The organism is Polaribacter sp. (assembly GCF_036480315.1).
Taxonomy (GTDB): Bacteria; Bacteroidota; Bacteroidia; order Flavobacteriales; family Flavobacteriaceae; genus Polaribacter.
The window spans coordinates 1-52,945 of the sequence record NZ_JAZGGG010000063.1 but is presented as its reverse complement, the minus strand read 5'-3'; the positions used below and the strand labels follow the sequence as shown (position 1 = coordinate 52,945).

The 52,945-nt window shown below is 30.6% G+C and carries 42 protein-coding genes, 2 tRNA genes and 1 pseudogene; 14 read left to right on the top strand and 31 right to left on the bottom strand.

What is annotated here, in order from left to right; translation table 11 throughout:
• Positions 1-111: pseudogene (locus tag V3V28_RS13350) on the top strand (IS982 family transposase); the annotation flags it as partial.
• Here V3V28_RS13350 and V3V28_RS14695 read toward each other — a convergent pair.
• From V3V28_RS14695 to V3V28_RS13340, 3 genes are all read right to left on the bottom strand, one after another.
• Entirely contained in the window at positions 91-360 is a 270-nt protein-coding gene (locus tag V3V28_RS14695; protein WP_442957531.1) for a T9SS type A sorting domain-containing protein, read from the bottom strand. The pseudogene V3V28_RS13350 and the gene V3V28_RS14695 sit on opposite strands and share 21 nt — an antisense overlap.
• A 214-nt stretch (positions 361-574) precedes the next feature.
• Complete coding sequence (locus tag V3V28_RS13345) at positions 575-832, bottom strand: hypothetical protein (protein WP_331365509.1); 258 nt, start codon at positions 830-832, stop codon at positions 575-577.
• Between the two features lie 39 nt (positions 833-871).
• Positions 872-1,078, bottom strand: coding sequence for a hypothetical protein (locus V3V28_RS13340; RefSeq protein WP_331365508.1), 207 nt, complete (start codon positions 1,076-1,078; stop codon positions 872-874).
• Positions 1,079-1,357: 279 nt separating this feature from the next.
• Between V3V28_RS13340 and V3V28_RS13335 the strand changes: the two genes are divergently transcribed.
• The 3 genes from V3V28_RS13335 to V3V28_RS13325 all read left to right on the top strand — a co-directional run bounded on the left by V3V28_RS13335 (position 1,358) and on the right by V3V28_RS13325 (position 5,606).
• Positions 1,358-2,335 carry a pyruvate dehydrogenase complex E1 component subunit beta gene (locus V3V28_RS13335; protein ID WP_331365507.1) on the top strand — a complete coding sequence of 326 codons (978 nt, stop codon included), beginning with the start codon at positions 1,358-1,360 and terminating at the stop codon, positions 2,333-2,335.
• Between the two features lie 175 nt (positions 2,336-2,510).
• Positions 2,511-3,038, top strand: coding sequence for an inorganic diphosphatase (locus tag V3V28_RS13330; protein ID WP_331365506.1), 528 nt, complete (start codon positions 2,511-2,513; stop codon positions 3,036-3,038).
• Between the two features lie 120 nt (positions 3,039-3,158).
• Positions 3,159-5,606 carry a sodium-translocating pyrophosphatase gene (locus tag V3V28_RS13325; RefSeq protein WP_331365505.1) on the top strand — a complete coding sequence of 816 codons (2,448 nt, stop codon included), beginning with the start codon at positions 3,159-3,161 and terminating at the stop codon, positions 5,604-5,606.
• Between the two features lie 51 nt (positions 5,607-5,657).
• Here V3V28_RS13325 and V3V28_RS13320 read toward each other — a convergent pair whose 3' ends face one another.
• From V3V28_RS13320 to V3V28_RS13295, 6 genes are all read right to left on the bottom strand, one after another.
• Positions 5,658-6,509: a biotin-dependent carboxyltransferase family protein gene (locus V3V28_RS13320; RefSeq protein ID WP_331365504.1), complete on the bottom strand. Its 852-nt coding sequence runs from the start codon at positions 6,507-6,509 to the stop codon at positions 5,658-5,660.
• The gene (gene pxpB / locus V3V28_RS13315) at positions 6,502-7,233 is read right to left on the bottom strand and encodes a 5-oxoprolinase subunit PxpB (RefSeq protein ID WP_331365503.1); all 732 of its coding nucleotides are present in this window, start codon (positions 7,231-7,233) and stop codon (positions 6,502-6,504) included. Before pxpB ends, V3V28_RS13320 begins: the two co-directional genes overlap by 8 nt.
• Positions 7,223-7,957, bottom strand: a complete 735-nt coding sequence (pxpA, locus tag V3V28_RS13310) for a 5-oxoprolinase subunit PxpA (RefSeq protein WP_331365502.1) — start codon at positions 7,955-7,957, stop codon at positions 7,223-7,225. The genes pxpB and pxpA overlap by 11 nt, the downstream gene beginning before the upstream one ends.
• A 1-nt stretch (position 7,958) precedes the next feature.
• On the bottom strand, positions 7,959-9,185 hold the full coding sequence (locus V3V28_RS13305; protein ID WP_331365501.1) for an Nramp family divalent metal transporter: 1,227 nt from the start codon (positions 9,183-9,185) through the stop codon (positions 7,959-7,961).
• Positions 9,186-9,276: 91 nt separating this feature from the next.
• A complete protein-coding gene (gene pckA / locus V3V28_RS13300) occupies positions 9,277-10,887 on the bottom strand; it encodes a phosphoenolpyruvate carboxykinase (ATP) (protein WP_331365500.1) in 1,611 nt (536 codons plus the stop codon).
• Positions 10,888-10,979: 92 nt separating this feature from the next.
• Entirely contained in the window at positions 10,980-11,357 is a 378-nt protein-coding gene (locus V3V28_RS13295; RefSeq protein WP_331365499.1) for a DUF423 domain-containing protein, read from the bottom strand.
• A 73-nt stretch (positions 11,358-11,430) separates the two neighbouring features.
• On the opposite strand from V3V28_RS13295, the gene V3V28_RS13290 reads away from it, so the two are divergent.
• Complete coding sequence (locus V3V28_RS13290; RefSeq protein WP_331365498.1) at positions 11,431-12,801, top strand: saccharopine dehydrogenase family protein; 1,371 nt, start codon at positions 11,431-11,433, stop codon at positions 12,799-12,801.
• Between the two features lie 79 nt (positions 12,802-12,880).
• Here the strand turns inward: V3V28_RS13290 and V3V28_RS13285 are convergent, their stop codons facing one another.
• The 4 genes from V3V28_RS13285 to V3V28_RS13270 all read right to left on the bottom strand — a co-directional run bounded on the left by V3V28_RS13285 (position 12,881) and on the right by V3V28_RS13270 (position 14,857).
• The gene (locus V3V28_RS13285) at positions 12,881-13,603 is read right to left on the bottom strand and encodes a tRNA1(Val) (adenine(37)-N6)-methyltransferase (RefSeq protein WP_331365497.1); all 723 of its coding nucleotides are present in this window, start codon (positions 13,601-13,603) and stop codon (positions 12,881-12,883) included.
• An 88-nt stretch (positions 13,604-13,691) separates the two neighbouring features.
• Positions 13,692-13,778, bottom strand: a tRNA-Ser gene (locus V3V28_RS13280).
• Entirely contained in the window at positions 13,777-14,301 is a 525-nt protein-coding gene (rimM, locus tag V3V28_RS13275) for a ribosome maturation factor RimM (RefSeq protein ID WP_331365496.1), read from the bottom strand. The genes V3V28_RS13280 and rimM overlap by 2 nt, the downstream gene beginning before the upstream one ends.
• Positions 14,302-14,320: 19 nt before the next feature.
• Positions 14,321-14,857 (bottom strand): 30S ribosomal protein S16, encoded by a 537-nt coding sequence (locus tag V3V28_RS13270; protein WP_331365495.1) that lies wholly within the window; start codon positions 14,855-14,857, stop codon positions 14,321-14,323.
• 316 nt (positions 14,858-15,173) lie between these two features.
• On the opposite strand from V3V28_RS13270, the gene dnaE reads away from it, so the two are divergent.
• The 3 genes from dnaE to V3V28_RS13255 are packed head-to-tail and all read left to right on the top strand — an operon-like array spanning position 15,174 to position 21,351.
• Entirely contained in the window at positions 15,174-19,514 is a 4,341-nt protein-coding gene (dnaE, locus tag V3V28_RS13265) for a DNA polymerase III subunit alpha (RefSeq protein WP_331365494.1), read from the top strand.
• 56 nt (positions 19,515-19,570) lie between these two features.
• A complete protein-coding gene (locus V3V28_RS13260) occupies positions 19,571-20,884 on the top strand; it encodes a D-arabinono-1,4-lactone oxidase (RefSeq protein ID WP_331365493.1) in 1,314 nt (437 codons plus the stop codon).
• On the top strand, positions 20,884-21,351 hold the full coding sequence (locus V3V28_RS13255) for an HAD family hydrolase (RefSeq protein ID WP_331365492.1): 468 nt from the start codon (positions 20,884-20,886) through the stop codon (positions 21,349-21,351). Before V3V28_RS13260 ends, V3V28_RS13255 begins: the two co-directional genes overlap by 1 nt.
• Positions 21,352-21,700: 349 nt before the next feature.
• Here V3V28_RS13255 and gldA read toward each other — a convergent pair whose 3' ends face one another.
• The 6 genes from gldA to V3V28_RS13225 form a co-directional block, all read right to left on the bottom strand.
• Complete coding sequence (gldA, locus tag V3V28_RS13250) at positions 21,701-22,594, bottom strand: gliding motility-associated ABC transporter ATP-binding subunit GldA (protein WP_331365491.1); 894 nt, start codon at positions 22,592-22,594, stop codon at positions 21,701-21,703.
• Between the two features lie 107 nt (positions 22,595-22,701).
• Positions 22,702-24,927, bottom strand: coding sequence for a zinc-dependent metalloprotease (locus V3V28_RS13245; RefSeq protein ID WP_331365490.1), 2,226 nt, complete (start codon positions 24,925-24,927; stop codon positions 22,702-22,704).
• A gap of 141 nt (positions 24,928-25,068) precedes the next feature.
• Positions 25,069-25,818 carry a hypothetical protein gene (locus V3V28_RS13240; protein WP_331365489.1) on the bottom strand — a complete coding sequence of 250 codons (750 nt, stop codon included), beginning with the start codon at positions 25,816-25,818 and terminating at the stop codon, positions 25,069-25,071.
• 142 nt (positions 25,819-25,960) lie between these two features.
• The gene (locus V3V28_RS13235) at positions 25,961-28,747 is read right to left on the bottom strand and encodes a TonB-dependent receptor (RefSeq protein ID WP_331365488.1); all 2,787 of its coding nucleotides are present in this window, start codon (positions 28,745-28,747) and stop codon (positions 25,961-25,963) included.
• A gap of 24 nt (positions 28,748-28,771) precedes the next feature.
• A complete protein-coding gene (locus V3V28_RS13230; protein ID WP_331365487.1) occupies positions 28,772-29,614 on the bottom strand; it encodes a GLPGLI family protein in 843 nt (280 codons plus the stop codon).
• Positions 29,615-29,712: 98 nt separating this feature from the next.
• Positions 29,713-30,558 (bottom strand): GLPGLI family protein, encoded by an 846-nt coding sequence (locus V3V28_RS13225; RefSeq protein ID WP_331365486.1) that lies wholly within the window; start codon positions 30,556-30,558, stop codon positions 29,713-29,715.
• Positions 30,559-30,678: 120 nt separating this feature from the next.
• On the opposite strand from V3V28_RS13225, the gene V3V28_RS13220 reads away from it, so the two are divergent.
• From V3V28_RS13220 to V3V28_RS13210, 3 genes are all read left to right on the top strand, one after another.
• The gene (locus V3V28_RS13220; RefSeq protein ID WP_331365485.1) at positions 30,679-32,259 is read left to right on the top strand and encodes a sensor histidine kinase; all 1,581 of its coding nucleotides are present in this window, start codon (positions 30,679-30,681) and stop codon (positions 32,257-32,259) included.
• A complete protein-coding gene (locus V3V28_RS13215) occupies positions 32,252-32,929 on the top strand; it encodes a response regulator transcription factor (protein ID WP_331365484.1) in 678 nt (225 codons plus the stop codon). The genes V3V28_RS13220 and V3V28_RS13215 overlap by 8 nt, the downstream gene beginning before the upstream one ends.
• 67 nt (positions 32,930-32,996) lie before the next feature.
• A complete protein-coding gene (locus V3V28_RS13210; protein ID WP_331365483.1) occupies positions 32,997-33,611 on the top strand; it encodes a deoxynucleoside kinase in 615 nt (204 codons plus the stop codon).
• Positions 33,612-33,721: 110 nt separating this feature from the next.
• Here V3V28_RS13210 and V3V28_RS13205 read toward each other — a convergent pair whose 3' ends face one another.
• Genes V3V28_RS13205 through V3V28_RS13195 form a run of 3 tightly spaced genes read right to left on the bottom strand, consistent with a single transcriptional unit; the run spans position 33,722 to position 35,333 of the window.
• Positions 33,722-34,555, bottom strand: a complete 834-nt coding sequence (locus V3V28_RS13205; protein WP_331365482.1) for a mechanosensitive ion channel family protein — start codon at positions 34,553-34,555, stop codon at positions 33,722-33,724.
• 15 nt (positions 34,556-34,570) lie between these two features.
• On the bottom strand, positions 34,571-34,753 hold the full coding sequence (locus V3V28_RS13200) for a hypothetical protein (RefSeq protein WP_331365481.1): 183 nt from the start codon (positions 34,751-34,753) through the stop codon (positions 34,571-34,573).
• A 10-nt stretch (positions 34,754-34,763) separates the two neighbouring features.
• Positions 34,764-35,333 carry an RNA polymerase sigma factor gene (locus V3V28_RS13195; protein ID WP_331365480.1) on the bottom strand — a complete coding sequence of 190 codons (570 nt, stop codon included), beginning with the start codon at positions 35,331-35,333 and terminating at the stop codon, positions 34,764-34,766.
• A 217-nt stretch (positions 35,334-35,550) separates the two neighbouring features.
• Between V3V28_RS13195 and V3V28_RS13190 the strand changes: the two genes are divergently transcribed.
• The 3 genes from V3V28_RS13190 (at position 35,551) to V3V28_RS13180 (ending at position 38,748) form a co-directional block, all read left to right on the top strand.
• Positions 35,551-36,414 carry a sigma-70 family RNA polymerase sigma factor gene (locus V3V28_RS13190; RefSeq protein WP_331365479.1) on the top strand — a complete coding sequence of 288 codons (864 nt, stop codon included), beginning with the start codon at positions 35,551-35,553 and terminating at the stop codon, positions 36,412-36,414.
• Positions 36,415-36,732: 318 nt separating this feature from the next.
• Positions 36,733-37,389, top strand: coding sequence for a ribulose-phosphate 3-epimerase (rpe, locus tag V3V28_RS13185; RefSeq protein ID WP_331365478.1), 657 nt, complete (start codon positions 36,733-36,735; stop codon positions 37,387-37,389).
• Positions 37,390-38,748 carry an exonuclease domain-containing protein gene (locus V3V28_RS13180; protein ID WP_331365477.1) on the top strand — a complete coding sequence of 453 codons (1,359 nt, stop codon included), beginning with the start codon at positions 37,390-37,392 and terminating at the stop codon, positions 38,746-38,748. It begins immediately after the preceding gene.
• 34 nt (positions 38,749-38,782) lie between these two features.
• On the opposite strand, the gene V3V28_RS13175 is transcribed toward V3V28_RS13180, so the two are convergent.
• The 9 genes from V3V28_RS13175 to V3V28_RS13135 form a co-directional block, all read right to left on the bottom strand.
• Positions 38,783-39,202 carry a CBS domain-containing protein gene (locus tag V3V28_RS13175; RefSeq protein WP_331365476.1) on the bottom strand — a complete coding sequence of 140 codons (420 nt, stop codon included), beginning with the start codon at positions 39,200-39,202 and terminating at the stop codon, positions 38,783-38,785.
• 356 nt (positions 39,203-39,558) lie between these two features.
• Positions 39,559-48,486, bottom strand: a complete 8,928-nt coding sequence (locus V3V28_RS13170) for a galactose-binding domain-containing protein (RefSeq protein WP_331365475.1) — start codon at positions 48,484-48,486, stop codon at positions 39,559-39,561.
• Positions 48,487-48,497: 11 nt separating this feature from the next.
• The gene (locus V3V28_RS13165) at positions 48,498-49,328 is read right to left on the bottom strand and encodes a hypothetical protein (RefSeq protein ID WP_331365474.1); all 831 of its coding nucleotides are present in this window, start codon (positions 49,326-49,328) and stop codon (positions 48,498-48,500) included.
• A gap of 199 nt (positions 49,329-49,527) precedes the next feature.
• A tRNA-Arg gene (locus V3V28_RS13160) sits at positions 49,528-49,601 on the bottom strand.
• Between the two features lie 5 nt (positions 49,602-49,606).
• Positions 49,607-50,056 carry a GatB/YqeY domain-containing protein gene (locus tag V3V28_RS13155; RefSeq protein WP_331365473.1) on the bottom strand — a complete coding sequence of 150 codons (450 nt, stop codon included), beginning with the start codon at positions 50,054-50,056 and terminating at the stop codon, positions 49,607-49,609.
• A gap of 18 nt (positions 50,057-50,074) precedes the next feature.
• The gene (locus V3V28_RS13150) at positions 50,075-50,524 is read right to left on the bottom strand and encodes a retropepsin-like aspartic protease (RefSeq protein WP_331365472.1); all 450 of its coding nucleotides are present in this window, start codon (positions 50,522-50,524) and stop codon (positions 50,075-50,077) included.
• Positions 50,525-50,576: 52 nt separating this feature from the next.
• Entirely contained in the window at positions 50,577-50,804 is a 228-nt protein-coding gene (locus V3V28_RS13145; protein ID WP_331365471.1) for a hypothetical protein, read from the bottom strand.
• 121 nt (positions 50,805-50,925) lie between these two features.
• Positions 50,926-51,180: a hypothetical protein gene (locus V3V28_RS13140; protein ID WP_331365470.1), complete on the bottom strand. Its 255-nt coding sequence runs from the start codon at positions 51,178-51,180 to the stop codon at positions 50,926-50,928.
• 169 nt (positions 51,181-51,349) lie between these two features.
• Positions 51,350-52,690 (bottom strand): hypothetical protein, encoded by a 1,341-nt coding sequence (locus V3V28_RS13135; RefSeq protein ID WP_331365469.1) that lies wholly within the window; start codon positions 52,688-52,690, stop codon positions 51,350-51,352.
• Positions 52,691-52,945 lie beyond the last annotated feature (255 nt).

Below are 52,945 nucleotides of genomic sequence, written 5' to 3'. Positions count from 1 at the left end.
GGTTTTAAGACTAGAATACTCTCAAAATTAACCTCATTAACAATTATTCAATTCATTAATAAGTTTACTTTTGATAGAAATATTAACAACTTAAAAATTAGTATTATTTAAATGCACAACGGGTTCTTTGATTATTTTTCTGTTCAAAATTAAGTTATTTGTTGTGTTTATTTGTAGAAAATAGATGCCTGAAGAAAATGAGGAAATATCTATTCTTTGAAACGAATTATTAATTGAAATCAATTCTTTTCCTGAATAATCAAAAATAGATACTTTAGAAATATTGTTTTTTTGTTGATTTAATTTAAGTGAAATAAAATCTTGAACTGGTTTGGTGTAATTAGAATTTGTTGCTTTAATTCTTTATCGTTTACAGAAAGACTTTTTTCTTCAAAACCTATCGCATTTTTACAAAAAAAAAAAGATTTTGAGTTCTAATTGTAAAAAACCTTCATTTAAATCGAAGGTTAGATTGAAGTCACTTAAGATTGTATCTAAAAAAAACTTTCAATTTCACAGTTAGTGTCAAGATTAGGATTGAAACAAAGATCATCAGAAGTGATTTCCCAAATTGCTAATTTATCTTCAGAATTATTAATAACTTGTTTAAACTTAAGATTAAATGAATTCCACAAGAAATTTCTTCAACATTTTCCATAACCAACATCTCATCTGAAGAATCGTAATGAATCTTAACTTCAATCTTAAAATCATTAGGAACAGGGTTTAAAGGACAGTTGTATGTACATTCAGAAGCATCAGATATGGAAACATACCTTTTCATACTATAAAAAACTTCGCTATTAAAATAGTAAGTAATATCCTGACTCATTGCAAAACCTTCATAAGTGTTTTCTATAAAAAAAACATCTTATGGTACTTTTACAGAAAGTTCATTTATTAAATCTTTACTATGACGTTTTAACGTATAATAACTTTTTAAAACATCTGATGTATTTGTTGGAAAAGCTTTTTCAAAACCATAAATTATATATTTAGAAAAGATTTCTGTTATATAATTTTCTGTATGCGTTAATGTTACTCTATTGTTGATTGCATTTCCCTGAACAGAAGGCACATTTATAGAACTCTCTATTTTAATTATAAAACTTTGCTAATAACATATTTCTTGAGAAATAGACACTTTAGATATTTAAGAGAAAGAATAGTGTTATAAAAATTACTTTTTTCATTTGAAAAGCTTTTTACTAAAAAACAGTTTTTTAATTAAAAACGAAATCGATTGAGTAAATAATGTTCAATAAAAATATTACTTTCTAAATTTGTTTTAAAAAATTTGATATTTATTTTCTTACTTTTGCCATAGAAAATAACAATTACAATAATTTAAAACTAAATGAGAACAGTTCAATTCAGACAAGCTATTTGCGAAGCAATGAGTGAAGAAATGCGCAGAGATGAAAGCATTTATTTAATGGGTGAAGAAGTTGCAGAATACAACGGAGCTTATAAGGCTAGTAAAGGAATGCTAGATGAGTTTGGTGAAAAAAGGGTAATCGATACTCCTATTGCTGAACTTGGTTTTGCTGGTATTGCAATTGGTTCTGCCATGAATGGTAATAGACCTATTGTAGAGTATATGACGTTTAACTTCTCATTGGTAGGAATTGACCAAATTATAAACAATGCTGCAAAAATTAGACAAATGTCTGGTGGACAACTTAATTGCCCTATTGTTTTTAGAGGACCAACAGCTTCTGCTGGTCAATTAGGAGCAACACACTCGCAAGCATTTGAGAACTGGTTTGCAAATACACCAGGTTTAAAGGTTATTGTACCTTCTAATCCTTATGATGCAAAAGGTTTATTAAAAGCTGCAATTAGAGATGATGATCCTGTTATTTTTATGGAATCTGAACAAATGTATGGTGATAAGATGGAAATCCCTGATGGTGAGTACATTATACCAATTGGAGTTGCCGATATTAAAAGAGAAGGAACGGATGTAACTATTGTTTCTTTTGGAAAAATTATTAAAGAAGCTTATAAGGCTGCAGATGAATTAGCAAAAGAAAATATTTCTGTTGAAATTATTGATTTAAGAACAGTACGTCCTATGGATCATGCTGCCATTTTAACTTCAGTTAAAAAAACAAATAGATTAATCATTTTAGAAGAAGCTTGGCCTTTTGCAAGTGTTGCTTCAGAAATTACTTATAGAGTTCAAGAAGAAGCATTTGATCATTTAGATGCACCAATTAAAAGAATTACTACAGCAGATACTCCTGCACCATATTCGCCAGTATTATTTGAAAAATGGTTACCTAATTCTAATGACGTTATAAAAGCTGTAAAAGAAGTGATGTATTTATAAAAACATCATTCTAAATATATTTTAAAAGCCCTTTTTTCAATTGATGGAAAAAGGGCTTTTTTTTTGATATCAGCTTATAAATAAATTCGAAAACCATTGCGTAAATACATTTTAAAATATATTGGAGAAATTAATAGATTTATTACTTTTGCAGTAAATTAAATAGAAAAAAGACATGAGTTCAAAAGAAAATATAACTTTCGATGTTTTAATCGAAATTCCTAAAGGAAGTAGAAATAAGTATGAATACGATTTTGATTTGAATAAAATTAGATTCGATAGAATGTTATTTTCTTCAATGATGTACCCAGGAGATTATGGTTTTATTCCAGAAACTTTAGCTTTAGATGATGACCCTTTAGACGTTTTAGTTCTTGGCCATGAACCAACTTTCCCTATGTGTGTTAGTGAAGTAAAACCTATTGGTGTTTTTCATATGGCAGATGAAAAAGGGCCAGACGAAAAAATTATTTGCGTCCCAATTTCTGATCCTATTTGGAATATGAAAAATGATCTTTCTGATTTAAATCCACATAGAATTAAAGAAATTGAACATTTTTTTAAAGTATATAAAGATTTAGAAAAGAAAAAAGTTGATGTAGGTGATTGGGGCAACGCAGAAGAAGCTGTCAAAATTTATCATGAATCCGTTAAGAGATATCAAGAAAGCGAATATAAAAAGACCGATAAATTCAAGATTTAACAAAACTTATAGCTTATAATTAGCAACCTCTTAAAATTAATTTTTAAGAGGTTTTTTATTTCACGTTGATTTAACTACTTTTACAGCCGTTTTAAAAATTAATCAAATTAAATATAATCTATGGAATCAATGATGATTTATATGCCAATTGTAGCAGCCTTAATCGGTTTAGCTTATATGTGGATAAAAAAATCTTGGGTATTAAAGCAAGATGCAGGTGATGGTAAGATGGCAGAAATTTCTAGTCACATTTACGAAGGTGCTTTAGCATTCTTAAAAGCAGAATATAAGTTACTAGCTATATTCGTAATAATTGCTAGTGTTTTATTAGCAATCGTATCTCAAGTTGTAGAATCTACAAGTATATTAATTGTTGTTGCTTTTATTTTTGGAGCTGTTTTTTCTGCATTAGCAGGAAATATGGGTATGAAAATAGCGACTAAAACAAACGTTAGAACAACACAAGCAGCCAAAACAAGCTTACCGCAAGCATTAAAAGTTTCTTTTGGAGGAGGAACAGTTATGGGACTAGGTGTTGCTGGTCTTGCAGTACTTGGTTTAACAGTCTTCTTTATTATTTTCTTTAACATTTTTATGCCAAATGGTTGGACAAACACAACTGACATGACTAAAATATTAGAAACCCTTGCAGGTTTTTCTTTAGGTGCAGAATCTATTGCTTTATTTGCACGTGTTGGTGGAGGTATCTACACAAAAGCAGCAGATGTTGGTGCAGATTTAGTTGGTAAAGTTGAAGCTGGTATCCCAGAAGATGATCCAAGAAATCCTGCTACAATTGCAGATAATGTTGGTGATAATGTAGGTGATGTTGCAGGTATGGGAGCAGATTTATTTGGTTCTTATGTAGCAACAGTTTTAGCAGCAATGGTTTTAGGTAACTATATTATAGATGTAAACAATATTGACATATTTGCAGGTTTTGGTAAAATTGGACCAATATTATTACCAATGTCTATTGCAGGTATAGGTATAATTATCTCTATGCTTGGTACAATGCTAGTAAGCATTAAGAATAACGATGCAAAAGAATCTCAAGTAATGGGAGCGCTTAATAAAGGAAACTGGTTTTCAATAATATTAGTAGCAATATCTTGTTATTTTTTATGTACTTGGATGTTACCAGAAACAATGAAAATGAATTTCTTTGAATCTGATGGTAATGTATTAAAAGATATTTCAGCATTAAGAGTCTTTTATGCAACATTAGTTGGTTTGGTTGTTGGAGCTGTAATTTCTTCAGTAACAGAATACTATACTGGTTTAGGCAAAAAACCAATTTTAAATATCGTACAAAAATCCGCTACAGGAGCAGGAACTAATATTATTGCAGGTTTAGCAACAGGTATGATTTCTACTTTTCCAACAGTAATTTTATTTGCTGCTGCAATCTGGTCATCTTATGCTTTTGCAGGGTTTTATGGTGTTGCTATGGCAGCATCAGCAATGATGGCTACAACAGCAATGCAATTAGCTATTGATGCTTTTGGACCTATTGCAGATAATGCAGGTGGAATTGCAGAAATGAGTGAACAAGATCCTATAGTTAGAGAACGTACAGATATTTTAGATTCAGTTGGTAATACAACGGCTGCAACAGGAAAAGGTTTTGCGATCGCTTCTGCTGCATTAACGTCACTAGCACTTTTTGCTGCTTATGTTACGTTTACAGGAATTGACGGAATTAACATTTTTAAAGCACCTGTTTTAGCGATGCTATTTATTGGTGGAATGGTACCAGTAGTATTCTCTGCTTTAGCAATGAACGCTGTAGGTAAAGCAGCCATGGAAATGGTTTATGAAGTTAGACGTCAGTTTAAAGAGATTCCAGGAATTATGGAAGGTACTGGGAAACCAGAATATGATAAATGTGTAGCTATTTCTACTGAAGCGTCTTTAAAAGAAATGATGTTACCAGGTTTATTAACTATTGGGTTTCCTTTAGTTATAGCTTTTGTTCCAATGTTATTTGGAATGGATAATTTAATGATTGCTGAAATGCTTGGTGGTTATATGGCTGGAGTTACTGTAAGTGGTGTTCTTTGGGCAATTTTCCAAAACAATGCTGGTGGTGCTTGGGATAACGCTAAAAAATCTTTTGAAGCTGGTGTAATGATTAACGGAGAAATGACGCACAAAGGTTCTGCAGCACACGAAGCAGCAATTACTGGAGACACAGTTGGAGATCCATTTAAAGATACTTCTGGACCATCTATGAATATTTTAATTAAACTTACTTGTTTAATTGGATTGGTAATTGCGCCTATTTTAGGAGGTCATTCTTCTGATGAATCTAATATTACTAATGAAATCAAAAAAGAAATTAGAGTTGAAGTAAAAGCTGACAATAGTGAAATGGCAGTTGCAACAATTACAACTTCTAAAATTGTTAATGGAAAAGAAATAGTTGAAACAAAAACTATTGAAGGTTCTATCGAAGAAATAGAAAAGAAAGCTAAAGAAGCTGGAAAAATAGTTTCTGTTGATATAATAAAAAAAGGTAACAAAATAGTTGAAAAAGTAGAGATGGTAGTTGAATCAAAACAATAATCACTTTTAAATTACTATAAAAAAGCATCCAAATTTGGATGCTTTTTTATTTTAGAAACTTTCTAAAACAAATTTAGATGTATCATTCGTAGTTTTCTGCGCTAGCTTATTTATAGCGTTTTCAGATAACTGCAATACTCTTGGATAACCACCAGTTACTTGGCAATCTCTCATCAATACAATTAACTTTCCTGATGGTGTTAGTTGTACGGTTCCTGGTAGAACTGCACTTGTTAAAATAGAAGTCAACCTATTTTCTATTACTTCATTTAGACGATAACCCATTCGGTTATTATTTTTAGAGATTGTAAAGGTTTGCGATAATAATTGTATCTGTTGAACATCATTCAACAACTCAAATTCTGGACCTTTATAACAAGTTAATTCTTGAGAGTTGAAATGTTTTTTGTTAGTTTTAATTGAAGTATTAGTTGTTTTCAAATCAGTTCTAGAAGCTGAAATTGGTAAAAAATCATTATTCTTAACTAGAAAATTAGTAGTAATACTCTGATAAAAACTTCTACTATTTAAAACTACTTCAGTTAAAAAACCGTCAAAAACAGACAAGTAACATCGTACTCCAAAATTGATTTTACCAAAAGTCAAAACATCATCTTTATGTACTTTTATTCTTGAATTTAATGGAATGGATTTATCATTTATTTTAGGCGAAAAATGGCCGCCTGAAATACAAATAAAAGTATCTGTAAGAAATTGTAGTTCGCAACCACCAAAAGTAATTTCTAGAACAGCAATATCTAAAGAATTATTTAAAATGCTATTTGCAATATAAGCAGAATAAGAATCCATAACTCCAGAAACAGGAACACCTATTTCTGCAAAACCAACTCTACCTCTATTTTGTATGGAAGTATAAAAACCTGCTTTTAAAACTTTAATCATACATTAAAGTTTTTGTGATTTTATATTTATTTTGTTTTATTTCTTCTTCAATTTGATGAAACTCATCCAAAGAAACAGATTTGAATTTTATTTTATCTCCAGCATTGGCAAAACAAGGTTGTTCATTTTTTACATCAAAAAAGTCGATTGGAGTTAACCCAATAATGTTCCAACCACCAGCAGATTCATTTGGGTAAACACCTGTTTGTTGCCCTCCAATAGCAACAGATCCTTTTGCAACTTTTAATCTAGGGTTTGGCTTTCTATCAAAAAATATTTGTTCATTTAATCCACCTAAATATAAAAATCCTGGCAAAAAACCGATAAAGAAAATTGTATAAAATTTTTTAGAATGAAGTGCTATTATTTCTTCAATTGATAATTTAGATTTTGCAGCTATTTCTTGTAAATCAATTCCAAATTGAACGTCATAACAAACAGGAATTTCCCAAATAAAGTTTTCTTTTTTAATTATTTTACTTTTTGTTTTATAAATTGATTTTAATTCTTCAATTTCTTTAGAAAAATCAAAAATTTCTTGCTTGTATTTTATAGTTACCGAATTATAACCAACAATTAAGTCTGAATACAAATCAACTTTCTGAAATTTAATTTTCTCTTTAAAAAGTAAAATGTCATTTATAACTTTTTCATCAATAATAGCTTTCCATTCTATTAAAATAGCCTGCTTTCCAAAAGCCTTATATGTAGGTTTAAAATCCAATCTTAATTCCTTCTTTCTTTAATTTTTTTGATAAATTTTCAACAATTTCTAATGAATTCATCGTATCTCCATGAACACAAAAAGTATCTACCTTTATCACTTTTTCTAATCCAGAAATTGTTTTTACTTTTTGATTATTAATCATAAAAATAATATGATTAAAAACCTCTTCCGTTTGAGTAATTACAGCATTTTCTTTACTTCTAGAAACCAATGTTAAATTGTCATTGTAATTTCTATCTGCAAAAGCTTCATATTTAATTTTGATATTATTTTCTAATGCAATTTCCTCAATTACAGAACCATATGGAACATATAGAAAAACATCTTTTGAATACTTTTCTATTGACTTAACAAATATTTTCGCATGCTCTTCATCAACAGCAATTAAATTATACAGTGCTCCGTGAGGTTTTATATGATGCATTTTTTCATCAAAAAAAGACATTCTTTCTACAAATAAATTTAACTGATTTTCGATACTTTTTTGCAACTCTTCATGTGAAATACCTAACACTTTACGCCCAAAATTTGCTGTATCTGGAAAAGATGGATGTGCACCAATTAATACCTTATTTTCAATTGCTAATTGAATCGTTTTATCAATCGTTTTTGCATTTCCAAAATGACCTCCACAAGCAATATTACAAGAAGAAATATAAGGCATTAATAAATACTCGTTTGATATTCCTTCCCCAACATCACAATTAATATCAATCTTCATGCTATAATAAATTAAATACTTTTAAAATTCCTTTTGCACCTAAAAATACTGTGATTGCTAAAATTATAAAACCTAATATGTTTTGAGTTTTTGAATTGATAAAACTTCCTAAGACTGATTTTTTATTCATTATCCACAATAAAATTCCGGCAATTACAGGTAATAACATTCCGTTTGCAACTTGTGCAAATTTTATAATTTCGATAGGTTTTATTCCTATTGATGAAAATAAAACTCCTAAAAATAAAATAACAATCCATACAAATCTAAATTGTTTAGACTTTAATCCACCATTCCAACCCAAACAACCTTTTGCTACATAGGCTGCAGCTAAAGGCGCTGTAATTGCTGATGTTATTCCTGCAGCAAACAAACCTAATGCTAAAAAATACTTGGCAAAATCGCCATATAAAGGCGCCAATCCTTTTGCTAAATCTGCAGCGTTAGAAATATCGCCAAACGGAATAGCAGCAGCAGAAACAATAATTGCCATTGAAACCAAACCCCCTAAAATAATTGAGATAATAGTATCTTTTCTAGCTAATTTTAAATCTTCACTTTTATTCCATCTTTCTTTTACTAAAGAAGCATGTAAAAACAAATTATAAGGAACTACAGTTGTACCAATTAGTCCGATAACAGTCAGTAAACTTTTTTCTGGAAACTTCGGAATAAACATTCCTTTTAGTAATTCAAGCACATCTGGTTTGGTAACAATTGCTGTTATTAAAAATGAAATACTCATTACTAAAACCAAAGTTATCAGCGCTTTTTCTAAAAATTTATAGTTTCCAATATAGAGTAATACAAATGCAATAACACCAATTAATAAACTCATTAAATTGATAGAAATATCTCCAATATTCAAAATTGATTTTCCAAAAATGGTTTCTAAGCCTAAAATTCCACCGCTTATATTCCCTGCTTCATAAGAAGCATTTCCAACCACAATTGCCGATAAAATTAAAATGGTAATAAAATGTCTAAAAAATGGAATTTTTATTTCTTCCCTTATCACTTCAGACAATCCTTTTTGAGAAATAATACCCAATCTTGCAGCCATTTCTTGTAAAACAATGGTTGCAATTATTGAAAGTATCATTGCCCATAATAAATTGAATCCGAAATTTACACCTGCAAGCGTACAAAGTGTTACGGTTCCTGGGCCTATAAATGCAGCTGCGATTAAAGTTCCGGGACCAATGTTTTTGAATAGGTTTTTAAACATGAAATGTAATTTATCGACTAAATATACTTCTAAAAATAAAAAAACACCTCAAATTGAGGTGTTTTCTAAAAATATAATAACTAATTAATATTTAGTGTGCGTATCGTTGAGGACCACCTCTACGAATATCTTCACTTGCAACTTCTTCAAATTGCGTAAAATTATTTCTAAATGCGTTCGATAATTTAAACGCTGTTTTATAATATTCTTCATCATTGTTCCAAGTTGCTCTTGGACTTAACAATTCTGTTGGAACTCCAGGGCATGATCTTGGTTGTGCAACTCCAAAAACAGAATGAATATGATAATCTTCATATCTATAGCTTCCTAAATCTCCATTTAAAACAGCAGAAATCATTGCTCTAGTATATTTTAATGGCATTCTTCTACCAACACCATATTGTCCACCAGACCAACCTGTATTTATCAGCCAAACATTAACATTTGCATCCTTCATTTTCTTACTCAACATTTCTGCATATTTTGTAGGATGTAAAGGCATAAAAGGTGCACCAAAACAAGCAGAAAAACTTGGAGTTGGTTCTTTAATTCCTGCTTCTGTACCTGCTACTTTTGCTGTGTAACCAGAAATAAAATGGTAAGCTGCTTGGTTAGGAGTTAATTTAGAAATTGGAGGCAAAACACCAAAAGCATCTGCCGTTAAAAAGAAAATGTTCTTTGGGTTTTCACCAATAGATGGTTCTTTAATATTATCTATATGATAAATAGGATAACTAACTCTAGTATTTTGGGTAATAGAAGTATCGGCAAAGTCGATTGCTCCTTTATCATCCATCACAACATTTTCTAGTATTGCTCCTTTTTTAATTGCACCAAAAATTTCAGGTTCTTGTTCTGAAGATAAATTAATCACTTTTGCATAACAACCACCTTCAAAATTAAAAACCGTGTTTTCAGCCGTCCAACCATGTTCATCATCACCAATTAAACTTCTATCAGGATCTGTAGATAATGTTGTTTTTCCTGTTCCAGATAATCCAAAGAAAATTGCTGTATCACCATCTTTACCAACATTTGCTGAACAATGCATTGGTAACGTATTTTTGTATACCGGTAATATAAAATTCAAAGCAGAAAAAATTCCTTTTTTAATTTCACCTGTATAACCAGTTCCACCAATTAAAGCTATTTTTCTTGTAAAGTTTAAAATCGCAAAATTATGTTGACGAGTTCCATCTAATTCTGGATCCGCCATAAAACCTGGTGCATTAATTACCGTCCATTCTGGAGAAAAATCTTTCAATTCTTCTTCTGTAGGACGTAAAAACATGTTGTAAGCAAACATGTTACTCCAAGGATATTCGTTTACAACTCTTATGTTTAATTTGTAATTTTCATCTGAACATGCATAAGAATCTCTTACAAAAACCTCTTTTTCTGAAAGATAATCTGTTACTTTATTATAAAGTGCATCAAACTTAGCTGAATCAAAAGGAAGATTAATATCACTCCACCAAACTTGGTCTTTTGTAATATCATCTTTTACAATAAAACGATCTTTTGGAGACCTTCCTGTAAACTCTCCTGTATTAACAGCAATTGCTCCTAAAGAAGATTCAACCCCTTGTTCTTTTTCTAATGTTTCAGCATGTAATTCGTCTGAAGATAATTGGTAACGAATTGTTGCATTTTTGATTCCTAGATTATTTAACGAAATCGATTTCGTATTTGTACCTACCATATCAATATTTTTTGTTGTGTTTTGTTATTCTGCAAAATTAGACAATATTTTTTTACAGAAGAATTATTTTATGTTTTTTTACAAATAACTTATTATTTTGTTATTTTCTTTTTGAAATATACCATCATAAAAAACCAACCAATTATAAGTAACAACCCACCAATTGGAGTGATAAACCATATAGATTTAGCTGTTATTCTGGTTAATTGAATCGCGTAAATAGAACCCGAAAAGAATATAATTCCTAAAAAAAAAATATAGCTTAAGATATTTTTCTGTTTTATTGAAAACCCATCATATGTATTTATAAATAACAGTACAATTACATGATACATTTGGTAACGAACAGCGGTTTCAAAGCTTAATATTTGTTCTGAAGTTAAAATTTCTTTTAAAGCATGTGCACCAAAAGCACCTAAAATAATTGCTAACATTCCTAAAAAACAAGTGATTATTAAATTTTTAAACATTTTTAATGGTTTTTGTTAAATTTTAAACAATTGATGTATCTTCGTATTCAATACAAAAATACATTTTTATTATATGAAAAATATTCTAATAGTTGGTGCAGGAAAATCGAGTTCTTCTTTGATAAAATATTTACTAGATAAATCTGATGAAGAAAATCTATTTTTAACTATTGGAGATATTTCAACAGAAAATGCGAATAAGCTCATCAACAATCATAAAAATGCAACAGCAATTATTATAGATGTTTTTGATAAAAAGCAACGTGAAGAAAACATAAAAAAAGCAGATATTGTTATTTCTATGTTGCCCGCCAGATTTCATTTACAAGTAGCTAAAGATTGTATTTCTTTTGATAAACACATGGTAACTGCCTCTTACATTTCTGATGAAATGAAAGCGATAGATGCTGATGCAAAAAAGAAAGGCTTGGTTTTTATGAATGAAATCGGGCTAGATCCTGGCATCGACCATATGAGTGCAATGCAGGTAATTGATAGAATTAAAGATTCCGGAGCAAAAATGCTACTGTTTGAATCTTTTTGTGGTGGAATTGTTGCTCCTGAAAGTGACAACAACTTATGGAATTATAAATTTACTTGGAACCCAAGAAATGTAGTTTTAGCTGGCCAAGGTGGTGCAGCAATGTTTATTCAAGAAGGTACTTACAAATACATTCCGTATCATAAACTATTTAGAAGAACAGAGTTTTTAAAGATTAATGGAAGCGGTAATTTTGAAGCCTATGCAAATAGAGATTCACTTAAATACAGAAGTGTTTACGGATTATATGATATACCTACAATGTATAGAGGAACCATTAGAAAAGTAGGCTTTTCTAGAGCTTGGAATATCTTTATACAGTTAGGAATGACAGATGATTCTTATACAATAGAAGAATCTGAAAACATGAGTTACAGAGATTTTGTTAATTTATTTTTAGCATATTCTCCATCTGATTCTGTTGAATTAAAATTACGTTCTTACTTAAAAATAGACCAAGATGATGTAATGTGGGCAAAATTAGTAGAGTTAGATATTTTTAATCCTAATAAAAAAATAGGTTTAAAAAATGCGACTCCAGCTAAAATGCTTCAAAAAATATTAGAAGATTCTTGGACTTTAGAAGAAAACGATAAAGATATGATTGTGATGCAGCATCTTTTCGGTTATGAACTTGAAGGAAAAAAACATCAAATAGAAAGTAGTTTAATTGTTATTGGTGAAAACCAAACATACACAGCAATGGCAAAAACGGTGGGATTACCTGTTGGAATTGCAGCTTTAAAAATTTTAAAAGGAGAAATTAAAACTCCTGGAGTTCAACTACCAATTACCAAAGAAGTGTATGAACCAATTTTAAAAGAATTAGAAAATTACGGCGTAATCTTTAAAGAAAAAGAAGTTTCATATTTAGGGTATAATCCTAACAATGTGATTGGGTAAAACTTTAGTAATTCCGAGGCACAAATCGATTTTACTTATTAATCAGAGATTGCTTCGTGTCTCTAAATGACAAGAAAACCTACATTTTCAAATAAAAGTCCTTCGTCAAATTAATATAATCTAAGGTGTATTCATGACGAGCAATTTCAATAACTAAACTTTCTTCTTTTATATCAAATTTATTAAATGAAAACTCCAACAAACTTCTTTTAATTTCTGAAGTTTCAGCTCCTTGAACTCTACAAACTCCATTTAAAAACAAATTTTTCTCATTTGCAAGATTGATAAAACCTGCTTCTTCTTTAAAAGGAATAACAACTGCAAATTTTCCGTTTTCTGATAGAATTTTAGAAACCCCCACAATTAATTCTTCAAAAGATAGTGAAGAAGTAAAACGCGCTTTATTTCTAGATTCATCTTTAGATTCAAACGCATCAGTATAAAAAGGCGGATTAGAAACGATTAAATCATACGTTTCTTCTTCTTCCGAAATTTCATCAGCAAATTCTTGAAAAGTAGCATTGTAACAATACAAACGATCTCCCCAATCAGAATTTTCAAAATTAGCGACAGTTTGTTCATATGCATTTTCATCAACCTCAACAGCATCAATTGTCATAGCATCCGAACGCTGTGCAATCATTAAAGAAATAACTCCAGTACCAGAACCAATATCCAAAATAGTATCGGGATATTCACCCACAGAACACCAAGCACCTAGCAAAACAGCATCTGTACCTACTTTCATCGCAGTTTTATCTTGATGGATTGTAAACTCTTTAAATTTGAATGGTTTAGACAAAATGAAATAATTTTTAAACAAAAAACCCCATGCAACTAAACACAGAACTTTTAAAACTTTTTACTTTTAAACTTTAATTACTTTTTTGCAGAAAGGAAGGGATTCGAACCCTCGGTACCGTTGCCAGTACACTACCTTTCCAAGGTAGCTCTTTCGACCACTCAGACACCTTTCTAAATATACAAAGCTATAAGACCTTCTGGCGCTTCAACTTGTACTATTTTGTTTTCTCTGTCTATTTTCTTAATAAAATCATCAACCATAGGAATAAATATTTCTGTTCCATCTCTGTCAATTTCAAAAAGTGGTTGTGCAGCTTTATCGTTTATATGAACAATCTGTCCTACTTCTCCAAAACTAGCGTCAACAACTGTAAAACCAATAACTTCATGATAATAAAATTTATCACCAGTTAATTTAGGCAACATTGTTGAAGGTAAATAAATACCAGATTTTAAAATAGAATCTGCTTCCTCTTCAGAATACACATCTTCAAACTGAACACGTAATTGATTTCCTTTATGAAGTGAACTTTTTTCAATAAAAAATGGAACCAGATTATTGCCTAAATCGACATAAACTGATTCCATTCCTGTGTACAACTCCGGTTCGTCGGTATCTAATTTGATAACAACTTCACCTTTAAAACTATATTTTGTAACGATTTTGCCTAAATAAAAACAATCTTCTTTACGCATCTTCGTCTAAATTTATAATTTATTCTGCTGCTTTTTCTTGAGCTTCATCAATAGTTTCTGGAGCCGCTTCTGCAACTTCTTCAACTACTTCTGCAACTTCTTCAACAACTGGTTTAGCTGCTTCAATTCTTGCTTCGTTAACTGCTTTTTCTGCTGCTAATGCTGCTGCTTTCGCATCAGATTGAGCTTTAGATAATCCAGCTTCCTTATCAGAAATTTTAACTGCTTTTGCTTCTACCCAAGCTGCAAATTTAGCATCTGCTTGTTCTTGTGTTAAAGCACCTTTTCTAATACCACCAACTAAATGGTTCTTTAACATTGCACCTTTGTAAGATAAAATGTTTTTTGCAGTATCAGTTGGTTGTGCACCATTTTGTAACCATTCTACAGCTTTATCAATATTTAAATCAATAATTGCAGGGTTAACGTTAGGATTGTAAGTACCTATTTTTTCTAAGTACCTACCATCTCTTTTTGCACGAGCATCAGCGGCAACTATCCAATAGAATGGTTTCCCTTTTTTACCGTGTCTTTGTAATCTAATCTTTACAGACATAATTTGTTAATTTGTTAAGGTTCTCGACCTTGGTTATTAATAACCTTACCATCTCGTAGTAAGTGGGCGCAAAAATACAAAACCTTTTTAAACTAAAACCCTAATTATCAATATTTTTTAGGGCGTTCGGGCGGGCTTTCACTACTCGCTTTTTTTCGCACCTCAAAAAGAGCTCAAACACGCCGTTCAATCCCTAACGCACTTACTCGAATGTAATCAACAATCGTTAATAACTTACTACTAAAAACGATGAAAAAAAATGTAAATTTACACTCCGTTTTAAACAAATAAACTCATCAACAAATAAACATTTTCCATGTACTTAATTTTTGATACTGAAACCACTGGTTTACCTAAAAGTTGGAATGCTCCAATTACAGATACAGACAACTGGCCTAGATGTGTTCAAATTGCATGGCAATTGCATGATGAAATGGGAAACGTATTAGAACACAACGATTTTCTAATAAAACCTGATAATTATAACATTCCTTATGACGCAGAAAGAATTCACGGAATTTCTACTGAATTAGCGGAAGAAAAAGGAATTTCTTTAGACGAATGTTTAGTCTTATTTAATGAAGTTTTAGGTAAAACAAAATTTATTGTTGGTCAGAATTTAAATTTCGACCTTAACATTATGGGGTGTGAATTCCATAGATTAGGTGTTGAAAACAAAATGACTTCCCTTCCTGTTTTAGATACTTGTACAGAAAAAACGGCATTAATGTGCCAGATCCCTGGAGGTCGTGGAGGAAAATTTAAACTACCAACCTTAACAGAATTACACAATCATTTATTTGCTATTGGCTTTGGTGATGCCCATAATGCAACTGCCGATGTTGAGGCAACAACACGTTGTTTTTTAGAGTTAATTCGTTTAAGAGAATACACCAAAGAACAATTAGATGTTGATGCAGATTATTTCAAGAATTTCTCGGAAACAAATCCGAAGCCGATTCAAGTAATTGGTTTAAAACACATCAATCTTAAAAAAGAAAGCGAAAAAATTCGCCAGCGATTAGAGAAATTAAAAGACACCGTAGATACACAATCTACTTCTGTTGGCTTAGATGAATTAAAAGACGTACAGTTTTCTCATTTACATAATCATACACAATATTCTGTTTTACAATCTACCATTCAACTTGGTAATATGGTTAAAGCTGCTGCAAAGGACAATATGCCTGCAGTTGCAATGACAGATACTGCAAACATGATGGGATCTTTTCATTTTGTAAATGCTGTTTTAAATCACAATAAAAACGCAGAAACTCAAATGAAACCGATTGTTGGTTGTGAGTTTAATATCTGTGAAGATCATAAAAACAAGTCGCAAAAAGACAATGGTTATCAAGTTGTTTTATTAGCAAAAAATAAAAATGGGTATCACAATTTAGCAAAAATGTCTTCGGCAGCTTTTGTGGATGGTTTTTACTATGTTCCAAGGATTGACAGAGCACTTGTAGAAAAATACAAAGAAGATATTATTGTTTTAACAGGGAATTTATATGGTGAAGTACCAAGTAAAATTCTAAATCTTGGAGAAAAACAAGCTGAAGATGCTTTAATCTGGTGGAAAGAACAATTTAAAGATGATTTTTATATTGAGTTGATGCGACATAATCAACAAGATGAAAAAATTGTAAATGAAACTTTATTAAAATTTTCTAAAAAGCACGATGTTAAAGTTATTGCTACAAATAACACCTTTTATTTAGAGAAGAAAGATGCAAATGCACATGATATTTTATTATGTGTAAAAGAGGGTGAAAAACAAGCAACACCAATAGGTAAAGGTCGTGGTTACAGATATGGCTTACCTAACCAAGAGTATTATTTCAAATCTTCTGATGAAATGAAAACACTCTTTTTAGATATTCCTGAAGCAATTACCAATATTCAAGAAATTGTAGATAAAATTGAAATTTTCACATTAGCAAGAGACGTTTTATTACCTGCTTTCGATATTCCTGATGAATTTAAAGATGTTGCAGATGAAGAAGACAAAGGAAAACGTGGCGAGAATAATTTTCTAAAACACTTAACTTTTGTTGGTGCAAAAAAACGCTATGGAGAAATTACAGCATCTATTAAAGAACGTTTAGATTTTGAATTATCCGTAATTGAAAAAACAGGATATCCAGGTTATTTCTTAATTGTGGAAGATTTTATCCGCGAAGCAAGAAAAATGGATGTTGCTGTTGGTCCTGGGCGTGGTTCTGCCGCTGGTTCTGTAGTTGCCTACTGTCTTTGGATTACAAATATTGATCCTATTAAATACGATTTACTTTTTGAGCGTTTCTTAAATCCAGAACGTGTATCAATGCCCGATATTGATATTGATTTTGATGATGAAGGTCGTGGTAGAGTTATGGATTATGTAATTAATAAATATGGTGCAAATCAGGTTGCACAAATTATTACTTACGGAACAATGGCTGCAAAATCTTCTATTAGAGATACCGCCAGAGTTCTAGATTTACCACTTTTTGAAGCTGATAGAATTGCAAAACTAATTCCTTTAATTAAACTGAAAAATATTTTTGGTGACGATGCAAAAAGTAAAGGAAAAGTAGATGGTTTAAGAGCAGAAGACAAACAATTAGTTGAAGAGCTTAAAAACTTATCTTACGGAGATGATTTAGTTTCAGAAACCATTAACAAAGCAACTATGCTTGAAGGCTCTGTTAGAAATACAGGAATTCATGCATGTGGAGTTATTATTACCCCAGGTGACATTACCAATTATGTACCAGTTGCCTTAGCAAAAGATTCTGATATGTATGTTACCCAATTTGATAATTCTGTTGTAGAAGATGCAGGTTTGTTAAAAATGGATTTCTTGGGTTTAAAAACACTGACCTTAATTAAAGATACTGTTAAAATTGTAAAAGCAAAACATAATGTTGATTTAGATCCTGAAACTTTTCCTTTAGATGACGAAAAAACGTATGAATTATTCCAAAAAGGAGAAACTGTAGGTATTTTTCAATATGAATCTCCAGGAATGCAAAAACACATGCGTTCATTAAAACCAACAGTTTTTGCAGATTTAATTGCAATGAATGCTCTGTATAGACCTGGACCGATGGAATATATTCCATCTTTTATTAATAGAAAACACGGAACAGAAGATATTGAATATGACTTACCTGCCATGGAAGAATATTTGGCAGAAACTTACGGAATTACGGTTTACCAAGAGCAAGTAATGTTACTTTCTCAAAAATTGGCAGATTTCACCAAAGGTGAAGCCGACGTTTTACGTAAAGCGATGGGTAAAAAACAGATTGCGGTTCTTGATAAAATGAAGCCAAAATTTATAGAACAAGCAGCTGCAAAAGGACATGATCCAGAGAAACTAGAGAAAATTTGGAAAGATTGGGAAGCCTTTGCTAGTTATGCCTTTAACAAATCTCACTCTACATGTTATGCGTGGATCGCTTATCAAACTGCATATTTAAAAGCGCATTATCCTGCAGAATATATGGCTTCTGTGCTTTCTAATAATATGAAAGACATTAAAGCTGTTTCCTTCTTTATGGAAGAATGCAAACGAATGGAGTTACCTGTTTTTGGTCCAGATTTAAATGAATCTTTTTTAAAATTTTCTGTAAATGATGAAGGAGCTGTTCGTTTTGGAATGGCTGCAGTAAAAGGTGTAGGAACTGGTGCCGTAAAAGCAATTATAGATGAAAGAAAAGAAAACGGTAACTATACTTCTATTTTTGATTTAGCAAAACGTGTGAATTTACGAGCTGCTAATAAAAAATCTTTTGACAGCTTGGTAAAAGCAGGCGCTTTTGATTCTTTTATAGATACACACAGAGCTCAATATTTTGCTACAGATGAAAAAGGGCTAACCTTTTTAGAACGCGCTATGAAATTTGGAAGTAAATTTCAAGAAAATGAAAATTCCGCACAAGTTTCTATGTTTGGTGAAGCTTCAACAGTTCAATTTCCTGAACCAGATATTCCTGAATGTGAAACTTGGGGAACCATGGAATTGTTATCACAAGAAAAAGAAGTTATTGGTATTTATATTTCTGCGCATCCTTTAGACGATTTTAAAAATGAGTTAAAATTTTGCAATGCTTCTTTAAAGTATTTTAAAGCAGATTTAGAAAAATTTGTAAATATGAATTTGGCTTTTGCCGCTATTATTACAGATGTACAACACAGAGTTTCTAAAGCAGGTAAAGGTTGGGCAATGTTTACAATGGAAGATTATGGAGATAGCCACGAATTTAGAATTTTTGGTGAAGATTATTTAAGAATGAAACATTTTTTAGTGCCAAATTCTTTCTTATTTGTGCGTTCTACGATACAAGCTGGTTGGATGAATAAAAACACGGGAGTTATGGGTGAACCAAGATTAAAGTTTACAGAAATGAAATTGTTACATGACATTATGGATGAACTCTGTAAAAAAGTGACCATACAAATCTCGTTAGAAGAAATTAATGCAAAAACAATTTTAAATTTAGAAACAATTCTAAAAAACAAACCTGGTAAACAAAGTTTGAATTTTACAGTTTGGGATGAAAAAGAAAAATTAGAAGTGAGTTTACCAAGTAGAAATACAAAAATTCATATTTCTAATGAGTTATTAGCAACTTTAGATAGCCAGCAAATTGCTTATAAGTTGAATTAATTCTTAAACGTAAAAGAAAAAACATACATTTTTCAGAAATATAAAATCATTACTAATTGAAACAAAATAAAAATGGAGTTTGGACTAGTTGGAACGAAAATATAACCTACAATTACAAATCTCTTTATAAAGTTATTTCTGAAAAAGAATTACAAGAAGTTGTAAAAAAATCAGATAAAATACGCGTTTTTGGAAACAAGCAATCCTCTGCAGACATTGCCTCTGGCGCAGCAACTTTAATTGATATTAGAAGTTATAATAAAATAATATCCTTTAATGATTCAGAAAAAACAATTACTGTTCAATCTGGAATTATTTTAGGAGATTTATTAGAAACCATAGAAGAAAAAGGTTGGTGTATACCTTGTTTACCAGACATCAACACAATTACAATTGGTGGAGCTTTAGCTACAGGAACTCACGGAACAAGTGGTCATTTATTATCTGAATACATGATAAAATGTAAAATTGTTTTGGCTGAAGGTTCTATCAAAGAAATTACAGAAACAGATGAGTTAATAAATGCGGTTAGAGTTTCTCTAGGCGTCTTAGGGGTTCTTTCTGAAGTTACTTTTAAATGTGAACCTATTTACACATTACATATAAAAGAAGGCCCCGAAAATGATACTGAATGGTTACCTAAAATAAAAGAACGTTTAAAAAAACACGCTTTTTTAAGAATTTTATGGCTTCCACATACTGACAAAGGTTATGTTATTACTGGTGATAAAATAGATTCGAACAAAGAAATTACAGAAGATTTAGGTTCTGAATTTTTGAAACATCGAAGAAAAGCATCTAAAATATTATACAAATACACACACGTTTTTCCTTGGTTTACAGCAATTGCCAATAAACTTTTATATAGAGGTTTTTTCAGTTCTACAAAAGAACACAAAGGTTCTTTATACCTAGCAACTGTAACAAAATCTAGAGGTTCTACTTTAGAGTTAGCAGAATGGACTATTGGTTTAGATATATTTCCAACAGTTTTTGAGGAACTAAAAACTGAAATTAATAAATGGTCCAACAAATCATTTATTCATATTCCTATGGATATCCGTTTTGTGTATAAAGACAAATCTTGGTTAAGTTATGCTTATAAACAAGATACTGTAACAACGGGATGTGTTTCTAGAAATGCCGCAACGGCAGATACTTATGAAGCTTTTAAGAGTATTGAGAAAATCTTTCTAAAACACGGAGGAAAACCGCACTGGGCAAAACGTTTTGTTGCAAAAGATATAGAACTGTCTAAAGTATATGATAAATGGGAAGATTTTAAAGCTTTAAGAAGAGAACTAGATCCTACTAATAAATTTTTAAATCCGTATTTAACGGAAATTTTTAACGAGAAAACAAGTAACTAATGGAATTACCAAAAGGATTTTTATTTGATTTTGATGGTGTTGTTGTAGATAGTTTCGAAAGCCATTATTCTGCTTGGACTTCTGCTTTTAAAGAATTATTTGATGCAGAAATAGTTCCATTTCCTAAATCTCATGCAGGGAAATCTCCAATGATTATTGCTGAATATTTTTGTAGTGTAATTGGTAAAGAGGAACTTACTGAAGAATTGTATTTTCTAAAAGATAAACATCTAGATGTACATTTTAAAGTTCCTAAATTACTACCTGGAGTTAGAGGGTTTACTCGCTTTTTATCCGAAGAAAAAATACCTTACGGAATTGCGAGTAATGCAACAAAACAGTTTTTAAAAAATAGTGTTCATCATTTAAAATTAAACTTTACAACAGTTTTTGGTGTTCAAGATTATGTAAAACCTAAACCTGCACCAGAAGCCTATATTTTACTGGCAGAAAACACTTGGATTTAAAGAAAATGATTTTAAAAATATTTGGGTTTTTGAAGATAGTTTAACCGGAACAAAAGCAGCAAAATTAGCAGGAATGATTCCTATTGGAGTTTCAACACAATTTTCTGAAGTAACATTAAAAGAAGTAGGAAGTGTTTTAGTGTTTCCTTCTTTATTGGAAGCTTATGAGTATTTGGTTAAGTAATTATTTTTTTTGTTTTGGAATTAAGAAATCCACAAGAGTGTCATTTCGACGATAGTAGAAATCTCACATAAAAAGCAAATTGAAACTATATATTCTGATCTTGATGAAAAATTTCATGCTTTTTAAAAACTTATTATGAATTCCTGCCTTCGAAGGAATGACAAATTAAACAGTAACCTCTCTAAACAGCGTTTCCAGATTTTTATTCTGCGTATTTAGTCCAAGTATTTTTAGGCCATTTTCTTGTGCAAAATCAAAAATTACTGGTCGCATATCTTCTTCACTTTCAAAAGTGATGTACCAAGTATTATCATAATTATTTTTATAAGAAACTACATTTGGTAATCTTTTTATAAACTGTTCTTCTAATTTGTAATCGAAAGTTACTTCTATAATTTGTTGTTTATCTACTTTCAATTCAGAAAGCTTTTTATCAACCAAAATTTCACCTTTTTTTATGATAATAACTCTATCGCAAACTGCTTCTACTTCTTGCATAATGTGTGTAGAAAACAAGACTGTTTTTTCTTTACCTAATTCCTTAATTAATTCTCTAATTTCTACTAATTGATTTGGATCTAAACCAGTTGTAGGTTCGTCTAAAATTAGTACTTTAGGATTATGTAAAATAGCTGCAGCCAAACCAACTCTTTGCTGATAACCTTTAGAAAGTTGATTTATTTTTTTGTGAGCTTCTTCAGTCAATCTTACTTTTGAAATACAGGTTTCTATTTGACTTTTATCAACCTTAAAAATAGCAGCTTGAAATTGTAAATATTCACGAACATACATATCTGTATATAACGGATTGTGTTCTGGTAAATATCCAATATTTTTTTGCGCTTCAATAGGATTTAGTAAAACATCTATTTCATCAACAAAAACCTCACCTGAATTCGGTTTTATAAAACCAGTCAAGATTTTCATCATGGTTGATTTTCCTGCACCGTTTGGACCTAAAAAACCAATAATTTGTCCTTTATCCGCAGAAAAAGAAACTTCATTTAAAGCTTTTTGATTTTTATATGTTTTAGAAACTGTTGTAACTTTTATTGACATTTTACAAAAATAGTTTGAATAATATAGATAACGAAACTCTTTTAAATTTAGTTCATAAAAAAACCGATTGTATTGCTACAATCGGTTTTTTAAATCTTAATTAATTATTATTCTATAATTAGTTTTCTTGTAGTTTGTTTATTTCCGTTTGTAATTTTAACTAAATACAATCCAGAAGTAGTTTTATCAAAATTAATTTGTTCAGAAAAGTTTTCTTTAGTGTTAAAAAATTCTTTCTGATTGATTAATCTTCCTCTAATATCAAATAATTGAACCGATACTTTATCAGTATTTATAACATCAAAATTTAAATTAAAAGTCCCATTAGATGGGTTTGGATATAAATTAAATCCATCAAAAGAAAAATCTTTAACAGAAGCTGCTGCTCCATTTATAGTAAAGTCTATAGCATTTACATTATAAAAAATATTATCCGCAGCTTCAACCATAATTCTTGCTTGCGTAGTACCATTATCTGGCACAGTAATATCTGCACTTCCGTTATTATCTATATTTGTTGCTAATGCTATCGAAAAAGTAACTCCACCATCTATAGATAATTTAATATTTACTTTTTGACAATTAACTGGTGCTTGGTCAGAACCTGCTACTTCCCAAGTAACTGTCTGTGTTGTTTCTTTGTCCCAAGTTGTAGCAGTATTTTGTGATGTAACTGCAAAAGTGCTTCCAAAAACCATTGATATTTTTACATCATCTCTTGCACTACTTCCTCCACCAGCATTGTTATCTCTAACTACTAATGCAAAATTCATGTCTCTATTAATTCCTGGTAAAACTTCCCAAGTTGTAGAAGTACTTCCACCAACAATTGTTGCTAAAGCTGGCATATATCTATTTGGTGATGTAGTTGAAGGCTTAGATCTAAACATTGGCCCAGCATTATTACTTTCAACTGGCGGCATAGACGCTATTTCTACATCAATTTGCTCCCAGTTATAAGTTAACATATTGCCTTCGTTTGCATCTGTACCTTGTCCTTTTAATACAAAAGGTGTTAATCTTGGTATCGAATAATCTGCACCTGCATTTGCTGTAGGAGTGGCATTATTTGTATCTGTTAAAACAGCACATGTTGCAGAACTTTGAACCGTATTCCACATTTGAGTTATACTTACCGCATGAAAATGATCGTCACTATTACTCTGTACATCTGGTGCACAAATACCAGCATACCCCATAATTGTTGATGCACTTCCTGGTTCTACAGCTGTAGCATTTGTTCTATTACATGAATTATTTTGTGTGTGTGTTGCTCCAAATTGGTGCCCCATTTCATGAGCAACAAAATCAATATCATAAGGATCACCTATTGGCGCTGCTCTACCTGTAACACCTCTAGCTTTTTGCCCCGTTATACAAACTACACCTAGCCCAGCTAAACCAGAACCATCAATACTAAAAACATGTCCTATATCATAATTTGCATCTCCAATTTCTCTATCACAAATTGTCTGCACCTCATCAATCATTGTGCTTGCATTACCATCTGTAATACCGTCTGAACCAGCTTGAAAATGTATTATTTTTTCGTTATCTGCAACAATAACCATTCTTACTCCTAAATCTCTTTCATAAACACCATTAATTCTAGTCATAGAGGTATTCATTGCAGATAAAACTGCAGCTTGCATAGCAGGAACATTAGCAATAGAATTTTCTACACCTTGGTTTTGTAAATGAAAAATTGAATATTCTGCACTACAAGCAAGTGCCAAACGATATGTTCTTAATTTACCATCATCTGCATTTTCTATAACATTTGTATTACCTATTGTAGTTGATATTTTTGCATCATCAACTAAACATTGAAAATCTAAATCGTTATTTTCTAAACTACTTCTGTTGTAAGCAATATAGTTTTGATTGTTTTTTGTGAAAGGGTCTACATAAAAACTTTCGTTATTTCCAGAGAAAATAACAGCATGCAAACCATCTGTTCCAATACTAAATCTAGCAATCATACTTGGGTCATTTACACTTTGCCCAACATAAGATTTTATCATAGAATATTTAGCAGATAGTTCTGGTGCAATAACACTTGCTTCTTTAACTGTAAACATTTCTACTTTACCATTAATTGTAGGTAACCCTAAAATTTGAGTGGTATTTGAAGACGTTTTACTTAATACTTTCTGAATTTGATCTAACTTTAAACTGTACATTTTATAAGTAGCAGGTTCAGATTTTCTAACGTATAGCTCTTTTTCTGAAAAATTATTTTTTTCAGCAGAGTTTACAGTCCAAAATTTATCCTGGCCATAAGCAGAAAAAACGGTAAGACTCAATACTAATAATAGGGTAACTTTTTTCATTATATTGTTATAATAAGGTTTGTAGAAAACAAAAATAAAATTAAAATTATGTATTTCACTAATTTTAAGCAACTTATTTATGATAATAAGTAAAAAAAAAAAGAAAATTACTTATTTATTACAGTTAATTCAGAGAAAATTCTAGTTTTTTAACCTTCTGATACTCTTCATTCTTGCCCAAGCAATTTTATGACGTTTTTTATAAAAATATAAACAGCCCAAATCTAAACCAAAATAAAAAAAACTAATTCCGCTTGGTGGATTTGCACTTGGTAAAAAAGGAATAACATCCCAAGCAGTTGTTGGCCACCACCAACATTGATAATTTGTACCTATAATTTCTAAATAACCAACAGCTATAAACATGGCTAGATAAAACATACGTTCTCTTGGTTTCTTTCTTAAAACTAATAAAGTGGCTACTGTTAAAACAAATCCGAAGACATCATTTTTAAAAATTAAAAAAACAACAGCATATAAAATTATTAGAATTGTAAATACTTTTTCTAATAAAACTTTATTATTTTTAGAGTAAGTTGTTTTTGTAAAATACAAGACACCTGCATAAACTAAAGCGTGCCCCATTGGTATGTAGTGTGGTATATTTTCTAGTCTATACGTATACATCCCCATTCCTAAAGAAAAAGCATATTCACCAACAGTAGCAATTAATACAGCATAAATCATTTGTTCTCTAATTCTTCTATTTACTTTAAATAAAGTAATTGAAAAAATAATAACCATTACGAGATTTGCAAGCCATTGAGAATCTTGATAATTTTCAGAAATAAAGACACTATCTAACAAAAGACCAACAAAGATGTAAAGGAATAAGGTTCCTAAAGTTTTTATAAATGCTGGAAAAAATGTTTTGGAGGTAACTACACTCATTTTTATAAATTCTATTAATAATTCGTTGGTTCTTTAATTCAATTTTAAAAATGAACCTAAAATATTATTGACAAAGATATATTATAAAGTTGATTGAATAAAAAATGACTCTAAAAAGAGCCATTTAAATTATGTTTAAAAGTTATAATTGATAACGCACTCTTAAACTTATAAATCTTGGTAAGATAAATCTTTCATTAATATTAGATGAAAATAGGTTATTATTAACACTAGTTTCTGAACCTGTTGCTAATAAGTTATTACCTACTAATTCATACTCCAATTTAGCGTCTTTATCTTTTCTGTAAGCAATTTTAGCATTCCAAATATTAAAAGAATTTTGTTTAACTCCACCTTGTCTTACTTCGTTAAATGTAAAGTCCGAAGTAAGTGTTACTGAATTCCAGATGTAAGCATCAAAATCTATAGATGGCGCATGTGTTACTGTATTTATATCATTTGGTCTTGCACTATTTGTTTGATCTATAAATGAAACTCTATAACGCAAACTAACGTTTGGTGCTTTTGTAAAATTTGTAGCAATTCTAGTATTAATTCCTTTTACTAAACTCTCGTTTGTGTTTCCTAGAGAATTAATAAATTGATAGGTTTTTACATAATTCAAATTACCTCCAATAGAAGTTCTTATTTTTTTAAACCTTTTACCAAAACTACCAAAAGCACTAAAGTTTTCGTTATCTAAAGGAGAATTAATTGAAGTAACACTAGAAACAACAGAACCTTGTTGAAAAATAGTATTCCTATTTACCTGATCTATGGTTGTATTGTAATTTAGTCTTACAAACGCATTAGTTCCATTAAATAAGTTAAAACTACCATAATTTAAACTTAAGTTATGTGATCTTGCATTTAATAGATTCGAGTTTCCGGCAAAGAAAGAATTGTAATTATTTGCCACAATACCTCTTGCAATCTGGTTTACATCTGTAAAACTCACTTGTTGTTTGTAACTAAACCTTAAACTTTCACTTCTTTTAAATTGAGCAATTGCCTCAAATTCTGGAAGAAATTTTACAAATGTATTTTTAAAAATCTCTGTACCATATTGTATATTGTTAGAGTTATAAGAATGTACTGTAAAACCTGGCGTAAATGTAAAAATACCTGCTTTTAAACGATATCTTAAACCTGCATACAAATCTGTAAAATTATATTCTGTATCATTTGTTATTTGTGGGGCTGTTATGCCATTAATAGTTGGGTTTGGCTGAAATTCTGTTCCGTTATCTAAAGTTTGAAAAAAACGTGAATCGAAATTTTGCTTGCTTAAAATAGTTCCTGTAACTATATTTAAATTACTTTTTGCATTTAAAATATAGTAATAATCTAATTTTGCATCTAATTGATTTGATTTCACTTTTCTGTCTTGTTCTAAATTATAGAACATATTAGATCTATCTAAACCTAAACTTTTTGCAGCATCATCGAAACCATCATTATCTGTATCATCATTATTATTTGGATCGTTTTCTAAAGAAGCTACATAAAAAGGGTCTTCATCTTGCAATAAATGCTTTATTTCTAAAGCAAAAATACTTTTTTCACCAGCGGTGTAGAAATAACTAAAATCTTGATTTATAGTAAAAGGTGTTGCTCTTTCGTTTTCTGTAATATCACTTAAAACTCTAGAATTTACATTTTCTGTTGTAAACTCATTAGAAAAACGACCAGAAACATTATAGTTTAACTGGTTATTAAAATCTTTTTTATACACTACACCAAATCTAAAAAGAGCACTATTACTTGTTTGACTTGTTTGGTTGTCTACTAAATCATCTGGTACAATAGCACTTTCGTCTATTGCTGTATCTGGATCATCAGAAATATCGAAATTATCTATATCCGTAATATTTCTTTGTCCATTGCTATTACCAGACCAAATTAAAAATCCATTTAAATCTAATTTTTTATTTGGTGAATAACTTAAATTTAGCGCCGTTAATTTAGTTTCTATTCTATTTGCATTTCTAGCACCTGCGTTTAAGAAGCCAATTCCTGCATCACCAATATTAATATTTGTTCCATTTGACGGGCTTTGGCTTTGAAAACTACCACCAAAACTTCTTAAATCCCTTCTACTTAAAACTACATCTCCAATATTATTTACATCTCCAATAACATTTAATGTATATTTTGGTGTGTAATAAAATAACTTTGGTTGAAAGAGATACAAACCTTCTCCAGGAGAATTTCCTGCACCTGCAGTTACATCTCCAAACCAAAAATTCTTTTTACCTTCCTTAAGCTTAATGTTTATGGCTACTCTATCTTGGTTATTTTGCACGCCACTTAATTGACTTACATTCGAATAATTTCTTAAAACTTGAATTTTATCAACAGCATTAGAAGGAATGTTTTTACTTGCTAATTTGGTGTCTCCGCTAAAGAACTCTTTACCATCAACCATAATTTTTTCTACTTTTTTACCTTCAACTTCAATCTCGCCAGCATCATTTATTTCTACACCAGGTAATTTTTTAAGAACATCTTCTAATTTTCTTTCTGAACCATTTTTAAAGGAATCTGCATTATATATAATAGTATCGCCTTTTACAGTTACAGGCATTTTAGAAACAATTTCTATACCATCTAAAGCACTGTTCTCAAACATAGTATAGTTTTTATTCATAGTAGTGATTTTTGTTTTTACAAATTCACTAATTTCAGTAAAACCTATATAACTTATTTTTATATTGTAGGTAGTATTATTTTTTAAATCTAATTTAAAGTTTCCTTTTGCATCAGTAAAACCATAAGAAGCAATTTTTTTAGCTACTGTATCTAATGCTATTACATTTGCCATTTCTAAAGGTATTCCTAAAGAATCTTTTACAACACCTTTATATTCTATTTGTGCAGATGCAACTGCCGAAATCATAAAAACAGCAATAAATAGTATTTTTTTCATGTATTTTATTCTTGAATAAATTAATTAATTTCTTCCTCTACCACCAAGACCACCTCTACCTTGAAACTGCTCTTTTAATTCTTCAGTTTTTACTTTTATAATTTTATTGTATTCTTCTCTAGAAACTTCTTTTCCTTTTTTAGGTTCATTTATTTCTATAATTGATTCTGAACTAATTACAACTTCTGTACATAGCATTGTTGTTCTTCCTGCATTTAATTCTAAAATTAAACCTGGTAAACCATAATATTTACTAGGCCCAGTACTTACAGATATTTGTGGAGAGTACCAAGCAGTAATATTTAACATTCTTTTTTTTGCTACTTTTTGTTTTGTAATTGTAGAATCTTTTTCTTTATTATTTCCTCTACCTCTTCTACCAAAAATTTTACCATAATCTATGCTTTTATCCTCTAGAGTCATAGTAGCTTTGTAACAAATATATTGTCCTATTTTTTTAGTTTCAATACCCATTTCCCATTTAGGTTGATCCATTTCTTCAATAATTAAAAAACGTTTACTAAACTGTTCTACGTCTTCAATTATTTTTTTGTCTTTTGTATTTTTATAAATAGAACCTTGCCCATTATTTCTTCCCCAACTTGGCCCAGAAGTTCCTGGAGCATCTAAAGAAACTTCTTCTTTAAAAGAAGATGCAGTTTTGTTAAAAGTTAAAGTGTATGTTTTTTCTAAAAAATTTTTCATACGAGCCATTATTTGTTTCTTTCTTTGCTCGCTCATTTGTTCTCCAAACCTACTCATGTCCATTGTTGTTTTAGACATATAGGTTGCTTTACCTTGAAAATTTTTCTGGGCAAAAGTTGCAATTGTAACAAATGCAAATAGAAATGTTAAAATAGGTCTCATAAGTTTTTTTTAGTTTTAAAACCAAAATAATATTAATGGTTTACCATTAGACTTAATAAAAACTTAAAAGTTTAATTCATAATTAAAATAAACAAAAATTATCCCCCGAATTTAATAATAGTGCCATTTCCTAAATCCATACCTCTTCTACTTTTCATTTTCTCCATTAGTTCTTCTGATTTTTCTTTTTGAATTTTAGAAAACTTCTTTTGAGAAACTACTTTACCTTTTTTTGGTTCTAAAATTGTAATTTTTTCTTTGGGATTTAAAATAATTTCTGTACAAACAATTGTTTTTTTACCATCATTTATTTCTAAAATTAAACCAGGTAAACCTTGGTAATTCCCTGGACCATTACTTACAGGAACTTGAGGTGTATACCAAGCTGTAGTTATTATAGTTTCCTTTTTTACTTCTTCAACAGACTCTCCATTTTTTATAGAGATGTTTTTACTCTCTACTTCTTTAGAATAGGTAGCTTTATAACAAGTGTACTTTCCAATGTTTTTAGTTTCTGAAGACATTTCCCATGTTTGTTCTTGCAATTTATCTTTTACTAAAAATCGTTTTCCTTGAATTTCTGTTTGGTTTGCAAATCTTTTTTCTTGTGTATTCTTATAATAAACATCATTACTACCAGAACCTCCAAAAGACATTACTCTAATTCTATTTCTTTTAGCTTGAGATTCTGGAGATTTTAAAACCACTTCTTGTTTGTATGTAGAATTGTATTTATCAAATTCTAAAATAAAAGTTTTCTGATGCATCTTTTGTATACGTTTTCTTATTTCTTCCTGCATTTTATCATCCATGCCAGGGTTTTTTTCTTTCGACATATTAAACGTGCTTTTTTGACTCGTTTTATAAATTGCTCTTCCCTGAAAATTTTGCGCATTAATACTAAATGCTATTAAAATTGTAATTACTGTTAGAATTGATTTCATTATTTATGACTTTAAATTGAACAATACAAAGATGCAATCTAAAACCACATTTTAAAGTTAACAAGTGTTAACGAGTGTTAACCAACTAATATTCTATTTTTTAGAAACTATATTTGTAACATGATAACGAAGAAACATCAATGGATTTTTTACTTTATTGCTGTAACAATTATTGCAACTATTGGCGTGCAGTTCTATTGGAATTATAAAAACTATGAAGAAAATAAAAGACAAGTAACCAACGAAATTCAATTAAGTCTAGACAATGCATTAGAAGAATATTATTCTTCCTTAGCTAAAAGTAATTTTCTTACAATTATAGATTCTAAAAATATAAAAATTGAAAAAGACTCACATAAAACAAGAACTTTAGGAAAGATATTCAGAAATTTTAATAAAAACAACTCCATAAAAGAGAAACCTAGAGTAACAATAAACAATATTAAGTTTGCTACCGGCGAAAAAATGACAGAGGTAGAAATAGACTCTATAATGAATTCTTCCAAAGAGCTTATTGATGAGTTTAAATTAAAGATAGATTCCTCTAAAATTTGGACCCAATTTATTGGTGAAAAAGATGGATACACTTTAAAAACAGATGGAACTAAAACCCCAATAAAATACTTTAAAGGGAAAAAAGCTGCAGACAGTTTAAAATTAATATCTAATCTAAGACCAATTTTTATTTCATTTTTAGACCAATCTATAGAATACAAAACAATCGATTCATTAATAGAAAGTCAGTTACAACAAAAAGGTATTGCTTTAAAAACAAGATTTCAACATTTAAAAAATGATACTGTTTTTTATCAAACTAAAGATTCAATCTTAAATACTAGCAGTTATTCTGTAAGTTCAAAATCTACTTATGTTAAGGATCATGAATCTTTTCAGTTGCTTTATAACAACCCAAACATAGAAGCTTTAAAAAGAAGTTCCTTTGGGATTCTCTTATCACTTTTATTAACTTTAGCGATAATTTCTAGTTTATTTTATTTATTAAAAATCATCAATAAACAAAAAGAATTAGCAGCTATAAAAAACGATTTAATTAGTAATATTACTCATGAATTTAAAACACCAATTGCTACCGTTTCTACAGCAATTGAAGCCATAGAAAACTTTAATGTTTTAGGCGATAAAGACAAAACGAAAAAATATCTTTCTGTGTCTTCTGTTCAGTTAAAAAAACTGAACCAAATGGTAGAAAAATTACTAGAAACCGCCACTTTAGATAGCGAACAACTAATTTTGAAAAAAGAAACTGTAGACATAATTGATATCATTGATAAAACAGTAGCAAAACATCAATTATTAGCTTCAAAAAAAGAAATTAATTTCTCTTCAAATATAAAACCTGTCTATTTAAATATTGATGTTTTTCATTTTGAAAATGTAATTTCTAACTTAATAGACAATGCTGTAAAATATGGAGGAAAAAATATAGAAATTACAATAAATTCAATATTAAATACTACAGAAATATCTGTTGCAGATGATGGAAATGGAATTGAAAAACAACAACAAGAAAAGATTTTTGATAAATTTTATCGAGTTCCTAAAGGGAATACACATGACGTAAAAGGGTTTGGAATTGGTTTATATTACAGTAAAAAAATAATAGAAAAACACAAAGGAACTTTAAGTTTATCATCTACAAAAAACAACATCATTTTTAAAATAAACTTACCAAATGAATAAGATTAAAGTTCTTTTAGCAGAAGATGAAGCTAGTTTAGGGATGATTGTAAAAGAAAGTTTAGAATCTAGAAATTTCACTGTCTTTCATGCAGAAAATGGCGAAGAAGCTCATCATATTTATCAAACAGAAAATCCAGACATCTTGGTTTTAGATGTAATGATGCCAAAAAAAGATGGATTTACTTTAGCAAAAGAAATTAGGCAGGAAAACAAAAATATTCCTATTATATTTTTGACGGCAAAATCTCAAACTACAGATGTTTTAGAAGGTTTTAATCATGGTGGAAATGACTATTTAAAAAAACCTTTTTCTATGGAAGAACTAATAGTTAGAATTAAATCTTTACTGAATAGCGTTCAACTAAAAACGGATACAGCAAACATTAAAATAGGTATTTACTCTTTCAACCTAACAAAACAAATGCTTATTTTTTCTGAAGAAGAGCAACAACTTACGCATAGAGAAGCAAGTTTATTATTTTATTTACATGAAAAGAAAAATGAAGTTTTAGATAGAAGTTTCATTTTAAATAAATTATGGGGTAATGATGATTTCTTTAATGCAAGAAGTATGGATGTTTTTATTAGTAAACTGCGTAAAAGGTTAAAAAAAGATGCAAACGTTAAAATTATAAATGTAAGAGGTTTTGGTTATAAATTGATTTGTTAATGTTTTTCTAATTATAAAAATTGATTACCTTTATCATTCCCTTTTTTAATTTTATTTAATTTAAGATATGCACGTTGCAATTGCAGGAAATATTGGTGCTGGTAAAACCACACTAACAAAACTTTTAGCCAAACATTATAAATGGAAACCTCATTTTGAGTCTGTTGATGAAAACCCGTATTTAGACGATTTTTACGCAGAAATGGAACGTTGGTCTTTTAATTTACAAGTTTACTTTTTAAATAGTCGTTTTCGTCAAATTTTAGAATTACGAGAATCTGGTAAAAACATTATTCAAGATAGAACTATTTATGAAGACGCTCATATTTTTGCGCCAAATCTTCATGCAATGGGTTTAATGACTAATAGAGATTACAGTAACTACAGTTCTCTTTTTGAATTAATGGAAAACTTGGTTACACCACCAGATTTATTAATTTATTTACGCGCAGATATTTCAACTTTAGTTGGTCAAATACATAAGCGTGGTAGAGATTATGAAAACTCAATTAGTATCGATTATTTAAGCAGATTAAATGAACGTTATGAAGCTTGGGTTTCTACCTATACAAAAGGAAAGCTCTTAATAATTAATGTAGACAATATAGATTTTGTAGACAACCAAGAAGATTTAGGTTATATAATTGACAGAATAGATGCTCAAATAAACGGTTTATTTTAAAAACCAATTACTTATAAAATTTAAAAGAGACCGTTTTCACGGTCTCTTTTTTGTGAAATAAATCACGATGATAAATTGTCCCCCAACTATTTATCAAATTTTAATTATTTCTAATTAGTAATTTCAATTTTATTATCTACAATTTCTTTTATGGGTAAAACCATTTTACCTTTTTCTGTAATTATAACTAAACAAATATTATCTATAGACTCTATTATTCCCTCAATTCCTTCTACTTTTATTGTTTGACCAACTTGCAAATTCTTACGAGAATAATAACCAAATAACAATCTTTTTATTACATCTCTAGAACCTAAACCAAATGCAATAGTAAAAGAGGCTAAAATTGATCCGAAAATTATAGATAAGTTATTAGTAATTAAATCTGTATTGATTCCTGCTTGGTTTAATGCTGTAATAGAAATTATAATTGCAATAACATAAAAAGCAATATTACCTATTAAATTACCACCAGTTAACTCTAGCGATTTAAACATTGAAGTAAGTGTTTTTCTTACTACATTTGCTATATAAATTCCTATAGTAAAAATTATTAATGCACTTATTAGTATAGGTAAATAACCAATTAAGTTGCTCAATTGTTCAGAAACCATTCTTAAGCCTAACAACTCTGCACCAATAATTATAAAAACAAGAATAAGAACCCATTTTATAACATTAACAATAATTTTTGTAGGCTCAATTTTTATATTATTTTTCCCAAAAATCTCATCTACATTTAATTTTTCTGGTAAGCTATCTATACTGGTAAAACCTAATGCCTTTTTTATTATATAAAGAATTAGTTTTATTAGCAACCAACCGATTATAAGAAAGATAATTCCTTTTAATAATTGAGGTAAGAATCCTACAAAATCACTCCATAAGTTTTGTAAAAAACTAAAATCTAAATTAGATTTTAAATTCAGTATTAAAAATTTCATCATTATAAGTTTAGATTAGTTTTTATTTTTTTTTGAAGAATTACTCATAAAATCTCCAATTGTATTTGGGTATTTCACCATAAACAAATCAGCAATATCTAAAGTAAGTTTTATCATATTAACATCATTCAATACTTTTTGCTTCAGCATTTTTGGTACTTCGTAATGATGTAATATCGTCTTAAAAGGATTGTTCATTTTAAATAAATTACAGTTCTTCGTACATTTTAACCACTTTTTCTTTTGCTCTTTTAATGCGCATTTTAACAGCACTCTCACCAATTTCTAAAACATCTTTAATCTCTTTAATGCTCATATCATCTTGATATTTCATTAATAAAATCATTTTGTCTGTTGGCTCAATTAATGCTAATGTTTTTGCTAGTTTTTCTGATTTTAATTCAAACAACGTAGCATCTTCAATTTCAATGAAAGAATCTTCTTCTTTAATTTGGTCTGTAACAACTGTAACTTTTTCTTTCTTTTTATGCGCATTTCTTTGCACATAGTTTACACAAAAGTTATATGTAAATGAATATAACCAAGTAGAAAACTTCGAATTTCCTTTAAAAGTTTTCAGCTTTACAAACAGCCTTATAAAAACATCGTGTGTTAAATCTTCTGCTTCCTCTTTATTTTTAGAGAAACCATAACATTTATTATAAACAACTTTAGAATACCTATCATATAAAACAGCAAATAATTGTGAGTTATTTGTTGCTACTATTTTAGTAATTAATTCTTCGTCAGTTAATTTATGAGCACTAATAGTTTTCACTTCGATTATATTTAAGACACAAACTAAATGAATAAGTCACAAGTAAAAATTTTAAAAAGTTTAGTGGTCTTTTTTTATCGACGAATGGTATTATATGCACTTTATACAAAATGAAGAAAAATAAAAAAGTTTATATTTTTTGTAACATTTTATGAAACACTTACGTATAATTAGATGTAGCAATACACGAATCCTTTAAAAAGTCATAGAGAATTAGATGAGACAACTTAAAATTACCAAGCAGGTTACCAATAGAGAAACTGCATCGTTAGATAAATATTTACAAGAAATAGGAAAAGTAGACTTAATTACTGCAGATGAAGAAGTAGAATTAGCACAGCTAATTAAAGCGGGTTCACAAAGTGCATTAGAAAAATTAACAAAAGCAAATTTAAGATTTGTGGTATCTGTTGCAAAACAATACCAAAATCAAGGATTAACTTTACCAGATTTAATTAACGAAGGGAATTTAGGTTTAATTAAAGCAGCAAAACGTTTTGATGAAACTCGTGGTTTTAAATTTATATCATATGCCGTTTGGTGGATTCGTCAATCTATCTTACAAGCATTAGCAGAACAATCTAGAATTGTACGTTTACCGTTAAACAAAATTGGTTCTATCAATAAAATTAACAAAATGTATGCTTTCTTAGAACAAGAAAATGAGCGTCCTCCTTCTGCAGAAGAAATTGCAAAGAAACTAGACATGACGGTTAATGACGTAAAAGAATCTATGAAAAATTCTGGACGTCACGTATCTATGGATGCACCTTTAATTGAGGGTGAAGATTCTAACTTATATGATGTATTAAACTCTGGTGAGTCTCCAAACCCAGATAGAGTTTTATTACACGAATCTTTGCGTATAGAAATTAACAGAGCATTAGAAACTCTTACACCAAGAGAAGCAGATGTAGTAAAATTATATTTTGGTTTAGGTGAACACCAACCAATGACTTTAGAAGAAATTGGTGAAACTTTCGATTTAACTCGTGAGCGTGTTCGTCAAATTAAAGAAAAAGCAATTAGAAGATTAAAACACACTTCTAGATCTAAAATTTTAATGACTTACTTAGGTTAATGGTCGCAGACCATTTTAAGTATCTCACTCATGCTGTATTGTAAAGTGTGAATATTTTTATATAAAACTCTCGAATTCATTTTCGAGAGTTTTTTTTTGAAGCTATTTCCTGCTTTCACTACTCGCTTTTTTTACTTTTGTTCTCGATACAAATTTTTCATACTTCAAAATTCACTCGAACTGACAGTAAAAAAGAGCCCAGACAAACCGTTCAATCAGGGCTAAACCAATTAATAAAATTTATTACTTCTTCATTCTTCTTCACATTAACGAATTAATTACCTTTGCAAAACAAAATAACAACACAACAATAAACAAATGAGTAATTTAATTGCACCTTCAATTTTAGCAGCAGATTTTGCTAACCTACAAAGAGACATAGAAATGGTAAACAATAGTGAAGCAGATTGGTTTCATATTGATATTATGGATGGTGTTTTTGTTCCTAACATTTCTTTTGGAATGCCTGTTTTAAAAGCAATAGCTAAACATGCTACTAAAACAATTGATGTACATTTAATGATTGTAAATCCAGATCAGTACATTCAAACATTTGCAGATTTAGGTGCAAATATTTTAACGGTACATTATGAAGCTTGTACACATTTACACAGAACAATACAAGCTATAAAAGCAACAGGTATGAAAGCTGGTGTTGCTTTAAACCCACACACACCAATTTCTGTTTTAGAAGATGTAATTGCCGATTTAGATTTAGTATGTATTATGAGTGTAAATCCTGGTTTTGGTGGACAATCATTTATTGAGAATACCTACAAAAAAGTAAGTCAATTAAAACATTTAATAGAGTTTACAGCATCTAATTGTCAAATAGAAATTGATGGTGGTGTTACTAATTTAAATGCAAATAAATTAATAGAAGCTGGTGCAAATGTATTGGTTGCTGGTAGTTATGTTTTTGGTTCAGAAGACCCAACCGAAACTATTGCAGACTTAAAAAATATTATTGAATAATTGTTATATACAGTTGTCGACATAGAAACTACAGGAAATGGATATAAAGGTTCTAAAATAACCGAGATATCCATTTTTGTTTTTAATGGAAAAAAAGTAATAGATGAATACACAACACTTATAAATCCAGAGCAAAACATTCCCGCTTTTATTACCAATCTTACAGGCATTACAAATGCAATGGTAAGAAATGCACCCAAGTTTTATGAAATTGCAAAAAAAGTACAAGAAATAACCGAAGACACTATTTTTGTAGCACATAATGTAAATTTCGATTATAATATAATTCAAGAAGAGTTTAAAAATTTAGGCTTCAATTTTAAGCGAAAAAAGCTCTGTACAGTTCGTTTATCAAGAAAGATAATTCCTGGTTTAAGTTCATACAGTTTAGGAAACATTTGTACTGCTGAAAACATTCCTATAAACGGAAGACATAGAGCAAAAGGAGATGCAGAAGCAACTACAGAACTATTTAGAAGAATTATAGAAAGAGATGATAACTTTACCATTAATTCTTTTTTAAACCCTAAATCTAGACAAGCCACTTTACCTCCACTTTTAGATAAAAAAGTAGTAGATAATTTACCCGAAACATTTGGTGTTTATTACTTTAAAAATTTAGCCAAAGAAGTAATCTATGTTGGTAAAGCTAACAATATAAAGCAACGTGTTATCAGTCATTTTTATGACAAAAAGAAAAAAGAACAAACCATGTGCATGGAGACTGCTGATATTTCTTTTACAAAAACAGGTAGCGAATTATTAGCACTGTTGCATGAATCTGCAGAAATAAAACATATTTACCCTAAATTTAACAGAGCACAAAGAAGAGCTTCTGAAGCAATTGGTTTGTTTTCTTATGAAGACCAAAAAGGAATTATTCATTTGGCTTACAATCGGTTAAAATTAGCTCCAAACCCAATAATGAAATACTATTCTGTGTCAGAATGTAGAAATCATTTAGAACTCTTATGTAAAGAATTTGAATTATGCCCAAAATACTGCCATTTACAAACCAATGTTTCTAGTTGTTTTCATTATCAATTAAAAGAATGTAAAGGCATTTGCTGCGATAAAGAAGCTGTAGAAAATTATAATAAGCGAGTTTTAGAAGCTATAAAATCCGTAGGTATTGGAGCAGGAAATTTAGTCATTAAAGAAACTGGAAGAACAGAAAACGAAGTTGGTTTTGCATTAATTTTAGATGGAATTTACCAAGGCTTTGGTTATTTAGATACTTTACAATCTAAACAATTAGAAAACCCAGAAGATTATCAGTTTTTTGTAGAACCTAAAAAAGACAATAGAGATATACAAAGAATAATAGCGGCTTATTTAAAGAAAAAAGAGATCTTCTAAAAGACCTCTTTTAATTACTAACTACTAGAAAACATTAAAACTGTTCTACTAAATAATTAATTAAATCTGTTGTAGTAACAATACCAACCAACTCATTATTCTCTACAACAGGCAAAGCATGAAATTCTTTTTTCCCTAATAATTCTGCTACCTCTTTTATAGTTGCATATTGAGATATTTTTATCAGATTTTTTGCCATTACTTGCTCAACTGTAAACATATTGTAAACTATTGTTTCAACATCTGTATCAGTATCGTCAACAGCATCAACAAAACTAATTCTTAACAGATCTGTATAACTTAACATTCCAATAATTTCCTTTCCGTTTACAACAGGAATATGTCTAATGTTGTTTGTTTTAAATAGTTTTTCAGCTATTAATAAATCGTCTGAATGATTTAAAGTAATTACATCTTTAGACATAATTGTAGTTACAAGTGTTCTTTTTTTCATCACTTTATGTTTTTAATTTCTATATCAAATTTCATGAAATAGATTGATAAAAAAGATGATGTTTATCATAGGTGATGTTTTTAATAAAAAAAAGGTTTAGGAAATAAAGAAAGGTAACATGGTTGTAATTTTCGGGGGGGGGGGGAAAACACCAATTAATTAGACGGTAAAATGTTTAGAAAAACCATTCTAAAGCCATGCCCTTTTCTTGTCTTTTAAAATGATAGGTTTTTTTGTTTAAATTAAAAAAAACTATCATTCTTTTTATTTGTAGAAGACTACTTTATATAATTATCTGATTAGATAAAAACTCTTTACTTTTAATCTATTCTTTAGAATGTTTTCTAAACTAATAGTTATTCAATAATTACTTTTTTACTAATCTTTCCTTTATCGGTTTGTAAATTTACAATGTATACATGATTCGATAAATTGGTTGTTTTTAATCTATTCTCTTGAATGTTTTCTAAATCTTTCCATTGATTTACTTTTTGACCAAGAATATTAAATAACACTACTTTATTAATTTCTAAATTTCCATGATTTTGAATAACAAGCTCTTTAGATGATGCGTCCATATAAATAGACACTTCATTATTTAAAGCTTCATTAATTGTATCATCATCAGATAAAACACTGCCTTGTTTAAAGACCATTAAGAAACGCTCTGCGTGTGTTCCTTTCGTTAATTGAAGTGCAACAGTAGCATCATTTAATAGATAGGTTTGGTCTGTAAAACTATCTTTTATAAACACTTCTCTATTTATGTTTTTAATTTCATCTATTTGAAACGATACACTACCATCATAATCCATAATAATAGTAAATGGAATTTCTAAATCATCAGAAATTTCTTGTACTCCTGCAATTACATAATTTAAATCATCTGCAGAGAGTTTCCAATATACATCTGTTAATCCTAAATCATAAATCTCACTATCATATCCTTTATCATATGCAAATGAATTGTTTGGGTTAAATGAAATCCCTAATTGTCTATGAATACTGTTATCTTCTTCGTTTATAAAATCCATACCTAATTTAATAATAGGTAAAGCATTTGATGAACTTTGAGTTTGATTACTAGCACTTTTCTGTGAAGTATTTCCTCTAAAGAAAACAGCGCCTTCATTTTCTTTTTTGAATTCTCTTTGACTATTGTTAAATACAATAGGTCCTCCATCAGAATCTCCTTCAATAAAGAATCCTTGTCCTATAGCAATGTAATCTCCAGGAACGGTAGATGCACTAGAACCACCCCCAGTTGGAGAACAACTAATATTGCCATCTGCATCTGCTAATTGTAAATGATTTATGTAAACAATATTTGTATCTTTTGAAACAATTTTTACATTAGAACCTCTCTCTACGCACAAAGTAATATCTAAACTAGTATAAGTTGCTGAATATGGAAGCGGAAATACTCCTTTTTCCTCACCATCTATTTCAAGGGTTATTTCCTTTTCAGGAGCTACTGATTTATAATTGATTGTTAAAACATCTACTCCTTTAACTATTCTTTTAAATTCTACAAAATCTGTTTGGCTATCCAATACAACTACATCTTCACCATCGTTAGCAATAATATCACCTGCTATAGTAGCTTCTTCTGCTTCTAGGGTAATATCAAAAGCATCTACATTAGATGTGTCATTTGCACTTAAACCCATAGCTATATTTCTAGTTGCATAACCTCCAATATAACCTGTATAGTTATGACCAGAAGAAGCTCCTGTATCATCCACTTCTCCTACATGCTCCCAAAAATATAACGTAGCTGTAGTAGAATTCATATTATCTTCTATAAATTTCTTTACACTCATTGATGATGAAAAAGGGTTTCCTACTAAATAAGATTCATCGCCTCCAATAGATGGACTAGAAATTAATTCTCCATCTTTTGGCGTACCCATAAACGTATAGTTTTGTAATCTACCAGGTCCTTTAAAAATAAACCCATCTGTTTGTTTAATCGGTAATCCTCTATATTTGTGTAACCAATTAGAACGATTGTCTGAAGAAGGGCTATACGTATAAACCCAGTGTTCTGCTAAAGTAATAGGATCTGTGGTATCTCCATCATAATCACCAACAAAAAGAATGTCTTTGGCAATATTAGTAGCACCTGCAAGATTACCAATAGGTTTTATAGCATCAAGTGGAATAGTACCATCTTTGAAAACAGTTTCTAAACTATAAGTATTTAAACCAATTGTGTTTACTGGTGAACTCATATAATTATACCTATATATACTAGGCACCGTAGAGTTTTGATCTACTAATAATTTTCCTACACCAGAAACTTGAGTAGCTCCTGTATGAGTTTGTACTAATTGAGAGGTACCAACTAAACGAACTTCATCACCTGCTGCTGTTATGGCGATATCATTAGTAACTACCAATAAACTATTTGTTATTGCTAATTTACTGTTATTGTTTACAGATAACTTTCTTGCACTTAATCTTGCACTTGAAAAATCATGATCATAATCTCCATCTACTTGTACATGTCTTGATCTATCTGGATATCCATTGTCCCAAGCTCCACCTGTAGTTATCGTCTTATTAATTCTATGCAATCCTAAATGTGTATTGGCATCTACATTAGAGCCTGTAATTTCTGAAATTAACGGATCATGTGGATGTCTTTCTGGACCACTGCCTAAAACTAAAACTCCGCCGCCATCATATAAAACGTCTTTATAAGGATCTAATGCATCGTCTACAAATACAACCCATTCACTGGCTGTATAGGTAGTATTAGCTTGTAATGTTTCATCTATTCTTACATAAGATGTTTTGTCTGTTACCCCTGTAACAACATCATACCTAGAACCATAAGAATCAGAATTTGTTTTTGATGATAACGTAATAATATCATCACCACCAGCAAGATCTGTTAAATTGTTATTCTCTACAACCTTTGCTGAACTATCTAAATTGGTAATTGCATTTGCTGAATTTTTAAATAAGACAGACTTACCTGGAGCTAAAGTTTCTGCAACCGTTAAATTTATATATGGCGTTTCACCAGACTGATCACCAACCTTATCTTTATATAACTGAATATTAATTAAATTTGGATTAACACTAGCAGAAGTACTAATATTTGTAACTTCTATCCATTTCTCTGTTCCAAATTGATATACTTGTGTAATCATTGGTATACCATTGGCACCTGTATCTCTATAATCTAAATCTCCAATAGAACTAAAATCATTATCTACATCTCCTAAATTACCTGGTGCTGGTGTGGTATGATCATCATTTACGGTAGCACCTGCAATACCAGAATCGTCATTATCATCAAAGTTATCATCTAAACCATCTCCATCTGTATCTACTCCAGAAGTTACGTTATTTACATTTCCGTTTTCTGCAATATCATCTATAAAATCATTATCGGAATCTAAATCTGTATAATCTGGGTTGTCTGTACCATCTGTGTTTTCTGGATTTATACCTACAAAACCGCCTGTTTCATAATTATCATCTAAACCGTTATTATTTGCATCTGTAATACCTGTACCTACGCCACTTGGTGCTACATAGGTTTTAGAAGGTTGCCCTTCTATATTATCTGGAATACCATCGTTATCTGCATCTATATCTAAATAATCTGGAATGGTGTCGAAATCTGAATTTGTTGGTGTGTTACCAGTACCTGCACTACTTGGTATACCATTAGTAGATACCGTTGTACCAACAACACCATCTGCTCTACCATCTCTGTCTGCATCTGTACCACCAGACTCTATTACATCTGGTATACCATCGTTGTCTGAATCTATGTCTAAATTATTTGGTATACCATCTCCATCTGTGTCTGAACAAGCAGTAGAAGTCTGTACCACAACTTCTGCTAAACCTAAGAACCTAGTACCTACTAATCTAATTCTAATTTTTCTTCCTGAAGTGCTAATACCATTTATAGTGTTTATAGCAGCAGCAGCAGCAGCATTAGTATGAGTATAAACTACAAGATCGCTTGCGTCTAAAACCTCAAGGACAAAGTTATCTAAACGATCAATACAACAATCTGTTCTATTATAAATTACAACATTATCGATAATATTATCTACTCCCATATCTAATATCCAAAAAGGATTAGCTTCAGAGATAGTGTGAGCTACTGAACCATTAGTAAAAACACCATTTGTATTTCCATCTCTTGCTAAATTTGCCGTACAAGAACTTCCAGGGCAATTTCCATTATTTAAGCTAGAACTTTGTGTAGCAGTACCCCCAGTAAAAGTTGAAATAACTGTATTACATTCTACCGTATCTAAAATACCATCATTGTCATCATCTAAATCTACAGAATCTGGAATACCATCATTATCTGTGTCTATTTCACCAAATATATCTCTGTAATCTACATTACCACCAAAAGGGAAATCATTATCTTCATCTCCTAAATTTACTGGAGCTGGTGGGTTATGATTGTCGTTTACAGTAAAGCCTGTAATACCAGAATCATCATTATCATCAAAAATATCATTTAAACCATCTCCATCTGCATCTGCATTTACATCTACTATTGTATTATTAACTGCATCTCCATTTTCTGTAATATCTGTAATTCCATCATTATCTGAATCTGTGTCTATATAATCTGGATTATCTGTATTATCTGTGTTTGTTGGGTTTAAACCAACAAGTGCACCTGTTTCGTAATTATCATCTACACCATTGTTATTTACATCTGTCATTGCAGTTGCAATACCACTTGGTGCCACCCAACCTGCTGTTGTTTGCCCTTCTATATTGTCTGGAATACCATCATTATCTGCATCTATGTCTAAATAATTCGGAATACTATCTCCATCTGAATTTGTTGGTGTATTACCTGTACCACCAGTTGTAGAACTTGGTACACCTAATGCGCCTCCAGAAGTACCTACAACACCATCTGCTCTACCATCTCTGTCTGCATCTGTACCACCAGATTCTATAACATCTGGTATACCATCATTATCTGAATCTAAATCTAAATGATTAGGAATCCCATCTCCATCTGTATCTGAAATTATACAAATATTAATAGTTACAAAACCGTCTACACCATTGGCACCTGAAGCGCCGCCGCCGCCGTTTGCTCCTGCGGTAATTGTTCCTGAAACATAGTTTGGGTCTATTGTATTTAAAAAAGAACCACCACCACCAGCACTACCACCAGCTCCTGCAGCACCACCACCAGAATAACCAGCACCACCACCAGAATAATTACTACCACCACCACCACCAGCAGTAAAACCACCACCACCACCAGAGGCGTTGGTTCCAGGTGTACCACCAGTAATAAATGTAAGCCCGTTTGATGCTACTAAATCTGCAGCGCCACCACCGATTCCGTTAACTCCATTAGCTCCTGCAGAATTTATACCTCCTCCAGAAGCAGCATCACTTGTTCCTGCTGTTCCTGCAGTTGCTCCAGCACCGTTAATACCTCCAATACCAAAAGTATTTGCATTTCCATTCCCATTATCTCCTGCTGTTCCTGAATTTGCTCCAAAACCAATAGCGCCGCCACCTGAATTATCACCACCACCACCACCACCAGCAACAGCTATTAAGATATTATTAATAAAAACCCCTGTACTTCCAGCTCCTCCAGCTGATGTAGTACCAGCATCACTACCTTCACCTACTACAAATCTAATAACATCTCCATTAAACACGTTAAATACTGCATTTGTAATGGTAGCTCCTTCACCACCAGCTGTACTATTACCCCCACCACCATCTCCACCATTTAGTGAAATTGTGATTTGACCATCTTCTGTAACAGTATAAGACCCAAGGCCTCCAACAACAGTTGGTGTAACATTAGTAAGATTACATATACCTTCTACAGTATCTAAAATACCATCATTATCATCATCTAAATCATTTACATCTAAAACACCATCGTTATCTGTATCTAAACCTGGTATATCTCTATAATCTACATCTCCACCTGTACCAATATCTCCATCAGCATCTGGGAAGTTATCTGTTTGTGTAGCGTCAAAGCTACCATTTACATCTACATAATTATCTCCGTTGTCTAAAGTGTTTACCAAACCATTAGTACCAACTGCACCTGTAACTGTTCCACCAGAATTTGCAGGCGGAGTTGCAGAAGATTCAAGAATATCAAAAGTTCCATCGTTATCTGAATCTAAATCTTTGTAATCTGCATTGTCTGTACCATCTGTATTTTGTGGTGTAAGCCCTAAAGAACCTGTACCATCACTATTTCCATTAGGAGTAGTATCATAAGCATCATCTAAACCATCATTATCTGAATCTACGCCAGAAGGAGCTACATAACCAGTAGTACTTTGTGCTTCTATATTGTCTGGAATACCATCATTATCTGCATCTAAATCTAAACAGTTTGGTATACCATCTCCGTCTAAATCATCTATAACAGTACTATACTCAATATTAAAATTATTTAAACTGAATGAAATTGATTGTCCTCTAAAAGAATTATCTACAAAATAATCTGAACCATTTGCAGCTACTCCACTTGTATATACTAATGCGCCATTTACCAAATAAGTAATTTGAGCACCTACTTTTCTAATTGTTAGTATGTTATTATTTGCTCCAGAACTAACAGTTGCTCTTAAAACATTGTTTTCACGAATTTGAAGTGATTCTCCACTACCTCTAACAAAAAAGGCATAATCAATATCACTTTGGTTTATGGCTGAATTTGTACCAGCTTCATTAATACCAATGTAAACACCTCTTTGATTTTCATTTGTATAGGTTCCATTTAAGGTGAAATCTAATTCGAAATCATTGGTTACTCCATAGGTTGAAAAAATAGGAGAATGTGTACTATTTACATAATCATCTGAACCACTAGCAAATGTAATATTATTACTACTATAACTAAAACCAGAACCACTTACCGTTGTAAAAGATAAATTATTTGTAAAGGTCCCTGTTGCAGGTGTACAGCCTTCTTCTGTATCTAAAATACCATCATTGTCATCATCTATATCTACAGAGTCTGGTATACCATCGTTATCCGTATCTATAATTGCAGCATTGTCTCTATAATCTACATCTCCACCTAATGCAAAATCATTATCTGTATCCCCTAAATTAACATCATTTGGTGGATTAATTCCATCGTTTACGGTTGCTCCTTGTATGGCAGAATCATTATTATCATCAAAATTATTATCTAATCCATCGCCATCAGTATCAAGACCAGATAAAGCGTTGTCTGTATCTCCATTTTCTACAATATCTAAAATACCATCGTTATCTGAATCTGCATCTAAATAATCTGGGTTGTCTGTACCATCTGTATTGGTTGGTACGAAACCTATAATACCAGAAAACTCAAAACTATCATCAACTCCATTATTATTGGCGTCTATAATAGTATTACTTTGTCCACTTGGCGGGATATAACCACTGGTAGGTTGCCCTTCGATATTATCTGGGATACCATCGTTATCTGAATCTATGTCTAAATAGTTTGGCAAACTATCTCCATCTGATGAAGTAGGGGTTGCACCAGCACCTGCAGAACTTGGCACACCTGTTGCCCCAGAAGCTCCATCTGCTAAACCATCTCTATTAATATCTTGTCCACCAGATTCTATAACATCTGTTAAACCATCGTTATCTGAATCTAAATCTAAATGATTTGGTACGCCATCTCCATCTGTATCATATACATCTGGGATACCATCTCCATTAGAATCTGTATATATTGTTGTACCACCTGGGCCACCATTTCCGTTATCGTCATTATCTAAATAATTTAATGTACCATCACCATCTTCATCTCCATAAGGATCATTCCCACTACTTTCAATTGTATCTAAAATACCATCATTATCATTATCTAAATCACAAGTATCAGAAATACCATCATTATCTCTATCTGGGTTTCCTGTAGCTACTGCATCACAGGCATCTCCAGCACATAATAAGCTTAAAACTGTGCCAATATTAGCATCTACAACAATTTTACCATCTGCACCACCTTTAGCCCCATTACCTGCTGTAATTATTCCTTTTGCAACAGATTTAGTTGTAATAGCCACTGTACTAATAATAAAACCACCACCACCAGGACCACCATATTCTATATATGTAGGTGCAATTCCATTGTTTTGTATAGTTGCTGTACCACCTCTAGCAAATGCTCTTACTGCTGAATTAATAGTATTTGCTTTTATAGCAATATACCCAGCACCACCAGCACCACCAGTAACTCTTTCCGTATTTCCAAACCAAGTAAAAGTACCCGTATTAGGGCCTGCATCACCATCGCTTAAAATGTTTCTATTTGCTCCGCCTGTAGTTATATTATCAGCTAAAACGATAACAATTCCTCCACCATTACCAGTAGCTGGAGCCCATTCAGCTTCAGAACCACCAGTAGCTCCCATAAAAAAACGTAAATTATTGGCAGTATCAAAAATATTAACAACAGGAGTTGCAGCAAAACCACTAACAGCTGTACCATTACCACCACCAGTACCACCACCTCCGTAGCCGCCACCACCACCACCAGAACTTAATGTCGCTGATGTTGAGTTTGCGCCATCACCACCAACACCTGCACCACCATCTGGTGATCCTTGAGTACTGTCGCAACCACCATGACCACCTCTACCTGTACCTCCAGAATTGGCTACAAAGTTCGGATAGTTATTTCCATAATAAGCTGGATTTGTACCCCAATTTTCTTCGGGTGTATCTAAAAAAGCTTGAGCTTGACCACATGCTGTAGAAGTCTCGTTTCCATTACTATTACGTCCAAAAAAACCAGTACCAGTTGCGCTAATATTTGCGTTTAATGTTATGTTGTTTTCACATGCATCTATAAAAACGACTCCACCTGTACTTCCATCCCAAGGTTGTGCTGATACTGTAGCTGCAACTGTTACATCTGCTACATATCTTGCTATTTTTACTAATTGAACTTTTTCTGTAGCAGGACTAAATGTTTTTACAACAGGTTTATCAATTGTAATACCAGAACCAAAAACACCTGTAATTTTAGCAATATGAAAATTACCAGCACCATTGTCTGTTCCTCCTGTATTACCACCACCACTAATACCTGTCATTTGAATAATCATAATAGGGTCATCTACAGCTAAACCTGCAGCGTCACCTAATGATATGTTCACACCATTTATAGTAGAAACCGTTTTATAAGTATTTACTACTCCCGAAATTGATTGTGCACTAGTGTTAAAGGACACAAAAAATGCAAAAATTGAAACGAATAATATGTTCTTGTAAGTAACTTTTTTCATTTTTAAATAATTTAATGAATGATATTGATTGAAGAAGTCGTTATATTTTTAGAGGTTACTCTATATAACTCTTCTTTATTTTTATTAAAAACGTAACCACTAAGGTTTATTTTATGTACGATTTCTACTTTATTTTTAAGATTGTATGTTTTGCCTTTTTTACCATCGCAATTATAAATGACAGGTATTTTAATATATATTTCTGCATTTGCTGGCAAAGAAAAAGTAGCTCTACCCGCATTGATATAATTGAAAAAAGAATCTGTAGCTGTTTTAGATAACAAAACCACTTCTCTATTATTATATGGATAATTGATTAATGGATTAGGTAGTAATTCTAATTCTGCATTAATTCTATAATTGTTTTTATTTTTAACTTTAATAAAAAGATCGTCTTTAAATTTTTTACAGATAGTAATTTCTTTACTTAATTTTGTTTCTACTGATATAAAATCATTCATATCATTTACCATATAGACTAAAACAGGAAGTTTACGCATATATCGTTCCCATCTTTTATGTGCTTCGTGTTTCTTATCTCTACTGGTTTCAATGGCTTTTTGCTCCATTGGATAATCTTCTCTATTCTCTAAAACATGTTGCCTTAAATCTGCAATACCATTTAAAAAAGGTTTTATTGTTTTAAAAGAAACTATTTTATCAGAAGTAGATTTATCTAATTTTAGAGTTTGAACATCGTAGATACTCCTCTGATTTTGAGAATGAATAGAATTATTTACTAAAAAAATAGTAAAAAAAAGTATGGAGAAAAATATGAATTTATATAACTTGAAACGACGTATTCCCCCAAATACCTTCGTTTCTTTTATACATTTATGCATAATTAAGAAACATTTTAAGCTACAAAAGCAGCTATAATTAAACTTATACTTATTATTTGACACAATTTACAATAATAAGTCACACTTACTTTTATAAAAAACACTATTAATAAATATCAAAGGGGAAATTATTTGCAAAAGTAACATTTTATTATTAAAAAAACTATAAACTCCTTAATTTGATTATTCTTCTTATTAGCGACTCCGATAGGATTCGAACCTATAACCGTCAGAGCCGAAATCTGATATTCTATCCAGTTGAACTACGGAGCCATATTTTACATTAAATTCTTCTTCACTAAACTAGAGATTAGTTTACCATCTGCTTGTCCTGATAATTCTTTAGATACCATGCCCATTACTTTTCCCATATCTTTCATTCCAGATGCATTTAATTTAAGAATAGTTGCAACAACTATTTCTTCCACTTTTTCTTCTGACAATGCTTCTGGTAAAAACTGTTCTAAAACAGCTATTTCTGCCAGTTCTGGGTCAGCTAAATCTTGTCTATTTTGTTTCACAAAAATAGCAGCGCTATCTTTACGCTGTTTTACTTGCTTCTGAATAATTTTAGTTTCTTGCTCCTCTGTTAACTCTGCCTGAACACCCGTTTCCGTTTTCGCTAATAAAAACGCAGATTTAACTGCTCTTAAAGCTTGTAAAGCAACTGTATCTTTTGCTTTCATTGCTTCTTTCATTTTATCCATTACTTGTTTTTGCAAACTCATATTTATATTTTTAATTAATTATTTCTTTGCTTTTTTTAGGTACAAAACATTTTTATTATAATCTATAAATGCTTTTCCTTTCTGTAAAATATCAGCTCCAATAATACCATGAACCTCTTTTGCATTGTGTTGTGTTAAAGCCGTGTTTACATGAGATAAATCAAATAAGACTAAATGACATTTTTTTGTTGACCAACCTCCTATTTTAAGTGAGTTACTCTTTGACTGTTTTGTCTCCATATCTGTTGCACCAGCACCAGCAGCTTTGGTTTCGCTTTCTTCAGCATCTAGATTAAAGTACTCTATTAAATCTAAACCTACACAAGAATTTGAAGCACCAGTATCTAAAATAAAACTACCTTTAATACCGTTTATTTTTGCTTTTAATTCTAAATGATTGGTGGCAATTTTCTTTAATTTTATTTTGATATACTTTTTTTTCTTTAAAATTTTTTCTAAACGCTTCATAAAGTTATTCTTTCTGAAATTCAAAAATACAATTTATAACATTCAGAAAATACTAACGCTCTAAAATTTCTTTCAGCTTTTCTTTATAAATAGTAAACTCTCTAATATTATGATGCGTTCCTCCATCAATTTCAATATGCTTATTTTTGGTTGATGAATTTAGTTCTAACAACTTTCTAGAACCTTTAAAAGAAGTAGTACTATCATCATTACCATGAAAAACAGTAATTGGTGCAGTTACTTTAGTAATATCTTTATCAGTTCTAAATTGATACTTCAATAAAAAAGTGGGGCAATTCTTGAATAACACTGTAATGCTTTTTTCAAGTTATAAAAAGGAGCTTCTAATACTAATTCTTTAGGTTTATTTTGAGATGCAATTCTCGTAGCAAAAGTTCCACCTAATGAAAATCCAAAACTTCATAATTATATTCTAAAAGGTAAGAAACTCGATTTCCCCATCTTGTTAAATTTCCTTTGTTTCCGTGGCAGAATAAAATAACTCCTTTTGGGTTTGGTAATTTAAAATGAAGTGCATTAATTTTGTTATTACCATTGGTTTTTATAAAAACTTCTTCAAATTTATTTGAAAAATTGTATTGATAATTTTTATCTAATTTTTTCCAATTGATAAAAATAAATTTATCTTGAACCAAATAAATAACGAGGCTAAATATTACAACAATACTTATAAAAATAAGAAGACAAAAAAACAGATTCATTACTCTAGGTTATTTTACAAAACTACTAATTTTTGGAAAATAAAAAACCGATTCATTTCTGAATCGGTTTTTTTATCCTTTTTCGATAAAACACAGATTAAGCCTATAGACCTATAGCATCACAAACAGCTTTAGATATTTTAAAATTATGATCTACAAAATTTTCGCTATCAAAAGTCCATTTATGTAAAAGAGACTCCCCTTTATAAACTGTTTTAAAAATGTATTCTTTATTTAGTTCGAAACCATTTAAAGCCATTTTACCATTTCTAATAGTACCTTCATAACTAAATTGTCCATTTTCTCTTAATACATATAAAGGGAAACCATCTGGTATAAAAGTTTTACCATTACAGTTTCCTGCAAAATCTACATTTATGGTTTTTAGGCTCTCAATATTTGGTACTAAATCTCTAGAGAAATTAATAGCTAACTCACAATTGGCAACGGTAGCTATATCAGAAATATTATCTCTTTTTTGAACTCCATTCAACTTAACAAATAGTTGACGTCTAATATTTTGACCCGCTGATGGAATACGATAATCGTTGTAATCTAAACCAGAATTGATGAGTGTTGAAATTTTTTCAAATCCTTCAATGTAAGTTTTACCATAATTTGAACCTTGATAGCCTTGAAAAATTTTACCTTCCCCAATAGTCCACCACGTAATTTTACCATTTATAATCCAAACAGAAAAAACATTTTGTGCACTAAAAATAAAATTTTCCATTGGACGGTGAGTTCCTAATGCCTTTAATTCTACTTCTAAAAAACCCGAAAAAGTTTCTGGTAAATTTGTAGCCGTTAAATTATAAGTTGGTGTACTTGAACAAGCTCTATCTTCAAATTTTTTTACTGTTGCAAAATTTGATAAATGAGTAGTTTCAAAATTGATATTGAAGGTTTCACCTGTATCACCAGCAACTATTGTCCCTAATCCGTGATACGCCCAAACTGTACTATCATCTTCGTTCGTGTAAATAGGAAACTCATCTCCTAATTTTACAAGGTCTCCTGTACTTGGGCTCGTTGCAGTTGATTGAATTTCTATTGCAACACTTATAGCGTTATTAAATGCTTTGACAGAAGTACCGCCAACATTCATATTAATACTCGTAGTTCCTGCATAAAATTCTATTATTTTATCAGTAACTTCTGCTCCATTTATATCTTTAAAAGTTAAATTACCTGTATACCTTAGAGATTCACCAGCAGCATCTGTATTGGTAACTTCTACATTTACATCAGTACCTGTTAGAATAGTACCTACAGCATCTTTAAATTGAGTACCTGTTTTTATAGTAACGGCACTTTTGTTTAAAGAAGTAGTTTTATCTGTTTGTACAGTTGTTGCTACAGTTGTAGTATTATTTGTTAAACCAACAGTTTGGGTTGCAGTATTAGTCCCTTTGTATATTTTACTTTCGTTTACTAAAGACAATCTTACGTGAGAAGTAGTGTCTTTTAAAGTTATAGGAAACGTTTCTGTTCTGTAGTTTCCACCACTTATTGTAACATCAAAATTAAGTTCTTTTACACCTGTACTTTTGTTAGGGTTTACGTTTAATTGACTAAACCACTATGGACTAAAGTCCATAGGTTTTTAAATCTGACTAAAGTCAGGTGTACGAAAACAAACGTGCTTACTCAAGGATAAAATTATCATTATCATTACTCGATTTACGATGATGTTCTA

Coding starts and splice junctions, on each gene's coding strand:
- V3V28_RS13345 (WP_331365509.1), bottom strand. CDS start 832: ATGAGTCAGGATATTACTTACTATTTTAATAGCGAAGTTTTTTATAGT.
- V3V28_RS13335 (WP_331365507.1), top strand. CDS start 1,358: ATGAGAACAGTTCAATTCAGACAAGCTATTTGCGAAGCAATGAGTGAA.
- V3V28_RS13330 (WP_331365506.1), top strand. CDS start 2,511: ATGAGTTCAAAAGAAAATATAACTTTCGATGTTTTAATCGAAATTCCT.
- V3V28_RS13325 (WP_331365505.1), top strand. CDS start 3,159: ATGGAATCAATGATGATTTATATGCCAATTGTAGCAGCCTTAATCGGT.
- V3V28_RS13320 (WP_331365504.1), bottom strand. CDS start 6,509: ATGATTAAAGTTTTAAAAGCAGGTTTTTATACTTCCATACAAAATAGA.
- pxpA (WP_331365502.1), bottom strand. CDS start 7,957: ATGAAGATTGATATTAATTGTGATGTTGGGGAAGGAATATCAAACGAG.
- V3V28_RS13305 (WP_331365501.1), bottom strand. CDS start 9,185: ATGTTTAAAAACCTATTCAAAAACATTGGTCCCGGAACTTTAATCGCA.
- pckA (WP_331365500.1), bottom strand. CDS start 10,887: ATGGTAGGTACAAATACGAAATCGATTTCGTTAAATAATCTAGGAATC.
- V3V28_RS13295 (WP_331365499.1), bottom strand. CDS start 11,357: ATGTTTAAAAATTTAATAATCACTTGTTTTTTAGGAATGTTAGCAATT.
- V3V28_RS13290 (WP_331365498.1), top strand. CDS start 11,431: ATGAAAAATATTCTAATAGTTGGTGCAGGAAAATCGAGTTCTTCTTTG.
- rimM (WP_331365496.1), bottom strand. CDS start 14,301: ATGCGTAAAGAAGATTGTTTTTATTTAGGCAAAATCGTTACAAAATAT.
- V3V28_RS13270 (WP_331365495.1), bottom strand. CDS start 14,857: ATGTCTGTAAAGATTAGATTACAAAGACACGGTAAAAAAGGGAAACCA.
- dnaE (WP_331365494.1), top strand. CDS start 15,174: ATGTACTTAATTTTTGATACTGAAACCACTGGTTTACCTAAAAGTTGG.
- V3V28_RS13255 (WP_331365492.1), top strand. CDS start 20,884: ATGGAATTACCAAAAGGATTTTTATTTGATTTTGATGGTGTTGTTGTA.
- gldA (WP_331365491.1), bottom strand. CDS start 22,594: ATGTCAATAAAAGTTACAACAGTTTCTAAAACATATAAAAATCAAAAA.
- V3V28_RS13245 (WP_331365490.1), bottom strand. CDS start 24,927: ATGAAAAAAGTTACCCTATTATTAGTATTGAGTCTTACCGTTTTTTCT.
- V3V28_RS13240 (WP_331365489.1), bottom strand. CDS start 25,818: ATGAGTGTAGTTACCTCCAAAACATTTTTTCCAGCATTTATAAAAACT.
- V3V28_RS13235 (WP_331365488.1), bottom strand. CDS start 28,747: ATGAAAAAAATACTATTTATTGCTGTTTTTATGATTTCGGCAGTTGCA.
- V3V28_RS13230 (WP_331365487.1), bottom strand. CDS start 29,614: ATGAGACCTATTTTAACATTTCTATTTGCATTTGTTACAATTGCAACT.
- V3V28_RS13225 (WP_331365486.1), bottom strand. CDS start 30,558: ATGAAATCAATTCTAACAGTAATTACAATTTTAATAGCATTTAGTATT.
- V3V28_RS13220 (WP_331365485.1), top strand. CDS start 30,679: ATGATAACGAAGAAACATCAATGGATTTTTTACTTTATTGCTGTAACA.
- V3V28_RS13215 (WP_331365484.1), top strand. CDS start 32,252: ATGAATAAGATTAAAGTTCTTTTAGCAGAAGATGAAGCTAGTTTAGGG.
- V3V28_RS13210 (WP_331365483.1), top strand. CDS start 32,997: ATGCACGTTGCAATTGCAGGAAATATTGGTGCTGGTAAAACCACACTA.
- V3V28_RS13205 (WP_331365482.1), bottom strand. CDS start 34,555: ATGAAATTTTTAATACTGAATTTAAAATCTAATTTAGATTTTAGTTTT.
- V3V28_RS13200 (WP_331365481.1), bottom strand. CDS start 34,753: ATGAACAATCCTTTTAAGACGATATTACATCATTACGAAGTACCAAAA.
- V3V28_RS13190 (WP_331365479.1), top strand. CDS start 35,551: ATGAGACAACTTAAAATTACCAAGCAGGTTACCAATAGAGAAACTGCA.
- rpe (WP_331365478.1), top strand. CDS start 36,733: ATGAGTAATTTAATTGCACCTTCAATTTTAGCAGCAGATTTTGCTAAC.
- V3V28_RS13175 (WP_331365476.1), bottom strand. CDS start 39,202: ATGAAAAAAAGAACACTTGTAACTACAATTATGTCTAAAGATGTAATT.
- V3V28_RS13170 (WP_331365475.1), bottom strand. CDS start 48,486: ATGAAAAAAGTTACTTACAAGAACATATTATTCGTTTCAATTTTTGCA.
- V3V28_RS13165 (WP_331365474.1), bottom strand. CDS start 49,328: ATGCATAAATGTATAAAAGAAACGAAGGTATTTGGGGGAATACGTCGT.
- V3V28_RS13155 (WP_331365473.1), bottom strand. CDS start 50,056: ATGAGTTTGCAAAAACAAGTAATGGATAAAATGAAAGAAGCAATGAAA.
- V3V28_RS13150 (WP_331365472.1), bottom strand. CDS start 50,524: ATGAAGCGTTTAGAAAAAATTTTAAAGAAAAAAAAGTATATCAAAATA.